The sequence below is a fragment of the Bradyrhizobium sp. ma5 genome (assembly GCF_042258955.1).
Taxonomy (GTDB): Bacteria; Pseudomonadota; Alphaproteobacteria; order Rhizobiales; family Xanthobacteraceae; genus Bradyrhizobium.
In genome coordinates this window covers 8871064-8927805 of record NZ_CP170156.1, presented here as the reverse complement: position 1 = coordinate 8927805, position 56742 = coordinate 8871064, and the positions used below count along the sequence as shown (strand labels likewise).

At 65.0% G+C, this 56742-nt stretch carries 52 protein-coding genes (2 of these 52 cut by a window edge); 16 read left to right on the top strand and 36 right to left on the bottom strand.

Annotation, left to right across the window (positions count from 1 at the left end; all coding sequences use genetic code 11):
• On the bottom strand, positions 1–470 hold the 5' portion of the coding sequence (ubiE, locus tag ACE103_RS42175) for a bifunctional demethylmenaquinone methyltransferase/2-methoxy-6-polyprenyl-1,4-benzoquinol methylase UbiE (RefSeq protein ID WP_375777741.1). It extends 292 nt beyond the left edge of the window; only the first 470 of its 762 coding nucleotides appear in the window; its start codon is at positions 468–470; its stop codon lies off the left edge, out of view.
• Between the two features lie 139 nt (positions 471–609).
• On the opposite strand from ubiE, the gene mutM reads away from it, so the two are divergent.
• The 3 genes from mutM (at position 610) to ggt (ending at position 3844) form a co-directional block, all read left to right on the top strand.
• On the top strand, positions 610–1491 hold the full coding sequence (gene mutM / locus ACE103_RS42170; RefSeq protein ID WP_223971570.1) for a bifunctional DNA-formamidopyrimidine glycosylase/DNA-(apurinic or apyrimidinic site) lyase: 882 nt from the start codon (positions 610–612) through the stop codon (positions 1489–1491).
• A 1-nt stretch (position 1492) separates the two neighbouring features.
• Positions 1493–2056 (top strand): GNAT family N-acetyltransferase, encoded by a 564-nt coding sequence (locus ACE103_RS42165; protein WP_375777740.1) that lies wholly within the window; start codon positions 1493–1495, stop codon positions 2054–2056.
• Between the two features lie 108 nt (positions 2057–2164).
• Complete coding sequence (ggt, locus tag ACE103_RS42160; RefSeq protein ID WP_375781294.1) at positions 2165–3844, top strand: gamma-glutamyltransferase; 1680 nt, start codon at positions 2165–2167, stop codon at positions 3842–3844.
• Positions 3845–3983: 139 nt separating this feature from the next.
• Here ggt and ACE103_RS42155 read toward each other — a convergent pair whose 3' ends face one another.
• Entirely contained in the window at positions 3984–5348 is a 1365-nt protein-coding gene (locus ACE103_RS42155; protein ID WP_375777739.1) for a peptidoglycan-binding protein, read from the bottom strand.
• 111 nt (positions 5349–5459) lie between these two features.
• Between ACE103_RS42155 and ACE103_RS42150 the strand changes: the two genes are divergently transcribed.
• Positions 5460–6260 carry a ThiF family adenylyltransferase gene (locus ACE103_RS42150; RefSeq protein WP_375777738.1) on the top strand — a complete coding sequence of 267 codons (801 nt, stop codon included), beginning with the start codon at positions 5460–5462 and terminating at the stop codon, positions 6258–6260.
• 4 nt (positions 6261–6264) lie between these two features.
• Here ACE103_RS42150 and ACE103_RS42145 read toward each other — a convergent pair whose 3' ends face one another.
• Positions 6265–7272, bottom strand: a complete 1008-nt coding sequence (locus ACE103_RS42145) for an aldo/keto reductase (protein ID WP_375777737.1) — start codon at positions 7270–7272, stop codon at positions 6265–6267.
• A 121-nt stretch (positions 7273–7393) separates the two neighbouring features.
• Between ACE103_RS42145 and ACE103_RS42140 the strand changes: the two genes are divergently transcribed.
• Positions 7394–8314: a LysR family transcriptional regulator gene (locus ACE103_RS42140; RefSeq protein ID WP_375777736.1), complete on the top strand. Its 921-nt coding sequence runs from the start codon at positions 7394–7396 to the stop codon at positions 8312–8314.
• Positions 8315–8659: 345 nt separating this feature from the next.
• On the opposite strand, the gene ACE103_RS42135 is transcribed toward ACE103_RS42140, so the two are convergent.
• Positions 8660–9664, bottom strand: a complete 1005-nt coding sequence (locus tag ACE103_RS42135; RefSeq protein WP_375777735.1) for a 2-hydroxyacid dehydrogenase — start codon at positions 9662–9664, stop codon at positions 8660–8662.
• A 358-nt stretch (positions 9665–10022) separates the two neighbouring features.
• Between ACE103_RS42135 and ACE103_RS42130 the strand changes: the two genes are divergently transcribed.
• Complete coding sequence (locus ACE103_RS42130) at positions 10023–10547, top strand: SH3 domain-containing protein (RefSeq protein ID WP_100555005.1); 525 nt, start codon at positions 10023–10025, stop codon at positions 10545–10547.
• A gap of 157 nt (positions 10548–10704) precedes the next feature.
• On the opposite strand, the gene irrA is transcribed toward ACE103_RS42130, so the two are convergent.
• On the bottom strand, positions 10705–11196 hold the full coding sequence (gene irrA / locus ACE103_RS42125; RefSeq protein ID WP_163156898.1) for an iron response transcriptional regulator IrrA: 492 nt from the start codon (positions 11194–11196) through the stop codon (positions 10705–10707).
• A gap of 329 nt (positions 11197–11525) precedes the next feature.
• Between irrA and fabA the strand changes: the two genes are divergently transcribed.
• From fabA to fabV, 3 genes are all read left to right on the top strand, one after another.
• The gene (gene fabA, locus ACE103_RS42120; RefSeq protein ID WP_223971579.1) at positions 11526–12047 is read left to right on the top strand and encodes a 3-hydroxyacyl-[acyl-carrier-protein] dehydratase FabA; all 522 of its coding nucleotides are present in this window, start codon (positions 11526–11528) and stop codon (positions 12045–12047) included.
• A gap of 43 nt (positions 12048–12090) precedes the next feature.
• Positions 12091–13314: a beta-ketoacyl-ACP synthase I gene (fabB, locus tag ACE103_RS42115; protein ID WP_092120717.1), complete on the top strand. Its 1224-nt coding sequence runs from the start codon at positions 12091–12093 to the stop codon at positions 13312–13314.
• Between the two features lie 78 nt (positions 13315–13392).
• Positions 13393–14565 carry an enoyl-ACP reductase FabV gene (gene fabV, locus ACE103_RS42110; RefSeq protein WP_375777734.1) on the top strand — a complete coding sequence of 391 codons (1173 nt, stop codon included), beginning with the start codon at positions 13393–13395 and terminating at the stop codon, positions 14563–14565.
• Between the two features lie 43 nt (positions 14566–14608).
• Here fabV and ACE103_RS42105 read toward each other — a convergent pair whose 3' ends face one another.
• The 12 genes from ACE103_RS42105 to rimP form a co-directional block, all read right to left on the bottom strand.
• Complete coding sequence (locus tag ACE103_RS42105; RefSeq protein ID WP_375777733.1) at positions 14609–15205, bottom strand: glutathione S-transferase family protein; 597 nt, start codon at positions 15203–15205, stop codon at positions 14609–14611.
• Between the two features lie 138 nt (positions 15206–15343).
• Positions 15344–16030 (bottom strand): hypothetical protein, encoded by a 687-nt coding sequence (locus ACE103_RS42100; protein WP_375777732.1) that lies wholly within the window; start codon positions 16028–16030, stop codon positions 15344–15346.
• Between the two features lie 224 nt (positions 16031–16254).
• Entirely contained in the window at positions 16255–16704 is a 450-nt protein-coding gene (locus tag ACE103_RS42095; protein ID WP_375777731.1) for a GNAT family N-acetyltransferase, read from the bottom strand.
• 115 nt (positions 16705–16819) lie between these two features.
• Positions 16820–17554, bottom strand: coding sequence for a superoxide dismutase (locus ACE103_RS42090; RefSeq protein WP_375777730.1), 735 nt, complete (start codon positions 17552–17554; stop codon positions 16820–16822).
• Between the two features lie 211 nt (positions 17555–17765).
• Positions 17766–19922 (bottom strand): polyribonucleotide nucleotidyltransferase, encoded by a 2157-nt coding sequence (gene pnp / locus ACE103_RS42085; RefSeq protein WP_375777729.1) that lies wholly within the window; start codon positions 19920–19922, stop codon positions 17766–17768.
• A 316-nt stretch (positions 19923–20238) separates the two neighbouring features.
• Positions 20239–20508: a 30S ribosomal protein S15 gene (gene rpsO / locus ACE103_RS42080; RefSeq protein ID WP_016844725.1), complete on the bottom strand. Its 270-nt coding sequence runs from the start codon at positions 20506–20508 to the stop codon at positions 20239–20241.
• Between the two features lie 2 nt (positions 20509–20510).
• Entirely contained in the window at positions 20511–21620 is a 1110-nt protein-coding gene (gene truB / locus ACE103_RS42075; protein ID WP_223971595.1) for a tRNA pseudouridine(55) synthase TruB, read from the bottom strand.
• Positions 21620–22030: a 30S ribosome-binding factor RbfA gene (rbfA, locus tag ACE103_RS42070; RefSeq protein ID WP_223971598.1), complete on the bottom strand. Its 411-nt coding sequence runs from the start codon at positions 22028–22030 to the stop codon at positions 21620–21622. The genes truB and rbfA overlap by 1 nt, the downstream gene beginning before the upstream one ends.
• A gap of 159 nt (positions 22031–22189) precedes the next feature.
• A complete protein-coding gene (gene infB / locus ACE103_RS42065; RefSeq protein ID WP_375777728.1) occupies positions 22190–24892 on the bottom strand; it encodes a translation initiation factor IF-2 in 2703 nt (900 codons plus the stop codon).
• A gap of 109 nt (positions 24893–25001) precedes the next feature.
• Positions 25002–25688: an RNA-binding protein gene (locus ACE103_RS42060; protein ID WP_375777727.1), complete on the bottom strand. Its 687-nt coding sequence runs from the start codon at positions 25686–25688 to the stop codon at positions 25002–25004.
• A gap of 15 nt (positions 25689–25703) precedes the next feature.
• Positions 25704–27317 (bottom strand): transcription termination factor NusA, encoded by a 1614-nt coding sequence (gene nusA, locus ACE103_RS42055; RefSeq protein ID WP_375777726.1) that lies wholly within the window; start codon positions 27315–27317, stop codon positions 25704–25706.
• A gap of 3 nt (positions 27318–27320) precedes the next feature.
• Positions 27321–28097, bottom strand: a complete 777-nt coding sequence (rimP, locus tag ACE103_RS42050; protein ID WP_223971608.1) for a ribosome maturation factor RimP — start codon at positions 28095–28097, stop codon at positions 27321–27323.
• 347 nt (positions 28098–28444) lie between these two features.
• On the opposite strand from rimP, the gene ACE103_RS42045 reads away from it, so the two are divergent.
• Together ACE103_RS42045 and ACE103_RS42040 are read left to right on the top strand one after the other, a co-directional pair.
• Complete coding sequence (locus ACE103_RS42045; protein WP_375777725.1) at positions 28445–29515, top strand: DUF2336 domain-containing protein; 1071 nt, start codon at positions 28445–28447, stop codon at positions 29513–29515.
• A gap of 162 nt (positions 29516–29677) precedes the next feature.
• A complete protein-coding gene (locus ACE103_RS42040; RefSeq protein WP_375777724.1) occupies positions 29678–30553 on the top strand; it encodes a phytanoyl-CoA dioxygenase family protein in 876 nt (291 codons plus the stop codon).
• A 116-nt stretch (positions 30554–30669) separates the two neighbouring features.
• Here ACE103_RS42040 and ACE103_RS42035 read toward each other — a convergent pair whose 3' ends face one another.
• The 16 genes from ACE103_RS42035 to murJ all read right to left on the bottom strand — a co-directional run bounded on the left by ACE103_RS42035 (position 30670) and on the right by murJ (position 45853).
• On the bottom strand, positions 30670–31410 hold the full coding sequence (locus tag ACE103_RS42035; RefSeq protein WP_375777723.1) for a tRNA (guanine(46)-N(7))-methyltransferase TrmB: 741 nt from the start codon (positions 31408–31410) through the stop codon (positions 30670–30672).
• Entirely contained in the window at positions 31407–32531 is a 1125-nt protein-coding gene (locus tag ACE103_RS42030; RefSeq protein ID WP_375777722.1) for a M20 family metallopeptidase, read from the bottom strand. The genes ACE103_RS42035 and ACE103_RS42030 overlap by 4 nt, the downstream gene beginning before the upstream one ends.
• Positions 32532–32735: 204 nt before the next feature.
• Entirely contained in the window at positions 32736–33152 is a 417-nt protein-coding gene (locus tag ACE103_RS42025; RefSeq protein ID WP_021082652.1) for a helix-turn-helix domain-containing protein, read from the bottom strand.
• Between the two features lie 261 nt (positions 33153–33413).
• Positions 33414–35027, bottom strand: coding sequence for an apolipoprotein N-acyltransferase (gene lnt / locus ACE103_RS42020; protein ID WP_375777721.1), 1614 nt, complete (start codon positions 35025–35027; stop codon positions 33414–33416).
• Positions 35024–36136 (bottom strand): hemolysin family protein, encoded by a 1113-nt coding sequence (locus tag ACE103_RS42015; RefSeq protein WP_375777720.1) that lies wholly within the window; start codon positions 36134–36136, stop codon positions 35024–35026. Before ACE103_RS42015 ends, lnt begins: the two co-directional genes overlap by 4 nt.
• 1 nt (position 36137) lies before the next feature.
• A complete protein-coding gene (gene ybeY, locus ACE103_RS42010) occupies positions 36138–36635 on the bottom strand; it encodes an rRNA maturation RNase YbeY (RefSeq protein ID WP_223971622.1) in 498 nt (165 codons plus the stop codon).
• A gap of 68 nt (positions 36636–36703) precedes the next feature.
• The gene (locus tag ACE103_RS42005; RefSeq protein WP_077231173.1) at positions 36704–37774 is read right to left on the bottom strand and encodes a PhoH family protein; all 1071 of its coding nucleotides are present in this window, start codon (positions 37772–37774) and stop codon (positions 36704–36706) included.
• A gap of 5 nt (positions 37775–37779) precedes the next feature.
• Positions 37780–39168: a tRNA (N6-isopentenyl adenosine(37)-C2)-methylthiotransferase MiaB gene (miaB, locus tag ACE103_RS42000; RefSeq protein WP_375777719.1), complete on the bottom strand. Its 1389-nt coding sequence runs from the start codon at positions 39166–39168 to the stop codon at positions 37780–37782.
• Positions 39169–39372: 204 nt separating this feature from the next.
• Positions 39373–40056, bottom strand: a complete 684-nt coding sequence (locus tag ACE103_RS41995; protein ID WP_375777718.1) for an HAD family hydrolase — start codon at positions 40054–40056, stop codon at positions 39373–39375.
• A 5-nt stretch (positions 40057–40061) separates the two neighbouring features.
• Positions 40062–40514, bottom strand: coding sequence for a Fur family transcriptional regulator (locus ACE103_RS41990; RefSeq protein ID WP_092120651.1), 453 nt, complete (start codon positions 40512–40514; stop codon positions 40062–40064).
• A 67-nt stretch (positions 40515–40581) separates the two neighbouring features.
• On the bottom strand, positions 40582–41067 hold the full coding sequence (gene rimI / locus ACE103_RS41985) for a ribosomal protein S18-alanine N-acetyltransferase (RefSeq protein ID WP_375777717.1): 486 nt from the start codon (positions 41065–41067) through the stop codon (positions 40582–40584).
• A complete protein-coding gene (gene tsaB, locus ACE103_RS41980) occupies positions 41064–41759 on the bottom strand; it encodes a tRNA (adenosine(37)-N6)-threonylcarbamoyltransferase complex dimerization subunit type 1 TsaB (protein ID WP_375777716.1) in 696 nt (231 codons plus the stop codon). The genes rimI and tsaB overlap by 4 nt, the downstream gene beginning before the upstream one ends.
• Positions 41760–41847: 88 nt before the next feature.
• Positions 41848–42417, bottom strand: a complete 570-nt coding sequence (locus tag ACE103_RS41975) for a NifU family protein (RefSeq protein WP_375777715.1) — start codon at positions 42415–42417, stop codon at positions 41848–41850.
• 143 nt (positions 42418–42560) lie between these two features.
• Entirely contained in the window at positions 42561–43055 is a 495-nt protein-coding gene (locus ACE103_RS41970) for a universal stress protein (RefSeq protein ID WP_092120638.1), read from the bottom strand.
• 139 nt (positions 43056–43194) lie between these two features.
• Positions 43195–44247, bottom strand: coding sequence for a tryptophan--tRNA ligase (gene trpS / locus ACE103_RS41965; RefSeq protein WP_375777714.1), 1053 nt, complete (start codon positions 44245–44247; stop codon positions 43195–43197).
• A gap of 67 nt (positions 44248–44314) precedes the next feature.
• Positions 44315–45853: a murein biosynthesis integral membrane protein MurJ gene (gene murJ, locus ACE103_RS41960; RefSeq protein ID WP_375777713.1), complete on the bottom strand. Its 1539-nt coding sequence runs from the start codon at positions 45851–45853 to the stop codon at positions 44315–44317.
• A 249-nt stretch (positions 45854–46102) separates the two neighbouring features.
• Here murJ and ACE103_RS41955 point away from each other — a divergent pair, with 249 nt between their 5' ends.
• Positions 46103–47104, top strand: coding sequence for an adenosine kinase (locus ACE103_RS41955; protein ID WP_375777712.1), 1002 nt, complete (start codon positions 46103–46105; stop codon positions 47102–47104).
• 161 nt (positions 47105–47265) lie between these two features.
• Here the strand turns inward: ACE103_RS41955 and ACE103_RS41950 are convergent, their stop codons facing one another.
• Together ACE103_RS41950 and ACE103_RS41945 are read right to left on the bottom strand one after the other, a co-directional pair.
• The gene (locus ACE103_RS41950; RefSeq protein WP_375777711.1) at positions 47266–48966 is read right to left on the bottom strand and encodes an AMP-binding protein; all 1701 of its coding nucleotides are present in this window, start codon (positions 48964–48966) and stop codon (positions 47266–47268) included.
• A gap of 147 nt (positions 48967–49113) precedes the next feature.
• The gene (locus ACE103_RS41945; RefSeq protein WP_375777710.1) at positions 49114–50307 is read right to left on the bottom strand and encodes a serine hydrolase domain-containing protein; all 1194 of its coding nucleotides are present in this window, start codon (positions 50305–50307) and stop codon (positions 49114–49116) included.
• Between the two features lie 345 nt (positions 50308–50652).
• On the opposite strand from ACE103_RS41945, the gene ACE103_RS41940 reads away from it, so the two are divergent.
• The 3 genes from ACE103_RS41940 (at position 50653) to ACE103_RS41930 (ending at position 55364) form a co-directional block, all read left to right on the top strand.
• Complete coding sequence (locus ACE103_RS41940) at positions 50653–50976, top strand: hypothetical protein (protein WP_223971655.1); 324 nt, start codon at positions 50653–50655, stop codon at positions 50974–50976.
• Between the two features lie 219 nt (positions 50977–51195).
• On the top strand, positions 51196–52692 hold the full coding sequence (locus ACE103_RS41935; protein ID WP_375777709.1) for an NAD-dependent succinate-semialdehyde dehydrogenase: 1497 nt from the start codon (positions 51196–51198) through the stop codon (positions 52690–52692).
• A gap of 623 nt (positions 52693–53315) precedes the next feature.
• On the top strand, positions 53316–55364 hold the full coding sequence (locus tag ACE103_RS41930) for a TonB-dependent receptor (protein ID WP_375777708.1): 2049 nt from the start codon (positions 53316–53318) through the stop codon (positions 55362–55364).
• A gap of 75 nt (positions 55365–55439) precedes the next feature.
• Here ACE103_RS41930 and ACE103_RS41925 read toward each other — a convergent pair whose 3' ends face one another.
• A complete protein-coding gene (locus tag ACE103_RS41925; protein WP_375777707.1) occupies positions 55440–56339 on the bottom strand; it encodes an amino acid ABC transporter substrate-binding protein in 900 nt (299 codons plus the stop codon).
• A 139-nt stretch (positions 56340–56478) separates the two neighbouring features.
• Between ACE103_RS41925 and ACE103_RS41920 the strand changes: the two genes are divergently transcribed.
• On the top strand, positions 56479–56742 hold the 5' end (the start) of the coding sequence (locus ACE103_RS41920; RefSeq protein WP_375777706.1) for a GntR family transcriptional regulator. Its footprint extends 438 nt past the window's final position; the window shows 264 of its 702 coding nt (coding positions 1–264); the start codon lies at positions 56479–56481; its stop codon lies off the right edge, out of view.

Here is a 56742-nt window from a genome sequence, read left to right as displayed (position 1 = left end):
TCGCGCAGCGCAAATTCGATCTGCGGCACGTTGCGGATGCCGAACGCGATGGTGTAGGCGTCGAACGCGCGGTCGGCGAAACCCAACGTCTCGGCATTACCCTCGACGAATGACACGCGATCATCGAGGTGCTGCTTGGCGGCGCGTTCGCGGCCGACGGCGAGCATGTCGGTATTGATGTCGCAGACCGTGGCATGAAAGCCGGTGCCCGCGGTCTTGGCGGCCCGGAACGCGATGTCGCCGGTGCCGCCGGCGACGTCGAGCAGCGCGAACGGCCGCTCGCCCTTCGGCGGGTCGAGCGTCGTGATCATGACGTCCTTCCAGGCCCGGTGCAGGCCTACCGACATCAGATCGTTCATCAGGTCATAGCGCGACGCGACGCTGTGAAACACCTCGTTCACCAGCGTCTGCTTCTCGCCCAGGGGCACGTCCCTGAAGCCGAAATGGGTGGTTTGATCCGGCCGATCCATCACTCAGAACTCTTACCTTTTTGGTCGCGCTTTCTTCACGCGAACCGGTGCCCGCTTCGCTCGAAAACGCTCCAGCCGGACCATAGCGCGGCGGCCGCAATGGCGCTATCACGTCACTTCCAAAAGGTGAATGCCTACCATGCCGGAATTACCCGAAGTCGAGACCGTCCGCCGCGGCCTGCAACCGGCCATGGAAGGGTCCAAAATCCTCAAGGCCGAGGCCCGCCGCAAGGATTTGCGGTTTCCGTTTCAAAAAGACTTTATCGCGCGGCTCGAGGGCCAGACCATCACCGGGCTCGGCCGCCGTGCCAAATATCTGATGGCGGACCTGAACTCCGGCGACGTGCTGCTGATGCATCTGGGCATGTCGGGCTCGTTCCGCGTGTTGAAGCAGGACGGCGCGGCGGCGCCGGGGAAGTTTCATTATCCGCGCAGCGAGGATCGCGCGCACGATCATGTCGTGTTCCACATGTCGTCGGGGGCCGCGGTCGTGTTCAACGATCCGCGGCGCTTCGGCTACATGAAGATCATCGCCCGCAATGCGATCGAAGATGAACCGCTGTTGAAGGGGCTCGGGCCGGAGCCGCTCGGCAACGAATTCGACGCGGCGATGCTGGCGCGCTCCTGCCACAACAAGAAGACCAGCCTGAAGGCCGCGCTGCTCGATCAGCGCGTGGTGGCGGGACTTGGCAACATCTATGTCTGCGAGGCGCTGTTTCGTTCGCATCTGTCGCCGCGGCGATTGGCCGCGACGCTTGCAACCAAGAAGGCCGAGCCCACCGATCATTCCAAACGTCTGGTCGATGCGATCCATTCGGTGCTCAACCAGGCGATCAAGGCCGGCGGCTCCTCGATCAGCGATCATCGGTTGACCAACGGTGATCTCGGCTATTTCCAGCATTCGTTCCAGGTCTACGACCGCGAAGGCGAGACCTGTCGCACGTCAGGCTGCGGTGGCATCGTCAGACGCTTCACCCAGAACGGCCGCTCCACGTTCTGGTGCCCGAAGTGCCAGAAATAACATGTTCGAGACGCCACGCATCGAGACGCGGCGCCTGATCCTGCGGCCGCTTGCGCTGTCGGATGCCGTAGCGATTCAACATCACTTCAACAACTGGAGCGTGATCAAGACTCTCGCCACGGTGGTGCCGTGGCCTTATCCCGACGACGGCGCGGAAAGTTTCATCAAGCGCGAGCTGGACAAGATCGCGGCCGGCGAGGAGAGCTATCAATGGGTGCTGGTGCTGCGCGCCGGTGATGGCGGGGCGATCGGCAACATCAACTTCCGGCCGCGCGCCGACGGCCGCAAGGGCAATCGTGGGTTCTGGCTGGCCGAGCCATACTGGAATCAAGGCCTGATGACCGAGGCGATCGCCGCGGTGAATGATTTCGCCTTCCTGACGCTCGGCCTCGATCACTTCCACGTCTGCAACGCGCAGTCCAACGTCGCCTCGCGCCGGGTCAAGCAGAAGACCGGAGCCGAATTCGTCGGCTTCGTCGAACTTCCGCACCACAATGGCGAGTCTCGAGCGGAGAAGTGGAAGGTTACGCGCGAAACCTGGCTGCGCGATCGCCCGACGACGTGACGCCGTTTGCGAATGCCGCCGTGGGGAAATTCGCAGCGGCTTGACCGCGGATGCGAGGCCGCAGAACATGGGTCCCATCGCTCCATCAACAACGAGAACACAATGGCGATGAACGGCAACTGGCGCGATCGCGCCGCGACAAGCTTTCAGTGCGAGAAACAGCCGGCCACTAGCAGCCGCGGCATGGTGGTGAGCAATCATCCGCTGGCATCGAGCGCCGGCGCCGAGATGCTGGCTGCCGGCGGCAATGCGATCGATGCGGCGATTGCGACTTTGTTCACGCTGACCGTGGTCGAGCCGATGATGGTCGGCATCATCGGCGGCGGTATGGCGCATATCCGCCTCGCCGACGGCAGCCATCGCTTGATCGACGGCCAGAGCACGGTGCCGAAGGCGGTGCGGCCGGATACTTACACCTCGAAGCCCGGTTCGGCGCACGATGTGTTCGACACCGTCGGAAACGAGAATTTGAACGGGCCTAAGGCGGTCGCGGTGCCGGGCTCGCTGAAGGCGTGGTGCGAAACGCTGCGCCGTTTCGGCACCATGAGCCCCGCCGACGTGATGCAGCCCGCGATCAAGCATGCCGCGCGCGGCTACGCGGCGACACAGTACTTGCACGAATGCATTACCGACAGCGCCACGGAGATGCTGAAGGACAAGCCGATTGCGGCGATCTATCTGCCTGGCGGCACTCCGCTGAAGCCGGGCGAGCGCGTGGTGCAGGCCGAATATGCCGAGACGCTGAAATACATCGCCGACCACGGCGACAACGCGCTGTACCAGGGACCGCTCGGCGACATCCTGGTCGACTACATGAAAAAGAACGGCGGCTTCGTCGCGCAAGAGGATCTCGCGGCTTATAAAACCGTCGAGCGGCAGCCGATCCGCTGCGACTACCGCGGCTGGGAAATCCTCGGGCCCCCGCCACCGGCGGCATCAGGCGTGCACATCACGCAGATGCTGAACATCCTCGAAGGCTACGACATCGCGCGCCTCGGCTTCGGCACGAGCGAGACGATCCATTATCTCGCCGAGGTGCTGAAGATTGCCTTTGCCGATCGCGCGGCCGCGAGCGGCGATCCCGCCTATATCAACGTGCCGGTGGAGCGGCTGACTTCGAAGGCCTATGCCGAGGAGCGCCGCCGCGCGATCGATCCCGACCGCGCGCAGGCCTGGAGCGCCGGCGTCACGCAGCTCGAAAGCGCGCACACCACGCACATGACGGCAGCGGATGCGATGGGCAATGTGGTGGCGACCACCCAGACCATCAACAATCTGTTCGGGGCCAAGATCCTGATCCCGGGCCTCGGCACCGTGCCGAACAACTACATGAACCTGTTCGATCCGCGGCCGGGACACGCGCTGTCGCTCGCCGCAGGCAAGCGCGTCACCACCTCGATGTCGCCGATGATGGCGCTGCGCGACGGCAAACTCGTTTACGCGCTCGGCCTGCCCGGCGGAAAGCGCATCTTCCCGAGCGCGATGCAGGCGCTGATCAACCTGATCGATCACGGCATGGACCTGCAGGAGGCGGTCGAGGCCCCACGGGTCTGGACCGAGGGCAATGCGCTCGAGGTCGAGCGGGCGGTCCCGGAGACCATCCGCGCGGCGCTGTCGGCGAAAGGCCACAAGGTGCAGGTCGTGCCGACGGTCGCCGGCGGCATGAACGCGATCCAGTTCCACGCCGACGGCACCATGTCCGGCGCGGCCTGCTGGCGCGCCGACGGCACGCCGGTCGGCATCGCCGGTGGTCTGGCTCGCCCGGGTGTGCGGTTTGCGCTGGAGTGAGGCCGACAAAGCTGCATCCTCATCCACAATTATCATCGCCCGGCTCGACCGGGCGATCCAGTACCCCGCGGCTTCTCGACTCTATCGTAACTGTCTCTGGAATACTGGATCGCCCGCCTTCGCGGGCGATGACAGTGTCCTATTTCCTGACGCAGATCACGCGGACCACGGCGGCCTTGGCGTCCGCCGATTCGCCCGTTGCGTTGACGCCATGCGCCTTCAGGAAGCTCCGCACCGTGTCGGCCGGCACCAAAGCCGCCTGCGCCGGCGGTGCGGCGTTGGCTGGGCCGGCGACAATGACGGGCTTCAGCACCGCGATGCCGGCGAATTTGCCGCCGCCGTCGAGTGCCGCCGCCCCGGAGAATCCGATCGCAGGCGGCGGCGACAGGGCCTGATCGCCGCCGCCGAGTTGCGCTACAGCGGCCTTCACGCTGCTCGCGGCCGCGCCGCCGCCCTGGTTCTGCGGATCGGCGATGCCGGTGATGTCGAGCGCGGTCAGCGTCGCCTGGCCTGCGATGTTGAGCGGCTTCAGCCCGCGCGCGCCATAGATGCGCAGCAGAGCGAGATCGTGCTCCTTGTCCGCGGCGACCCGGTCGGCACTGCCGTAGCCCGGGATCGTCAGCGCGATGCAGTCGTCGGTCGCGATGCGATCGGTGATGACAGCGCCATCGTCGCTGACCACGACGCCGGTGGCATATTCGACGGTCTTGCGCGGCGGCGGCCCGACTTGTACGCCGGACGGAAATGCGTTGAAGGCGCTCGACATCGCGATCACCACCGGCTCGACGGTGGTCTGCATCGCCTGATCATAGAGAATGGTGAGGGTGCGGACCTCGTCGCCCTTCAAGGTGCCGCGCAGATAGAATTTCTTCAGCCCTTGCATGCCCGAGAGCACGAAGAAATCCGGCTTCACCACGGTGTAGTCGATGGTGCGGCCGGCCGGCTCCTTCTTTTCCTGCTCGGCAAGCTTCGCGGTGGTCGGGCTCGCTTCCTTGCGCCGGGTCAGCAGCACCTGGACGGTGCCGGTCGGTGAGGTCCATTTGGCGCCTGAAGCGTCGCTGGTGAGCTGCGGCACCAGTTTGGTGGGAATGCCGAGCCGCGCGCCGGTGGCAGGCTCGGTGACGACCCTCCAGCCGACGCTCTCCTGCTTGCGCCGCGCAGTGTCGGCGAGCACGCCGCGTTCCTGCGGATTCAGCACGCCGGTCGGCTTGCCGCCGCGGTTCTTCTGGAATTCCTTGATCGCATTGACCATGCGCTCGCTGACGTCGCCGGTAATCGCGCCGTTATATTCGCCGACCCAGGCGAGGTCGGATTGCAGCGCCAGCCGCTCGGCCTGCGCCATGGCGCTCGCGGTATCTTCCGGCTTTTGCAGAGCGGGGCGAACCGGCACCGTCGTCACGGTCTTCGGCTTGGCCCCGGCCGTCGTCGGCGGCGTCAATTGGGCGTGCGCAGCGCCGACCATCACGGCCGCGACCATCAATGTTGCCGAAAGCATCAATCTCATGACAAATCCGGGGGAAATGACTGACACCATTGACGTCCACGCAATTAAGCACATCTGCTTGGTCGGCAACAACCGCGCTCCGGTTCAGGGAACAGCGCGCAGGACATCAAGATGCTGAGTGCCGACGAACTCGAACGCTATGCCCGCCACATCGTGCTGCGCGAGGTGGGCGGCCCCGGCCAGAATGCGTTGAAAAAGGCGTCGGTGCTGGTGATCGGCGCCGGCGGCCTTGGCGCGCCGGTGCTGATGTATCTGGCCGCCGCCGGCGTCGGCCGGCTCGGCGTGATCGATGACGATATCGTCTCGCTCTCCAATTTGCAGCGCCAGATCATCCATACGACGTCCGACATCGGCAAGCGCAAGGTCGACAGCGCGGCGGCGCAGATCCAAGCGCTCAACCCGCATGTGGCGTTCGAGGCGCATCCGATGCGGCTCACCGCCGACAATGCGATGGCGCTGATCGGAAACTACGATCTCGTGCTCGACGGCTCCGATAATTTCGAAACCCGATACCTCGTCGCCGATGCCTGCTTCCTCGCGAAAAGGCCGCTGATCACCGCGGCGCTCGGGCAGTTCGACGGTTCGCTGACCACGATCCGGGCGCACGAGAGGAATGCGGACGGCGTGTTCAACCCGACCTATCGCTGCCTGTTCCCGGAAGCGCCGCCGCCGGGCACGGTGCCGGCCTGCGCCGAGGCCGGCGTGATGGGCGCGCTCGCCGGCCTCATGGGGTCGATGATGGCGCTGGAGGCGATCCGCGAGATCGTCGGCTTCGGCGAGGGCCTGGTCGGCCGTCTCCTGATGGTGGATGCGCGCGCGATGCGGTTCGAAACCCTGCGCTACGCGCGCGATCCGCAGAACCCGCTCAATGGTGATGCACCTGTCATCACCGATCTGAGCGGGCATCGGTAGTTCGTCAGGACGCAGTCGCGGGCTTCTCGCTGTCCATGTGCCGAAGGTGCTCCTCCGGATAGCGTCCGCCGGCGGCCGCGCCAGGCGGAAATGCTTCGGCCAGTGCGGCGAGATGCGCCGCGGTCAATCTCACATCGAGCGCGCCGAGCGCTTCAGTGAGCCGCTCGCGCCGCCGCGCGCCGACCAGCGGCACGATGTCCTTGCCCTGCGCCGCGACCCAGGCGATCGCGACCTGCGCTGGAGAGGCGCCGATCTCGCCGGCGATGACGCGCAGCCGATCGGCAAGCGCAAGGTTGGTGTCGATGTTGCCGGCCTGGAAGCGCGGGCTCATCAGGCGGAAATCTTTTTCGCCTGCCTGGTTCTTCGACCAGTGCCCGCTGATCAGCCCGCGTGCCAGCACGCCATAGGCGGTGACGCCGATGCCAAGCTCGCGGCAGGTCTTCAGGATGTCGGTCTCGATGCCGCGCGAGATCAGCGAATACTCGATTTGCAGATCGGCGATCGGATGCACCTTGTGGGCGCGTCGGATGGTGTCGGAACCCACTTCGGAGAGGCCGATATGCCTGATCCAGCCGGCCTTGATCATGTCGGCCATCGCGCCGACCGTGTCCTCGATCGGCACGTTGGGGTCGAGCCGCGCCGGGCGATAGATATCGATGTGATCGACGCCGAGCCGCTGCAGCGAATAGGCGACGAAATTCTTCACGGCATTGGGCCGGCAGTCATAGCCGAGGAAGCCGTAGTTGCGATCGCGCAGCGCGCCGAACTTGACGCTGATCATGAGATTGTCGCGGCTGCGGCCCTTCAGCGCCTCGCCGATCAGCATCTCGTTGTGGCCCATGCCGTAGAAGTCGCCGGTGTCGAGCAGCGTGACGCCGGCCTCGAGCGCGGCATGGATGGTGGCGATGCTCTCGCTGCGGTCGGTCGGGCCGTAGAAATCGGACATGCCCATGCAGCCGAGGCCGATCAGCGAAACTGTCGGGCCGGTGGAACCGAGTTTGCGTGCGTCCATGGTGGTATTCCCAAGATGTTGCGGCGGATGATCCGCCGCCGAATGACGCGGCTGATATGGGCCGGTTTGGCTTTTGGGATAAGCTGGACAATCCCGAATGGGTTGTTCACTATATCGAACAATGCAGGATTTTGACCTTCGCGACCTCGACGCCTTCGTGGCGGTGGCGCGCACGCGCAACTTCCGGCGGGCGGCGCTGGAGAGCCGCGTCTCGGTATCGAGCCTCAGCCAGCGCCTGCGCGACATGGAGGAGCGGCTCGGCGTCCGCCTGATGAATCGCACCACCCGCAGCGTCGCGCTGACCGAAGCCGGCGAACTGCTGCTCGCCCGCGTCGCGCCGGCAATGGTCAACGTCGCCGACGCGATCACCGAGGTGCGCGGCCTGCGCGCCGAGCCGTCGGGGCGGCTGCGCATCAACGCGCCGCCGCCCGCGGTCGATCTGGTGCTGGCGCCGATGATCGCACCGTTCCTCGCCCGATATCCGCAAGTCGAGCTCGACGTGGTCGCCGAGAGCGCGTTCGTCGACGTCGTCGCGCAGGGCTTCGACGCCGGCGTGCGCTATGGCGAGCACCTGGCGCAGGACATGATTGCCGTCCAGCTCGGCGCGCCGCAGCGTTACGCGGTGGTGGCGTCACGCGACTATGTCGCGAAGCACGGCCGGCCGATGCATCCGAAGGATCTGCTGGCGCATGCCTGCATCCGCAGCCGCTTCAGCAACGGCGTGTTGTTCGACTGGGAGTTCGAGAAGAGCGGCCGCGTGGTGAAGATTTCGCCGCCGGCCAAGCTGACCGCGACCTATCTCGGCCTCGCGCTGCGCGCGGTGCATGACGGCGTCGGTTACTGGGCGACGTTCGAAGGCTATGTCCGCTACGGCATCAAATCCGGTGCGCTGGTCAGCGTGCTCGACGACTGGTGCCCGCCGTTCGACGGGCCGTTCCTGTACTACCCGAGCCGGCGCCAGCCGCCCCCGGCGCTCGCCGCCTTCGTGTCGTTCGTCGCCGACTGGCGCAAGCAGGCGCGGCGGAAGACGAAGTCGAGCTAGACCCACATCGTCGTCCCGGCGAAGGCCGGGACCCATACTCCGCAGCGGAAGTTGGGAGCGGGACTCGTCGTTCCAGCACAGTGGAGCAATGACTGTCGGTGGTTATGGGTCCCGGCCTGCGCCGGGACGACAGCGAGTGTTGGTTTCAAGTTGCCTGGTCGAGCTGCGGCCGCACCGGCTACTTTGCATGGGGTTGTTTTCGATATTTTGGCGGTGTCGTAGCCCGGATGAAGCGAAGCGGAATCCGGGGCGGTCTTGACGCGGCGATGCTGTCCCGGATTTCGCGAAGCCTGTCATCGGGCGCGCGTTCGCGCGACCCGTTGGCTCCATCCGGGCTACGAGCACTTACAACATGCTCGGCAGCACGCGGTCCGGCGGCTTGTGGGCGTCGAGGAAGGTTCGGATGTTGATGATCACCTTCTCGCCCATCTCGACGCGGCCTTCGATGGTGGCCGAGCCCATGTGCGGCAGCAGCGTCACCTTGCCGGCCCTGGCGAGCCGCACCAGCTTCGGGTTCACCGCGGGCTCGTGCTCATAGACGTCGAGGCCTGCGCCGCCGACATCGCCGGCTTCGATCAGCTTGACCAGGGTGTCCTCGTCGATCACCTCGCCGCGCGCGGTGTTGACGATATAGGCCTCTTTCCGGATCAGCTTGAGCCGCCGCGCCGAGAGCAGATGATAGGTCGCCGGCGTGTGCGGGCAGTTCACCGAGATGATGTCCATCCGCGCCAGCATCTGGTCGAGGCTTTCCCAATAGGTCGCCCCCAACTCGTCGGCGATGACGGGCGCCACCGGCCGGCGGTTGTGATAGTGGATCTGCAGCCCGAAGGCGCGGGCGCGGCGCGCTACGGCCTGGCCGATGCGGCCCATGCCGATGATGCCGAGCCTTTTTCCGCCGATGCGGTGGCCCAGCATCCAGGTCGGCGACCAGCCGGCCCAGTGCTGCTTGCCTTCGGTCAGGATCGAGGCGCCCTCGATCAGCCGGCGTGGCACGGCAAGGATCAGCGCCATGGTCATGTCGGCGGTGTCCTCGGTCAGCACCTTCGGCGTATTGGTCACCGTGATGCCGCGAGCATGGGCGGCGGTGACGTCGATATTGTCGACGCCGTTGCCGAAATTGGCGATCAGCTTCAGCTTGCAGTCGGGCTGATTGATCACGTCCTCGCGGATCATGTCGGTCACGGTCGGCACCAGCACGTCGGCGGTCCTCGCCGCCTCGGCGATCTGTTCCGGCGTCATCGGCGTGTCGTCGAGATTCAGTCTGGCATCGAACAGCTCGCGCATCCGGGTCTCGATCGAGTCCGGCAGCTTGCGGGTGACGACGACGAGAGGCTTTTTCTTCACCGACATGTCCTGCTTTCATGAGGCGCGCGGCCCGTCAAAAACCGAGCCGTTGAGGCCTCATTAACCCGGTTGTTCGACACTGCTGATAGCCGCGCTGTCCCGGCGTTTCCTTCGCGTTTCCTAGGGTTCCCCGATACTTGCCCCGACTTTCGTCAGGGGAAATTCGGGTGTTCTGGCTCTCAGGCGTTCCGTCCTCTCTAGCAGAAGGCCGGGCCAAGACAAGAACCCCTCGGATCGATGCGGGCAGGGACCGAAGTGCACCGGCGCCGGGGCCTTCGGCCACGGGTTTAGGCTTGGGTTTGAATTTGGGTTTGGGTTGCAGCTCGCCGAATGCGGGTTGGGCATCTCGGCAGGAGACGAGTTGATGGTCTGGCGTTTGGGTTCATTGGTGGCTCTGGTCGGGAGCATGCTGAGTGCGTCGGTCATGCCCGGACATACTGCCAAGGATTTGAGCCCCACCACCAGCGGCCTGCCGATTCCGCGCTATGTCAGCCTGAAATCCGATCACGTGAACGTCCGGGGCGGCCCGACCAAGGACAATGACGTCGCCTGGGTCTACACGCGGTCGGGGCTGCCGGTCGAAATCACCGCCGAGTTCGAGAACTGGCGCCGGGTGCGCGATTCCGAAGGCGCCGAAGGCTGGGTCTATCACTCCCTGTTGTCCGGCCGCCGCACCGCGGTCGTTACGATGAAGAACAAGGACGACCTGGCCTCGCTGTACGATCGTCCCGACGCCACCAGCGCCATCGCCGCGCGACTGCAGGCCGGCGTCGTCGCACAGGTCAAGAAATGCGCCAATAACTGGTGCCGGGTCACCGGTAACGGGTTCGACGGCTGGATCGAGCAGCAACGCCTGTGGGGCGTCTACGCCGACGAGAAGGTGGACTGACGCGCAGCGTCATTCCGGATGGTGCGCGAGCACCAGACCCGGAATCTCGAGATTCCGGGTTCGATGCTGACGCATCGCCCCGGAATGACGTTAGTGCAAAACGACAATGGCCGGGACGAGCCCGGCCATCACAACTCAAATCGACGTCAAGGCGGGATCAGCGCTTCTTGCGCAGCCGCACGACCATGTCGACGCGGGAAATCTCGTAGCCATCAGGCACGTTGGGCATTTTCGACAGCACGAGGTTCGGGTCGGGGATGTCGACCAGCTCGTGGTTGTGCTCGAGATAGAAGTGGTGATGCGTCGACACGTTGGTGTCGAAATAGGTCTTGGTGCCATCGACGCTGACCTGGCGCAGCAGCCCGGCATCGGTCAGCTGGTTGAGCGTGTTGTAGACGGTCGCCAGCGACACCGGAACCTTGGCCAGCGTGGCTTCCTCGTACAGCATTTCAGCGGTCAGGTGGCGGGCACCCTTGCCGAACAGCAGCCAGCCTAGCGCCATGCGCTGACGGGTCGGCCGGAGGCCGGCAGACTGCAGCATCTCGTTGACGTCATGCCACGGGCAGCCGGTCAGGGCAGGGTGATGCCCAGCGCCCCGGGCAGCCGGGTGCACGGCGTCATCATTCACGGCCGGTACTTCGTCGTTCATATCCACTCTATGCACCCAACTCAGGCAATATTCCTTATAAATATAAAAAGGATGCCCATCAGATGCAAGTTTTTCGCAACTAGAACGAATCCAAGCTGCGGTAGAAACCTAAGGAGAAGCGGTAATTTATCATCGGAATGCCGCTTTGCCGCCCAGTTAGCCCTATGTTAGAGAGCGCGCGGACCACATATGCGCTTTCGGCAGAGATAACAGGCCGGTAGCGTACCCAGGTAGCGCCAAGATGCGGGACGGGTTATTCCGGTTCCCGTGGGTAGATCAAGGTCCGACCAAGCAAAGCGCTTCATCGGGACATCAGAGGTGGAAAGAGGATGCTGGATCGGCGCGGCGGTTACGAATACGAGGATTTGCTGGCTTGCGGACGGGGCGAGCTTTTCGGCCCCGGCAACGCCCAGTTGCCGCTGCCACCGATGCTGATGTTCGATCGCATCAGTGAGATCTCGCAAACCGGCGGCGAGTACGGCAAGGGGCTGGTGCGCGCCGAGCTCGACGTGAAGCCGGATCTCTGGTTCTTCGGCTGCCATTTCAAGAACGATCCGGTGATGCCGGGCTGCCTCGGCCTCGATGCCATGTGGCAAATGGTCGGCTTTTACCTTGGCTGGAGTGGTGGCGAAGGTCGCGGCCGCGCGCTCGGCCTCGGCGAGCTGAAGTTCTCCGGACAGGTGCTGCCGCACGCGCGCAAGGTTGTGTACAACATCGATATCAAGCGTGTGATGCGGTCAAAGCTCGTGCTTGGAATTGCCGACGGGTGGCTTTCCATGGACGACGAGATTATTTATCGCGCCAAGGACTTGAAGGTCGGATTGTTCAAGCAGGGCACGTCGCCATCTTGAGCAGGATCATCATGCGGCAACATAAAGGCAGGGCGAGGCGAACATGAGGCGGGTTGTCATCACGGGGATGGGAATTGTCTCGTCCATCGGTAACAACACCCAGGAAGTGCTTGCGAGCCTCTACGAGGCGAAGTCGGGCATTTCGCGTGCGGAGAAGGCCGCCGAGCTCGGCTTCCGTTCGCAGGTGCACGGTGCGCCGACGCTCAATCCTGCCGAGGTGATCGATCGCCGCGCGATGCGGTTCCTTGCCGAAGGTGCTGCCTGGAATCACGTCGCCATGGAGCAGGCGATCCGCGACTCCGGCCTCGAGGAGAACGAAGTCTCCAACATCCGCACCGGCATCATCATGGGATCCGGCGGACCGTCGACGCGCACGCTGGTGGAGGCCGCCGACATCGCGCGCGCCAAGGGCCCGAAGCGCGTCGGACCGTTCGCGGTGCCGAAGGGAATGTCTTCGACCGCATCGGCGACGCTCGCGACCTGGTTCAAGATCAAGGGCGTGAACTACTCGATCTCGTCGGCCTGCGCGACGTCGAACCATTGCATCGGCAATGCCTACGAGACGATCCAGATCGGCAAGCAGGACATCATCTTCGCCGGCGGCTGCGAGGAACTCGACTGGACGCTGTCGGTGCTGTTCGACGCCATGGGCGCCATGTCGTCGAAGTACAACGACACGCCGGCGACCGCCTCGCGTCCCTACGACATCAGCCGCGACGGTTTCGTGATCGCCGGTGGCGCAGGTGTCGTGGTGCTCGAAGAGCTCGAGCATGCCAAGGCGCGCGGCGCGCGGATCTACGGTGAGGTCGTCGGCTACGGCGCGACCTCCGACGGATACGACATGGTGGCGCCGTCGGGCGAGGGCGCCGAGCGCTGCATGCGCATGGCGATGTCGACGGTCGACACGCCGGTCGATTACATCAATCCACACGCCACCTCGACGCCGGCCGGCGATCCGCCGGAGATCGAGGCGATCCGCAAGGTGTTCGGCACCGGCGACAAGTGCCCGCCGATCTCGGCGACCAAGGCGCTGACCGGCCACTCGCTCGGCGCCACCGGCGTGCAGGAAGCGATCTACTCGTTGCTGATGCTGAACAACGGCTTCATCTGCGAAAGCGCGCATATCACCGAGCTCGATCCGGTGTTCGCCGACATGCCGATCGTGCGCAAGCGCATCGACAACGCCAAGCTCACGACCGTGCTGTCGAACTCGTTCGGCTTCGGCGGTACCAACGCCACGCTGGTGTTCAGGCGGCTTGATGCCTGATTTCGCCTCTCCTCGCTTGCTGAGGGAGGTCCGCAGGCAGCGAATGGGGATATTGCAACGATCCGGAATGGGGTGGGAATGATTATTGAACCGCGCGTGCGAGGCTTCATCTGCACGACGGCACATCCCGTCGGCTGCGCGACGAATGTCCGCGAACAGATCGCTTACGTTCTCAGGCAGGGCCCGGTCGCCGACTGCCCGAAACGCGTTGCCGTGCTGGGCTGCTCGACGGGCTACGGCCTCGCGAGCCGCATCGTCGCGACCTTCGCCGGCGGCGCGGATACGATCGGCGTATCGCTGGAGCGCGAGCCGTCGGAGAAAAGAAGCGCCAGCGCCGGCTGGTACAACAATCGCGCCTTCGAGATCGAGGCCGAGAAGATCGGCCGCTCGCCGCTCACGTTGGAGGGCGACGCCTTCTCCGACGAAATGAAGAAAGACTTCATCGAGCGCGTGCGCGAAAAATTCGGACAGCTCGATTTGCTGGTCTACAGCATGGCGGCGCCGGTCCGCACCGATCCGGACACCGGCACGACCTATCGCTCGGTCATCAAGCCGCTCGGCGCCCCGGTCGAGATCAAGACGCTCGACACCGAGACCGGCGAGGTGTTCCAGACTACCCTTGAGCCGGCGAACGAGGAGCAAACCGCGGCCACGGTCGCGGTGATGGGCGGCGATGACTGGAAACGCTGGATCGACCAGTTCGCCGATGCCGGCGTGCTGGCGCCGGGCTTCCGGACCCTCAACTACACCTATATCGGCAGCGAGCTGACCTGGCCGATCTACTGGAACGGCACGCTTGGCCGCGCCAAGGTCGACCTCGACAGCAAGGCGGAAGCGATCCGCGGCCGGCTCGGTGCGGACGCGGCCCGCGTCGTCGCGCTGAAGGCCGTGGTCACTCAGGCGAGCTCGGCGATTCCGGTGGTGCCGCTCTATGGCACCGTACTGTTCAAGGTGATGAAGCAGCTTGGCCTTCATGAAGGCTGCATCGAGCAGATCGACCGCCTGTTCCGGAGGAAGCTCGGCAAGGATGTCGCGCTCGATGATGTGCAGCGCATCCGGGTCGACGACTGGGAGCTGTCGCCCGACGTGCAGACGGAAGTGTCGCGGCGCTGGCCGCTACTCACCACCGAGACGCTCGGCGAGCTGGCGGACCTCGGCGAATACAAGAGCCAGTTCCTCCGTCTGTTCGGCTTCGGCATCGACGGCGTCGACTACACGCAGGACGTCGATCCGCGCGTCGTCCCGGGTTAGGCCAGCCTCATACGCTGCTGCGCTGCATCCGGGCTACATCGCGTTATCCTGCCGCGATCTTCTCTGCGCGCTGGAATGCGGGCCGCGCCACGCAGCGGTCGATATAGGCCTCGAATGACGGCCGCGGCGGCACCATCTTGAACACGCGCACTGCGAAATTAAGTCCCGCGCCGATCGCGATGTCGGCGGCGGAGAACTGATCGCCGAGGATCCACGGCCCCTTCTGCAACTCGGCATCGAGCACGTCGAACACCTGGGCCGCGCTGCCCCACGCCGCGGTGCTGGTCGGCACCTCGAGCTTGGTGAAGAGCTGGATCAGCGCGGGCTCGATGCAGCTCGGCGAGAAGAACAGCCATTGCAGATAGCGTGCGCGCTGCGGATCGTTGGTGGCTGGCGCGAGCTTGGTCTCGGGATAGCGGTCGGCGATATAGGCGCAGATCGCGGCGGCCTCGGCGAGCCGGGCATCGCCGTCGGTCAACGCCGGCACCTTGCCCATCGGGTTGATCTTGAGGAACTCCGGCGATTTCTGCGCGCCGGTGCTGATGTCGGTCAGCACCCGTTCGTAAGCCAGTCCGGATTCCTCGAGTAGCCAGATCGCGGAGAACGAGCGCGAGCGCGGCGACCAGTACAGCTTGATCATGGTGCGGTCCCTTTCTTCGGGGCGTGCGAACAGCGCCCGTTTCATCGTGCGTCTGCATCGTGGTGGCAACGTACCATGGCTGCGGCAAACTCACCTGCGAAGGGTGGTTCGGCTCGTTGGCCTCGTCCGCGAGCCGATCTATTGGTCCTTCAGATAGTCCGGCAGCGCCTGGTCCAGCTGTTCCGCAACGAGCCCGCGGGTCTTCTCGCGAAGCGTCGCGCTGGAGGCCGCGGCCTCGGGAGGGGTGGGAAAGTCTGAATTGTCGAGATGCTTCAGCGGATTTTCCGTCATTCTCATGCTTTCGGAAAATCTGTTGCGCATATCCACCAATGTGCGATCGACCCTCGCATAGCTCCTGCCGTCGAGCAGCGTCAGCGCGACATTGGCGAACACATGCGAGTGCCTGAGCATCGAGCCAAGACCCTGATTGTAGGTGCCGATGCCGTGCAGATCGAGGTTGGTATTCTGCGGGCGCAATCTGAACTTGGTCACGACGAGGTAGCGTTCGCAGGTGGCATTCGACGTGAAGCCTCGAACGATCGCGGGCAGGTCCTCGCTCGGATCCGGCAGCAGATGTGGCTTCGGATGGTAGAATGGGTCGAACGCGTTTCTAGGATAGCTGATCCTGCGCACCGCGGGGTCATTGCCGGTTGCCGCGCGAACCCGCGCGAAGACGAGATCGTCCAGCGCCCAGTCGACCTGAACATCGGTGCCTTCGTACTCGAACGGGGTCACGCCGAATTTCTGTACGGCGAATTGATTTCCGAGCACCGAGATGACGCCGAGCCGGCACGGCCCGGTCTCCGCAGCAACGGCCGGCTTCATGGCCGGCTTGGCCTTCGACGCGGTCTTCTTCGCAGTGGACTTGATGGGCGCGGAAGGCGCGGGCGATGTCGAGGGAGACTGAGCCCATCCCGCCGCGCCCAAGCATGACATGAGGACGGCAGCGACCGCGAAACGACGGATCATGATCGACCAACGAAAGGTTTATGGAATAGTTCAGCCTCACTAGAACGTGCAGGCGGTCTCCGCAAGGCGGACGATCGCGCTCATCGTTTCGTCCACCGGTAGTGCTTCATCATGAAGCCCATCGGACTGATCTCTTCCTTCTCGAAAACAAAGCCTTCGCGCTCGTACCAGCGCCAGGCCTTTTCGTTCTCGCGGACGCATCTCAGCTGAATCTCGTCGGGCAATTGCGTGCGGGCGAAGGCGAGCAGCTCGCGCCCGAGGCTCTTGCCCTGATGGCTGGGCGCAACCATCAACTGGTCGAGCACCAGGGTCGGCGGGTGCAGCGCCAGCATCGCGGCGAGGGTGCCGTGGTCGTCGGCGACGAACAGACGCCAACCATTGTCGATCTCGCGGCGCAGCCGCGCGCGCAGGTCGCTCAACAGGGCGTCGCTCCGCGGCGTGAGTCCAGTCGAGGTCCAGCTGTCCATCCAGAGGTGCGCGATCGCATCATATTCTTCGGGTCGGCCACGGCGGATTGTCGGCTGCGTCATCATGGTTGCTCCGGCGGCACGGCCAAAGATGTCCAGACAAGAGAAAGCCCCGCGAGCGTCCCGCGGGGCATTCAAATCTAGCGCAACCGCTCGCGGTCAGCGAGCCTTGCCCGGCTCACACGCGGAGCGTACCGGCCTTGGCGGCGGCATAACGCTCGGCCACGGCCTTCCAGTTCACCGTACTCCACCACGCCTTGAGATAGTCCGGCCGTCGGTTCTGATAGGTCAGGTAATAGGCGTGCTCCCAGACGTCGTTGCCGAGCAGCGCGCGCTTGCCGTCCATGATCGGATTGTCCTGGTTCGGCCGCGTCTCGATCGCGAGCTTGCCGTCCTTGGTCACGGTGACGAACACCCAGCCGGAGCCGAACACGCGTCCGCCGGCGGCGTTGAAATCGGTCTGCAATTTCTCCAGGCCGCCGAGGTCGCGGTCGACCGCGGCGAGCACTTCGCCATCGGGCTTGCCGCCGTTCGGTCCCATGATCTGCCAGAACATCGTGTGGTTGGCGTGGCCGCCCATGTTGTTGCGCACGCCTGTGCGGATCGCGTCCGGCACGTTGCCGAGATTGGCGAGCACCTCGGTGACCGGCTTCTCCGCGATCTGCGGATTGTCCTTGGCGAAATTGTTGAGGTTGGTGACATAGGCCTGATGATGCCGGTCGTGATGGATCTCCATCGTCTTGGCGTCAATATGCGGCTCCAGCGCATTGGTGGGATAGGTCAGCGGATCGATCTTGAATGGTCCGGCTGGGGCCTGCGCCGCGGCCTGGGCGAGCGCAAATCGTGGCGCCGCCGCGACCGCGGCGGCCGTGGTTGCCGCAAGCACGAGATGGCGTCGGGATATGGGTGACATCGGTTTCCTCCTGACCTGAAGCTCTGGTGTCGCTTTCGACAGAGCATAGCGAGATACGTGCAGGCCACCCTATGCCGTTTCGAACACGGTCATTGTGACGCTGCGTCGCAATCCCGCATTGTCTCGGCAGGGCGCCGAGCGCGTTCAAGCATCGCACCAAACAAAAAGGGCGGCCTTTCGGCCGCCCTTCGTTGTTTCATTCCAAACAGGCTTACTCGCCGGCCGCTTCGCGCGGGGCTGGCGCGTCGGTCTTCTGCTTGGCCTCGAGGTCCTCGCCGGTCTCCTGGTCGACCGCCTTCATCGACAGGCGGGTCTTGCCGCGATCGTCGAAGCCGAGCAGCTTGACCTTGACCTTGTCGCCTTCCTTGACGACGTCGGAGGTCTTCTGCACGCGGCTCGCCGCGAGCTGGCTGATGTGGACCAGGCCGTCCTTGGCGCCGAAGAAGTTCACGAACGCGCCGAACTCCATCACCTTGACGACGGTGCCCTCGTAGATCTGGCCGATCTCCGGATCGGAGGCGATCGACTTGATCCACTTGATTGCGGCCTTCATCGCCTCGCCATCGTTGGAGGCAACCTTCACGGTGCCGTCGTCCTCGATGTTGACCTTGGCGCCGGTCTTCTCGACGATCTCGCGGATCACCTTGCCGCCGGTGCCGATCACTTCGCGGATCTTGTCGGTGGCGATCTTGAAGGTCTCGATGCGCGGCGCGTATTCGCCGAGCTCGGCGCGCGCCGCGGTCAGGGCCTTGGACATCTCACCCAGGATGTGGATGCGTCCTTCCTTGGCCTGGCCGAGCGCCACCTTCATGATCTCTTCGGTGATGCCCTCGATCTTGATGTCCATCTGGAGCGAGGTGATGCCCTGGTCGGTGCCGGCGACCTTGAAGTCCATGTCGCCGAGATGATCCTCGTCACCGAGGATGTCCGACAGCACCGCGAAACGCTGACCTTCGAGGATCAGGCCCATGGCGATACCGGCCGTCGGCCGCTTCAGCGGCACGCCGGCATCCATCAGCGACAGCGAGGCGCCGCAGACCGAGGCCATCGAGGACGAGCCGTTCGACTCGGTGATCTCGGAGACCACGCGGATCGTGTACGGGAACTCGTGGTGCGGCGGCAGCACCGGGTGGATCGCGCGCCAGGCGAGCTTGCCGTGGCCGATCTCGCGGCGCTTGGTGCCGCCGAGGCGACCGGTTTCACCGACCGAGTAGGGCGGGAAGTTGTAGTGCAGCAGGAACGTTTCCTTGTACGTCCCCGACAGCGCGTCGATGTACTGCTCGTCCTCGCCGGTGCCGAGCGTGGTCACCACCATCGCCTGGGTCTCACCGCGGGTGAACAGCGCCGAGCCGTGGGCGCGCGGCAGCACGCCGGCTTCGGCGATGATGTTGCGCACGGTCTTGGCGTCACGGCCGTCGATGCGCTTGCCGGTGTCGAGGATGTTCCAGCGAACAATCTTGGCTTCCAGTTCCTTGAACACGCCGGCGACGCGGAGCTTGTCGTATTTCGGCTCCTGGCCTTCCGGGAAGAAGTGCGCAAGCACCTTCTCCTTGACGGCGCCGACCGCGGCATAGCGTTCCTGCTTGACCGGGATCGCGTAGGCCTTGCGCAGCTCCTGCTCGGCGATGCCGAGCATCTCCTTCTCGATCTCCGAATTGTCGATCGTGGTGACTTCGCGCGGCTCCTTGGCGGCCTTCTCGGCGAGCTCAATGATCGCGTTGATGACCGGCTGGAAGTGGCGGTGGCCGAACATGACCGCGCCGAGCATCACGTCTTCGTTGAGCTCCTTGGCTTCCGATTCCACCATCAGCACGGCGTCGGCGGTGCCGGCGACGACCAGGTCGAGCTGGGTCTCGGTCATCTCGTCGAGCGTCGGGTTGAGGATGAACTCGTCATTGGCGAAGCCGACGCGCGCGGCGCCGATCGGGCCCTTGAACGGCGCGCCCGACAGCGTCAGGGCGGCGGAGGCCGCGACCAGCGACACGATGTCCGGATCGTTCTCCATGTCGTGCGACAGGACGGTGACGATCACCTGGGTCTCGTTGCGCCAGCCGTCGACGAACAGCGGACGGATCGGGCGGTCGATCAGGCGGGAGACCAGGGTCTCCTTCTCGGTCGGACGGCCCTCGCGCTTGAAATAGCCGCCGGGAATGCGGCCCGCGGCATAGGTCTTCTCCTGGTAGTCGACCGTGAGCGGCAGGAAGTCGACGCCTTCGCGCGGCGACTTCGCGGCGACGACGGTGGCGAGCACCACGGTCTCGCCGTAGGTGGCCAGCACGGCGCCGTCGGCCTGGCGGGCGATCTTGCCGGTTTCAAGTTTGAGGGGACGTCCACCCCAGTCGATCTCGACGGAATGCGAATTGAACATTTCGGTTTTCTTTCATGGTTTCACGAAAGCACGGCGCCCTGAAACACAAAGACCATGCCAAGACGGCGAGACACTGATGCGCTGCTGCGGTCAGCATCCGGCGATCCTGCCATGGTCCCTGGATTTCGGATGGCGTCCATCCTTTCGGTCATCTGGGCATCTTGCCCGGTCCAGCGGCCGGATTGCTGCTGGACGCTAGTGTGCATGGCGCGATGGCCATGCTGTTGCGCATGATCATCTTTCGACAATTCGAAAGCCCGAGTTCACGGACGACCATACGAAAACGCGCGCGAACCTCGCGCGCGTGCTTCTCAAATCAACGACGGATGTTGTGCTTCTCGAGCAGCGCCTTGTAGCGCGCCTCGTCCTTGCGCTTGATGTAGTCAAGCAGGGAGCGACGCGTCGACACGAGCTTCAGGAGGCCGCGGCGTGAATGGTTGTCCTTCACATGGCTCTTGAAGTGCTCGGTGAGGTTATTGATGCGTTCCGACAGGATCGCGACCTGAACCTCGGGCGAGCCGGTGTCGCCGGCCTTGTTGGCATTCGTCTTGATGACTTCCGCTTTGCGTTCGGCGGTAATCGACATCGTCAGTTACTTTCATCGTTGCGAGCCGGACTGGCAGTCAGTCCGTTCAGGTTGAACACGCGCTTGGGGATGAGTTCGCCATTGCCAATCTCGGCAAGCGCGAGAAGCCGGCCTGCCACCGTGACATAAACTGTGCCGCTGGTATTGGGCGCATCCCGTCCGCGCAACAAAACGGCCTGGCCCCTGTGGAGCCTTGCCGCATCAGCCCGTGTGACGGCCAGTGCCGGGATGTCGTCCAGCGCGGTCTCAACGGGCAAAAGCGCGTCGGCGAGGCTGCCCTCGCCAGACGCGGCTCTATTGCATAAAGCCTCCAACTGTTCCAGCGGAATCATGTCCCGCTCGGTAAACGGACCAACAAGGGTCCGCCGCAGGGCGCAGATATGGCCGAAACAGCCCAGAATCCGGCCCATATCGCGGGCCAGGGCCCGGACATAGGTTCCCTTGCCGCACTCGGCCTCGAACACGGATTGTCCGTTATCACCATGTTCGACAAGGGTTAATTCGTGAATCTCGACCGGGCGGGGCTTCAGTTCCACGGTTTCGCCGTCGCGCGCCAGATCGTAGGCCCGCTCACCCTGCACCTTGATGGCCGAATACTGCGGCGGGATCTGCTCGATCACCCCGGTGAAGCGCGGCAGCAATTCTCGGATCGAATCGGCGGTCGGCCGGCTCTCGCTGGTCCTGACCGCCCGTCCCTCGGTGTCGTCGGTGTCGCGTTCCTCGCCCCAGCTGACCGTGAAGCGGTAGCGCTTGCGGCCGTCCATCACGAACGGCACCGTCTTGGTGGCTTCGCCGAGTGCGATCGGCAGGCCGCCGGAGGCGAGCGGATCGAGCGTGCCGGCATGGCCGGCGCGCTTGGCCTGGAACAGGCGCTTGAGCACGGCGACGGCCTGCGTCGAGGTCATCCCGATCGGCTTGTCGAGCACCACCCAGCCATGGACGTCGCGCTTGTCGCGGCGCGGCTGCTGGTTCTGCCTGCCGTGCTTCTGGCGCGGGTCGTTGTTGGTGCGGCGCGCATCGTCGGTGCGCGGCCCGGCAAAGGCATCCCGCTCAGCGTCGCGCGCGTCGGCATCCTTCGCGTCGATCACGCTGTTGGTCGTCATCACAGTCATCACTCGTCGTCCGAATCGGGTGCAAGGTCTCGCTGCACCGCAGGTGTCTGCAGTAGTTTTTCGATGCGCTCCGCCTCGTCGAACCGCTCATCGACGCGGAAGCGAATGTCGGGTGCAAATTTCAGGTTGACGCGATGCGCGATCTCGCCGCGAAGGAACTTCTTGTTGCGCTCGAGTGCGGCGATCACCGCATCGGTGTCGCGTCCGCCGAGCGGCATCACGTAGACCGTGGCGAGCTTCAGATCCGGCGACATACGCACCTCGGGAACGGTGATGATGTGGCCTTCCAGATCGGGATCGTGAACCTGACCCTGTGACAGAATCTCGGCAACTGCATGGCGAACCGTTTCGCCGACCCGCAGCTGACGTTGCGATCCGCCGGGGCTGGAACTCTTCTTTTGACGAGGCATGACCTTCTTCCAAAACCGTCGCGCCCGCCGGCTTTGGCCGCGGGCATCAATGTCCTAGCTTTGCTTTCAATCGGACGATGCGCTGGTGGCCGGACTAAAGTCCGGCCACGTCGTCGCATTTTCAGTTAAATGGACCCAGGCTCTTCGTAAGATTTGGACTTACAGAGAGCGCTGGATCGTCTCGATGCGGTAACATTCGATCACGTCGCCGACACGCATGTCGCCGTAGTTCTCGAATGCCATGCCACATTCCTGGCCGGAGACCACTTCCTTCACTTCATCCTTGAAGCGCTTCAGTGTCGACAGCTTGCCTTCGTGCACCACGACGTTGTCGCGGATCAGGCGAACATTGGCGCCGCGTTCCACGGTGCCGTCGGTGACGCGGCAACCCGCGACCTTGCCGACCTTGGAAATGTTGAACACTTCCAGGATCTGCGCGTTGCCCAGCATGGTTTCGCGCAGCGTGGGCGCGAGCAGGCCGGACATCGCCTTTTTGATGTCATCCACGAGATCGTAGATGATGTTGTAGTAGCGGATCTCGATGCCGTTGCGCTTGGCTGCGGCCGCGGCTTCCTTGTTGGCGCGGACCGAGAAGCCGATGATCGCGGCGTTGAAGCCTTCCGCCAGCGTGACGTCGGACTCCGAGATGCCGCCGACGCCGGCATGCAGGATGCGTGCGGCGACTTCGTCGGTGCCGAGCTTCTCGAGCGAGCCCAGGATCGCTTCCAGCGAGCCCTGCACGTCGGCCTTGACGATCAGCGGGAACTCCTTGCGGCCCGCGGTCTTGAGCTGCGACATCATCTGCTCGAGCGAGCCGCGCATGCCGGAGATCGAGGCAGCCGCGTTCTCGCGCTTCTGGTGCGCGCGGTAGCTCGTGACCTGGCGGGCGCGGGCTTCGTTCTCGACGACGGCGAGACGGTCGCCGGCTTCCGGCGGACCGTTGAAGCCGAGCACCTCGACCGGCACGGACGGGCCGGCCTCGTCGAGATTCTCGCCCTGGTCGGAGATCAGGGCGCGGACGCGGCCCATCTCGGCGCCGGCCACGATGATGTCGCCGATCCGCAGCGTGCCGCGCTGCACCAGCACGGTCGCGACCGGACCGCGGCCACGGTCGAGCTTGGCTTCGATCACTGTGCCTTCCGCCGGACGCTGCGAATTGGTCTTCAGGTCGAGGATTTCGGCCTGCAGCGCGATCATCTCGAGCAACCGGTCGAGATTGGTCTTGTTCTTGGCCGAGACCTCGACGTCGACGACGTCGCCGCCGAGCGATTCGACCTGCACCTCGTACTGCAGCAATTCGGTGCGCACGCGCTCCGGCCGTGCATCGGGCTTGTCGATCTTGTTGATCGCCACGATCATCGGCACCTTGGCCGCCTTAGCGTGGTTGATCGCTTCGATCGTCTGCGGCATCACGCCGTCATCGGCCGCAACCACCAGCACGACGATGTCGGTGACCTTGGCGCCGCGGGCGCGCATCGCGGTGAACGCGGCGTGGCCGGGCGTATCGATGAAGGTGATCTTCTTGCCGCTTTCCGGCGAAGTCACCTGATAGGCACCGATGTGCTGGGTGATACCGCCGGCTTCGCCCGACACCACGTTGGCGTGGCGCAGCGCGTCGAGCAGCGAGGTCTTGCCGTGGTCGACGTGACCCATGACGGTGACCACGGGCGAACGCGGCTCGGTATCGGTGGAATCGTCGACGACGTCGAACAGGCCTTCCTCAACGTCGGACGCGGCGACGCGCTTGACGCTATGGCCGAGTTCTTCGGCGATCAGTTGCGCCGTGTCGGCGTCGATCACGTCGGTGATCTTGTGCATCGCGCCCTGCTTCATCAGCATGCGGATGACGTCGACCGCGCGCTCCGACATGCGGTTCGCGAGTTCCTGGATCGTGATCGCTTCCGGAATGACGACTTCGCGGATCAGCTTTTCCTTCTGCTCGTTCGCGGCGTGACCCTTCAGGCGCTGGGTACGGCGGCGGAACGAGGCGATCGAGCGCTCGCGGACGTCGTCGGCGGTGAGCGCTGTGACGACCGTGAGGCGTCCGCGCTGCTTCTGCGGGCCGGGCTTCTGGGTGGTCTTCGGGGCCGCAACGGGACGCACGGCGCCGCCGGGGCGGCGCACCAGGCGCGGACCTTCGTCTTCGTCCGCCGCCTCTGCGGCAACCCCCGGGGGCCTCGGCGCGATGATCGGCGTGCGCGCAGGCGTCGTGGTCGTCGTGCGGGCTGCCGGCGCCCGGGCTGCCGGAGCAGCAGATGCGGTCGCGGTTGCGGCCGGCCTGGCCGGTGCGGCGGCGGCCGGCGCGCCGGGCTTGGCCTCGCCCTCGCCGAAGCGGCGCTTGGCCTCGACCTCGGCCTTGCGCTTGGCCTCTTCCTCGTGGCGGTGCCGCTCCTCTTCCGCCTTGCGGCGGGCCTCGGCGGCCTCGCGCTCGACCTTCTCGGCAGCCTCGCGGACGGCGCGGCGCTTGGCTTCCTCTTCGGCCTGGCGGCGCTCCTCGATGTCGCGCTGACGGGCGTCGGCCAGCGCGCTGGCACGCGCGGAACGCTCGTCTTCAGTCAGCGTCGGCAGCACCACGCCGGAGCGGGTGTTGCGTTGCTGGCCGGGAGGCGGGCCCGAGGGGCGGCCCTGCGGCGGTCTCGGGGCGGGCGCCACCGGCTTTGCAACCACGGGTTCCGGCGCATGCGTCTCGCCGGGGCCATCGCCACCGACGCGACGCTTGCCGCGTTTCTCGACCACGACCTGCTTGGTCCGGCCGTGGCTGAAGCTCTGGCGCACGGTGCCCGTCTCGACGCGCGGCTTCAGCGACAACGTCTTGCTCGGGACACTCAGAGTCTTGTCGCCAGGGGTCTTGGTATCAACCATTCAGCAGTCCTAATCTCGTTTTCGCTGTGCGCTTCCGCACAAATCGTTTTCAAGGCTCGTCTTTTGCTGAGCATGATCCGGTCGGAAAGACGGCGTCCGCCTTCCTGGATCAGGCTCTGGAATTTCTGGCCGCTTCGGCGGTCTTGTCGTCGTCGGCCATCCGGTATCGGACCAGCATCTGGCAGCGCGACAGGAACGTCTTGCTCGCCGGGCCCGCGAGCAGCGCAGCATGTATCACATTTGACCGCCCAAGTGCCAAATCCAATTCTTCCGACGTCAAAACATTGACGATGGCGATTACCGGCGATTCACCACGTTTTTCGCCCCTTTGCCTGACGATCGCGTCCAATTTGCGGATTCCGTCCGCTGCGCCGTCCGAAGCGTGGATCAGGGCTGCAGTTTCGTTCCGGTTGAGTGCGTCCTCGACCTTGCCGAAGCCCGAAACGACCTGACCGGCCTTGGCGGCCATCGCCAGGGCCTCGGTGACGCTGCGGATCAGGAGGGCGTCGGTGTCGGCGGGAAGGGTCGGCGCGACGCGGACATCGCGCTTGAATCCCTTGCTAAATTGGTGACGGCGGACCGCTTCCGCAACGCTGCGCCGCGATGCGGAAACCCATAGTCCGCGGCCCGGCAGCTTGCGCTTGAGATCCGGGATCACCTCGCCCGTGGGCGCGACGACGAACCGGATCAGCTCGTCGATCGGACGCACCTCGCGGCTGACCGCGCACATCCGCGTGGTCGCGGACTTCTGCGTCCGCGGTCCATCGTCGAGATCGGGGTCAGCCTGAGCAAGCATCCGTGGGGCATCTCCTTACGACGCCGCTTCTGCTTCGGCGGCCTCGGCCTCCTCAGCAGGCTTGGCAAGGTCGGCTTCAGTGATCCAGCCGGCCTTCACACGGGCCTGCATGATCATCGCCTCGGCTTCGTCGCGCGAGACCTCGATGCCATCGAGGAACCCGGCATGCTTGGTCGGCTCGCCGCCTTCCTTGCGCTCGGTCCAGCCGACCAGATCGTCAGTGGCGCAGCCGGCCAGATCCTCGACGGTCTTCACGTCGTTCTCGCCGAGCTTCACCAGCATCTTGCCGGTGACGCCGGGCACGTCCTTCATGGCGTCCTCGACGCCGAGTTCCTTGCGCTTGGCCTCGAGTTCAGCCTCGAGCTGCTCCAGATATTCGCGGGCGCGGGTCTGCAGCTCGGTGGCGGTCTCCTCGTCGAAACCTTCGATACCGGCGAGTTCCTTGACATCGACCAGCGCGAGTTCCTCGACCGAGGTGAAGCCTTCGGAGGCGAGCAGCTGGCCGACGACCTCGTCGACATTGAGCGCTTCCATGAACACACGGGTCGAGTTCTCGAAGTCGGCCTGGCGGCGCTCCGACTCTTCCTGCTCGGTCAGGATGTCGATGTCCCAGCCGGTCAGCTGCGAGGCGAGCCGGACGTTCTGGCCGCGGCGGCCGATCGCCAGCGACAGCTGGTTGTTGGTGTCGGGAACCACGACCTCGATGCGCTCGCGGTCCTCGTCGATCACGACCTTGGCGACTTCAGCCGGCGCCAGCGCATTGACGACGAAGGTCGCGATGTCGGGCGACCACGGAATGATGTCGATCTTCTCGCCCTGCAGCTCGTTCACCACGGCCTGCACGCGCGAGCCGCGCATGCCGACGCAGGCGCCGACCGGGTCGACCGAAGAATCGCGCGAGATCACGCCGATCTTGGCGCGCGAGCCGGGATCGCGGGCGACCGCCTTGATCTCAACGATGCCGTCATAGATCTCGGGCACTTCCTGCGCGAACAGCTTCGCCATGAACTGCGGATGGGTGCGCGACAGGAAAATCTGCGGACCGCGGGTCTCGCGGCGGACGTCGAAGATATAGGCGCGGACGCGGTCGCCGTTGCGGAACACTTCGCGCGGCAGCATCTCGTCGCGGCGCACGATCGCTTCACCACGGCCGAGATCGACGATCACGCTGCCGTATTCGACGCGCTTGACGATGCCGTTGACGATGTCGCCGATGCGGTCCTTGAATTCCTGGTACTGCCGGTCGCGCTCGGCCTCGCGCACCTTCTGCACGATCACCTGCTTGGCGGACTGCGCGGCGATGCGGCCATATTCCAGCGGCGGCAGCGTGTCGGCGATGGTGTCGCCGACCTGGGCGCCCGGATTGGCGCGCTGCGCATCGTGCAGCGAAATCTGGTTCGACGAGTTCTCGACGACCTCGACCACCAGCATGTGGCGGGTCAGACGAAGCTCGCCCTTCTTGGCGTCGATCTCGGCATGGACGTCGGTCTCGCTGCCGTAACGGGCACGCGCGGCCTTGGCGATGGCGTCTTCCATCGCCGCGATCACGATGGAGCGGTCGATCGACTTTTCGCGCGCAACTGCGTCTGCGATCTGCAGCAGTTCGAGTTTGTTGGCGCTGACTGCCATGGCTTAGTCTCCTTCGAATGGATCGATCTCGCCACGGCGCGCGCGTTCGGCGGCCAGGCGGTGCTTTTTGGTGTTGGTCGGCGCCGGCTTGGTGCCGGGCTTGAGAGCAGGCTTGGGTTTCGGCTTCTGACTCTTCGCGGGATCGCTCTTCTTGGCGTGGGCCGGCGGCGGCGGCGCGAGGCCGAGCTCGCGGCGCAGCTCGCGCTCGGCGGCCTTGCCGCGGCGCATCGATTCCTCGATCAGCTCGTCGGTCAGCACCAGCCGTGCGTCCGAAATGTCCTCCATCACCAGGAGAACCTCGGCGTCCTCGGTCGGACGCGGATCGTCGCGCTTGATGCGCACCGCATTGCCTTCGACGCCGGCGAGCAGGCCGCGGAACCGCTTGCGGCCCTGATGCGCCACCGCCATCTCGATCTTCACCAGATGCCCGGTGTAGCGCTCGAAGTCGGAGCGGCGCACCAGCGGCCGGTCGATTCCGGGCGAGGAGATTTCCAGCCGGTAGGCGCGCTCGATCGGGTCGGCGACATCGAGCACCGGCGACAGCGCGCGCGAGATCGCCTCGCAATCCTCGAGCTGCATCGAGCCGTCGGGGCGCTCCGCCATGATCTGCACGGTGCAGCCGGAGTCGCCCGAAACCTTGATGCGCACCAGGCGATAGCCCATGCCCTGCAGCACCGGGACTGCGACCGCGGCGACGCGCGCCGCGACCCCGGGCTCGACGACGAGCCGCGGCTCGGCGAGCAGTTCGGTGTCCACGGACGTGGCGGTCGGATCGGTCATATCCAGTGTCAAAGGCTGTCTAGGTTCTATCGGTTGTCTGAGGTCTGTTGTGTTGTTCAGGTGGCCTTAAGGGGCCGCTAACGCTACCTAAACTGGACCCGGCCTCGCTGGGTCCCGCCAGGTAATAAAAAAGAGCGGGTCCCGGGGGGCCCACTCTCCTACGCGATCGTATGAGATACCATAAGTTGCGGTGGATATAGCCCTTTTGCCGGGGTCCGGCAAGGCCTCCATATCAGGCTGGAGGCGATTTTGCGGCTTGGAGGGTGCAGGTTTGACCTAACCCTCCGTTTACGAACGGGGCCATAGATTGCCGAAAATCGGCAGAAGCCGCCGGTTGGACAAGGCTCATGACGACAGCCCCCGCGCTGATCCCGGAACTCGACGACATCGTTCGCCGTGGCGACCCCAAGCGCCGCGCCGAGGCCGCGCGGCGGCTCGGCGAGCTGTTCCTGCAGGGCGCCGCGGGCTTTCGCCCCGACCATATCGACCTGTTCGACGGGGTGCTGACCAGTCTGGTCCCGCATGCCGAGCTGGCTGCGCGGATCGATCTCGCCGAACGGCTCGCGCCGCTCGCCAACGCGCCGCGGCATCTGGTCGGGCAACTCGCCCGCGAGGACGAGGTCGCGATCGCGGGGCCGGTGCTGCGCCACTCGCCGGTGATTGACGAAAAGGTGCTGGTCGAGATCGCCAATGCCAAGGGCCAGGGCCATCTGCTGGCGATGGCCGAGCGGTCCAAGCTCTCGACCGCGCTGACCGACGTCATCGTCCGTCGCGGCGATCGCGATGTGATCCGAAGCGCGGCCGGCAATGCGGGCGCGGCGTTCTCGGACGCCTCCTTCACGACGCTGGTGCGGCGCGCCGGTCAGGATGGCGTGCTGACCTTGAGGATCGGCCGCCGTGACGATCTTCCGCCCGTGCATCTGAAGAGCCTGCTGGCCGGCTCGATCGACGTGATCCGCCGCCGGTTGCAGATCGTCGCCAAGCCGGAACGGCAGGCCGAGATCAAACTGGCGTTGACCGAGATCGAAGGCGTCGTCGCGCAGGTCGAGGGCCGCGACTTCGCTGCTGCGCAGCGCACGATCCTGGCATTGCATCGCGCCGGCGAATTGAACGAGGCCGCGGTGGCAGGCTTCGCAAAGGCCTTCAAATATGAGGAATGCGTGGCGGCGCTCGCGGCGCTGACCGGCGTGAAGATCGTCACGCTCGATCGCCTGATCTCCGGCGATCGTTACGATCCGATCCTGATCGCCAGCAAGACGATCGGCTTCGAATGGCCGACCGTGCGCGCCCTGATCCTGATGCGGCTCGGGCCGAACCGCGTGCCATCGCCGGCCGATATCGAAGGCGCGCGCGTGAATTTCGTCCGCCTGATGCCGTCGACCGCGCAGCGCGTCGTGGATTTCTGGAAGTCGCGCTAGTTCAAGCGCCAACGCTCAAACCCGTCATCCTGAGGTGCGAGCGGAGCGAGCCTCGAAGGATGCACGGCCCGGCCGGTGGCGGTCGACCCTTCGAGACGCGCGTTCCGCGCTCCTCAGGGTGACGGTACTAAAAAAGAGCCCCCAAACTTAGATCTGGCAGCTATGCTTTCCGCAAGGCGCGACACAGCGCCAACGGGGCTGACGGACGCCGACATCCAATCGCACGCCGAACGGATCCGCGACGACGGATTTACCGTGATCGAGCGCGCCGCCTCGCCGGGCCTGGTCGAGGGATTGAAGGCGGCGGTGCTGCGAATCGAGAGCGAGCACAATCTCGCGCCCGCCAGGACGTCGTTCGAGGGTTTCAAGACGCTGCGCATCAACAACCTCCTGACCTATGACGATCTGTTCTTTGAGGTGCCCCTGCATGAGAACGTGCTGCCGGTGGTCGAGCGCGTGCTGGACAAGGAATGCCTGCTGTCGTCGTTCTGCTCGCTGGTGCTCGGTCCCGGCCAGGAGGCGCAGCCGATCCACGAAGACACCCAGTTGATCCCGCTGCCGCGGCCGCATATCCCGATCACGATCAATGCGATCTGGGCGCTGTCCGATTTCCGCGACGACAACGGCGCGACGCGGATCATTCCGCGCAGCCACACATTCGATTCGTCGCCGGAATACGGCAAGGATTACGACGCGGTCACCGCGACTATGCCGGCCGGCAGCGTGATGCTGTTCGACAGCGCGCTGTGGCATGGCGGCGGCGCCAACACCAGCGACGCCAGGCGCTTTGCGTTTTCTTGCGCCTATTGCTGGGGCTGGATGCGCCAGCAAGAGAAGCTGCAGCTCGGCATTCCGCGCGAGACTGCGGCCCGCTTTCCGCGCCGCCTGCAGGAACTGTGCGGCTACAGCGTCTACAAGGGCCAGTTCGGCCACATCGACAATCACGATCCGATCGAGCTGCTCGGTCGCGAGCGTGGCAAGCGCATGGTCTGGGAGGCGACCGATGTCAGGAAGGCGCGGATGGCGGGACAGGGATAGAAGTTTTCGTCATTCCGGAGCGCGCCTCTTGGCGCGAGCCCGGAATCCATTTCTCCGCTACCGCATGTGGCCTGATGGATTCCGGGCTCGTGCTTCGCACGCCCCGGAATGACGCATCAAAGCAGGCGCTTGAAGCGCAGATACGCCGCCTTGCGGCCTTCGCGCTCGGCCTTGGCGCCGTAGCGCGTCATGGTGTAGTTCGGCCACGGCTCGAGCCAGTCGATCGCGCGCTCGGCGAGCCAGGTGAAGTCGGGCGAGCGCATCAGATGTGCGAGCGTCCAGGCGCAGTAATCGTCGATGTCGCTGACGAAGCGGAATTCGCCGCCCGGCGGCAGCAGCCTGGTCATCGCCGCGACCGTTGCATCCTGCACGAAGCGCCGCTTCCAGTGCCGCCGCTTCGGCCAGGGATCGGGATGAATCAGGTCGATGCGCGCCAGCGAGCGCGTCGGCGCCCAGGCCAGCAGCTCGGCGGCGTCGCCGGCGAACAGGCGGATATTGCCGATATTCAGGGCCTCGATCTGGGTCAGGATCTTGGCCATGCCGTTGACATAGGGCTCGCAGCCGATGAAGCCGGTCGCCGGAAATGCCTGCGCTTCCGCGATCAAATGCTCGCCGCCGCCGAAGCCGATCTCGAGCCTGACATTCGCGATGCCGTCATCGAACAGCTCGGTCAGCGCCTCGGGCGCGGGCGCCGCGATGTCGAGCGAAAGGTGCGGCAGCAGAGTGTCGATCAGGTCGGCCTGGTGGGCGCGCAGCTTGTGGCCCTTGCGCCGCCCGAAGAACGAGCCGCGCGAATGCGCCATCGCGCCATCGTCGGACGAATCGCGATCGCCGCTGTCGTTCGGAGCCGTGGTCATCGCAGCGTCTGATAGAGCCGGTAGAGCAGTCGCGCGCGCGGCTCGATCGACGAGATGTAGAGCTGCTCGTAATGGGTATGCGCGCCCTTGCCGTCGACGCCGAGGCCATCGAGCGTTGCGGTATGCGGTGCGGTGAAATTGCCGTCGGAGCCGCCGCCGGTGAACACATCGATCAGCTCGAAGCCGAGTTCGCCTGCAAGCTCCCTGGCGTGTTCGTAGAGCGCGGCGCCGGCATTGCTCTTCTCATAAGGCGGACGGTTCAATTCGCCGGTCACCTTCACGGTGACGCCGTCGGTGCGCGAGGTGATGCCGAGGATCTTCGGCACCAGCTCATCGGCATCGGCCATGGTCGGCACGCGCATGTCGACTTCCGCGTAGGCCTCTTCGGCGATCACGTTCGGCTTGGTGCCGCCGCGGACCACGCCGACATTGACGGTGACGCCGCGCTTGAGATCGTTCATCGCCTCCAGCGCCAGGATCACATGGCCGAGTTCCCTGATCGCGCTGCGGCCGTCCTCGGGGCGGGTGCCGGCATGCGCCGGCGCGCCCTTGATGTGGACGTCGAAGCGCGCGACGCCCTTGCGTCCGGTGACGATCTTGCCGCCGTCGCGCGCCGGCTCGGTCACCAGCACGTATTTGGCCTTGCGACCCTCGGCCTCGATCAGCGCCCGCGAGGTCGGGCTGCCGATCTCCTCGTCCGAGACGTAGAGCTGGGTGATGCCGAGCGGCGGGCGCACGTCGTCGGCGCAGATCTGCCGGAACGCATGATAGGCGAGATAGGCGCCGCCCTTCATGTCGTAGATGCCCGGGCCGAACGCGCTGTCGCCTTCGATCTTGAATGGTAACCGTTCGATGAATCCCATCGGATGAACTGTGTCGAGATGGCTCAACACCAGAATGCCCGGCGCGTCCTGCCCCCAGGACGAGCGCGTCACCAGGTGATCGCCGCAGCCGTCGCGTCCCGCAACGCGGTCGACGGTGGCCGGCAGGTCGCGATAGCCTGACGCGACGAGATCAGCCAGTTTGTTGACCTGATCCGGCCGCTCCGTCGGAGATTCGATCTCGACCCAGCGGCGAATGCCGTCGAGGATCTCAGTGGTTTCGAACGGGTTGCTGGACATGCTGTTGTCGTCGCCTGTGAATTTGCTTTGTCATTCAGCGCACGCGCCCAAGCATGATCCGGAAAAGTGCGAAGCGGTTTTCCGGAAAGATCATGCACAAACAAGGAGCTAAAGCGCGACGACGGTTCGGAACTCGTCACGCCTTAACGCATGCCGGAATGACATATTCCAGATTTGACGATCTCTCAAACGGATATGGCCGGATCAGACCTGTTCGGCTGCCTCGCGCGCCGCGATCTGCTCGACCAGCTCGACGATGCTGCGGCGGAGCTTGGCGTCCGCGATCCGCGTGAACGCGCGGGTCAGGGCCAGGCCTTCGGCGGTTGCCAGAAAATCGGACACATAGGCCGGCGAGGAGCCCTCGCTGAAGCCGTCAGCGGTCTTGACGCCGCTCGGGCCGCCGTCGAACAGGAAAGAGACCGGCACCTGCAGGATTTCGGAGATCTGCTGCAGCCGGCTGGCGCCGACACGGTTGGTGCCCTTCTCGTATTTCTGCACCTGCTGGAACGTCAGGCCTAACGCCTCGCCCAGTTTTTCCTGGCTCATGCCGAGCATGATGCGTCGCATTCGGACGCGGCTGCCGACATATTTGTCAACAGGATTGGGCGCTTTGGTGGACATTCCAACTCTCCTAAGGGATTGCGCGCCCGGGGGTGAGGCAAGTTGGACGTGGAGTATGCCTCAGGCGCCGGTGCCGTCAAATCCTGCAAGGAGGATCGGGACGAAATGCGGACAATTTGCGCAAAGGGGCTGACTTGGCTTGTGATTTCGCGTGGACCCGTACAATGCGAAGTGCACGGTCGATCTGTCAACAGGTGGAATCACGCTGAGGTAAATTTCGACACTTTTTCGGGTTCGTGTGACAACCGGCGATAAGCGCCGTCAGGTCTTTCGCCTGACAAAACGCCTCCGCAAGACGATTGCGAGGGCAACTAACACAATCACAGCGGCGGGGATGTTGCCGACACGCGCGTAGATCGTCGGCGCGATGGCCGTCGGCAGGCCGGCATCGAGCACGCCTTCGATGCCGAGCCCGAGCTGGGCGACGATCCGCCCGAGCGGGTCGATGATGGCCGAGATGCCCGTATTCGCGGCGCGCACCATCGGCAGGCCTTCCTCGATCGAGCGCAGCCGGGCCTGTTGCAGATGCTGATAGGGGCCGGTCGAGATTCCGAACCAGCCGTCATTGGTGACGTTGATGATCCAGCCGGGGCGGTCGTCGCGGCTCACGACGTTGCCGGGGAAGATCGCCTCGTAGCAGATCAGGGGCAGCGCGCGCGGCGCATTCGGAATATCGAGCGTGCGGCGGATGGTGCCGGGAATGAAGCCGCCCTGCACCTTGGTGAGCTGCACGAAGCCGAGCTTCTCCATCCAGTCCTGGAACGGCAGATATTCTCCGAATGGGACAAGATGCAGCTTGTCGTAGACCGCAAGCACGCTGCCGTCATGGTCGATGACGTAGATCGAATTATATGCGCGCGTGACGCGGACACCGGGCGGCAGATCGGGTGCGCGCACCGAGCCGGTGATCAGCACGGTTCCCTTCGGCAGCAGATCGGCGATCTGCGCCATCGCGTCGGCTTCCTTGGTCAGGAAGAACGGAAACGCGGATTCCGGCCAGATCAGGATGGTGGAGTCGCTCACACCGGTGGAGTGCGGCCCGGACGCACGATCCGACAGAGTGAGATATTTCTGCATCACCGCCGCCTTGGCGGAGTAGTTGAACTTGGCGTCCTGCTGCAGATCGGGCTGCATGATGCGCAGCTTGACGCCGCTGACCATGCTGGTCGGCTGTTGCGAGAGGCGCGCCGCACCGAACGCCAGCATCGCGGCGAGCACCAGCACCGCGGCCACCGGCGCGCGCCACGGCTTGCGGCCGCGCGAGGCGCCGTCGATCAGCACGGCCGGACTTGCGAAGATCGCGACGGCCAGGAACGTCATGCCCCACAGCCCGATCAGCGACGCGGTCTGGGCCAGTGCCAGCGGCTCGGTCAGCGCGTAGCCGAATGCATTCCACGGAAAGCCGCTGAGCAGATGGCCGCGCAGCCATTCCGAAATCGTCAAGCTAACCGCCAGCGCCAGCACGCGCGAGGCGTCGCGCGGCCAGATCAGCCGTGCCAGCGCGAAGCCGAAGGCCGTGAACAATGCGAGATAGGCGGGCAAGCCGAGCACCGCGAACGGCGTCAGCCAGGCGAAGGTGTCTGCATCGACGAAGAAGGCGTAACCGATCCAGTACAGCCCCGGCACGAAATAGCCGAGGCCGAACCAGAAGCCGGACAATGCTGCGGCGGGTACGCCGCGCCAGCGCCCCGCTGCGCTGCCATCGATCAGCCAGACCGCGATGGAAAAGGTCAGAAACAGCACCGGCCAGGCGTTGAACGGCGCCATCGCCAGCGAGGACAAGGCGCCCGCCGCGAGCGCGAGCACGACGCGCTTCCATCCCCAGGTCAGGATGACGGCGAGACCGATCGATCGGAGCTTGTCGGAGAGCCTCACTGCGGACCGGCTCCCTCGCCGGGCGGCGGCAGGTTGTCATTCGCCTGCGGGTTGCCGGAGTCCGGTGCCTGCTCGCGGCGTCGCTCGCGCTCCTTGCGCGGCGCCGGCCGTTCCTTGCGCGTCGTGACCCGCACGCGCTTGACCCGCCGCGGATCGGCGTCGAGCACCTCGACTTCGTAATTGCCCGGACCGGAAATCACTTCGCCGCGCACCGGCAGGCGGCCGACGAACGACACCAGATAGCCGCCCAGGGTCTCGACCTCCTCGCCGGCCTCGCCGGTGACGAAGTCCTCGCCGATCACAGAACGGACATCGTCGAGGCTGGCGCGCGCGTCGGCGATAAAGGAATTGTCCGGTTGGCGGACAATGGACGGCGGTTCGTCGGAATCGTGCTCGTCGTCGATCTCGCCGACGATCTGCTCCACGATATCCTCGATCGACACCAGCCCATCGGTGCCGCCATATTCGTCGACCACCAGCGCGAGATGGATGCGCGAGGCCTGCATCTGCGCCAGCAGGTCGATCGCGCGCATCGACGGCGGGATGTAGAGCAGCTTGCGGATGATATGAGCGTCCGCCAGCGGCAGCGCGAGATCGACGCTGCGCAGATCTAGCCCGGCCGGGAACGGCTTCTTGCGCTTCGTCTTGGTCGCATCGGTGACGCGCGCCTTCGCGGTCATGAAGGCGAGCAGGTCGCGGATGTGCACCATGCCCTCGGGGTCATCGAGGGTTTCGTTGTAGACGACGAGCCGCGAATGCGCGGCGCTCTCGAACAGGCTCATCAATTCGCCGAGCTGAATGTCGCGCTTGACCGCGACGATGTCGGCGCGATGGATCATGACGTCGGCGATCCGCCGCTCGTTCAGCGACAGGATGTTGCGCAGCATGGTGCGCTCGATTGCCGAGAAGCCGACGTCGTCGGGCGTCGAGGCGTCGAGCACCACCTGCAGATCGTCGCGTACCGAGCCGGCCTTCCAGCCGAACAGCGTGCGGATCGCGCGCACCAGCCAGCCTTCGGCCGCCGGGCGCTGAACCTCGCCGTCATGCACGACGGCGGGCAGGTTGCTCACGTTGCGCGGATTGTCATGGGTCGGGTCGGAATCCGGCATGTCAGGCGATCCGATCCGCATAGGGGTCGGGAATGCCGAGGGAGGCGAGGATCTCGCGCTCGAGCGCCTCCATGTCCTCGGCATCGTCATCGTTCTCGTGGTCGTACCCGATCAGATGCAGGAAGCCATGCACCGCGAGATGGCTCAAATGATGGTCGAACGGTTTCTGTTCTTCATCGGCTTCCCGCCGCGTCGTCTGATAGGCGATCGCGATATCGCCGAGCATGCGCGGGGCATCGTCGGGTCCGCCGGGGCCTTCCGGCTGCAGCGCCGGAAACGACAGCACGTTGGTCGGCTTGTCGATGCTGCGCCAGTTGGCGTTGAGGGTGCGGATCCCTGCGTCGTCCGTCAGCATCACAGCAACCTCGGCGCCGGCGACATCGGCATCGGCGATTGCGGCGGCAGCCTCGATGGCGCGATGGATCACCGCGTCGGCATCGGGCTCGGCCTGCCAGCATTCGGCGGTGACGAGAACCTCGGTTGCAGGAAAAGCAGACACGTTGGTTTCAAAATCTGCGTTATGGCCGGAACCCGCATCGCGCGGGCTCGCGGCCGAAGCTATTGGTCTCAAGATCTGGCGTTTGCCGGCTTTTGCGGCAATCCCTCATAGGCGGCCACAATGCGCGCCACCAATTCATGGCGGATGACGTCCTCGGCCTTGAAATGTACCTGCGCGATGCCTTCGACGCCGTCGAGCAGCTTCACGGCTTCGGTGAGCCCCGAAGCCTGGCCGTGCGGCAGGTCGACCTGCGACGGGTCGCCGGTGACGATCATCCGGCTGTTCTCGCCGAGACGCGTCAGGAACATCTTCATCTGCATCGTCGTGGTGTTCTGCGCCTCGTCGAGGATGATGGCGGCATTGGTCAGGGTGCGGCCGCGCATGAAGGCGAGCGGCGCGATCTCGATCTCGTTGCCTTGCAGCGCGCGCTCGACGACGCGGGCATCCATCAGATCGTACAGCGCATCGTAGATTGGGCGCAGATATGGATCGACCTTCTCCTTAAGGTCGCCGGGCAGGAAGCCGAGCCGTTCGCCGGCCTCGACCGCGGGCCGCGTCAGGATGATGCGATCGACTTCCTTTCGCTCGAACAATTGTGCTGCGTGGGCGACCGCGAGCCAGGTCTTGCCGGTGCCGGCCGGGCCGATCCCGAACACCAGCTCATGCCGCTTCAGCGCGCGGATGTAGGAATCCTGCGCCGCGGTGCGGGCGCGCACCGGGCGCTTGCGCAGATTGATCGTTTCAAAGGTCGGCTTGGCGGTCTTGTTGTCGAATTCGAACAGCGAACCCTGCGCGATCACGGCGCGGATCGCGCCTTCGACTTCGCCCTGATCGAGATCGTGCCCTTCGACGGCCTGCGCGTAGAGCGTCTCGAGCACGCGCCGTGCCGCATCGCAGCCGTCCCGGGAGCCCGCAATGGTGAGATGATTGCCGCGGGAATCGACCACGACGCCAAGCCGCCGCTCGATCAGCGCCAGATTCTGTCCATAGGGGCCGACCAACGCGGATGCGGCGCGGTTGTCGTCGAAATCGATGACGACCTGAGTTTCAGGCGGCCGGGTCTCGGGTGGCATTTGCATGTCGCGGTCAGGTTTGCGGCTGGGAGCTAACGAAGACGAATCCGATGCGCTTTTGGGCAAGGATTTCAGGCTCCAATGGTCTGCGAAATGAGGCCGGGTGCGGATTGCGTGGCGAGCTCGCCGATCAGGCTGTAGCGCTCGAGGCTGTCGATCCTCACCGGGAGGATCTGGCCGATGATGTCAGGCGATGCCATCACGTGGGCGGGCTGCAGATAGGCGGTCCGGCCGACGATCTGGCCCGGATTGCGTGCGGCGCGCTCGAACAGCACATCGACCGTTGTGCCAATCGCAGCCCGGTTGAAGGCCGATTGCTGGCTGTCGATCAATTCCTGAAGCCGCCCCAAGCGCTCGTCCATCTCGGCTGCTGACACCGTCTCCCGCATCTCCGCCGCCGGCGTGCCCGGCCGAGGCGAATACTTGAATGAATACGCCGCAGCGTACCCGATTTGCGTGACAAGCGCGAGAGTGGCGGAAAATTCTTCCCCGGTCTCGCCGGGAAAGCCCACGATAAAATCTGATGAAAAAGCAATGTCTTGCCGCGCGGCCCGGAACCGGTCGATGACGCGCCGGTAGTCATCGGCGGTATGCTTGCGGTTCATGGCGGCCAGGATCCGGTCCGCCCCCGATTGCACCGGCAGGTGCACGAACGGCATCAGTTCGGGCAGATCGCGATGCGCAGCGATCAGGCTGTCATCGACGTCGCGCGGATGGCTGGTGGAATAGCGCAGCCGCATGACCTCAGGAATCTCGGCGAGCCGCTGCAGCAATTTGCCGAGTGGCCAGGCGCGGCCGTCGGGGCCTTCGCCGTGATAGGCGTTGACGTTTTGTCCGATCAGCGTGAATTCGCGCACGCCGTTGTCGGCGAGCTGCCTGACATCGTCGATGATCTTCGCAACCGGACGCGAGACTTCCGTGCCGCGCGTATAGGGCACCACGCAGAAGGTGCAGAACTTGTCGCAACCTTCCTGCACCGTGACGAAGGCGGAGATACCGCGGGCGCGGATCGCATCGGGCCTCGGCTGCGGCAGGAAGCCGAACTTGTCCTCGACCGGAAATTCGGTTTCGAGCGCGCGGCCGTTTTCCTTGGCGCGCTTCAGCAGCGCAGGCAGATGATGATAGCTCTGCGGCCCGACCACGATGTCGACGGTCGGCGCACGATGGATGATCTCGGCGCCTTCCGCCTGCGCGACGCAGCCGGCGACCGCGATCTTCATCTCGCGGCCCGCCCGCGCGGCTTCATCCTTGGCGACGCGGAGCCGCCCGAGTTCGGAGTAGACCTTCTCCGACGCCTTCTCGCGGATGTGGCAGGTGTTGAGGATCACGAGGTCGGCGTCTTCGGCGCTCGCGGTCTCGACAAAGCCCTCGCCGGCCAGCGTGTCCACCATGCGCTGCGCATCGTAGACGTTCATCTGGCAGCCATAGGACTTGATGTGCAGCTTGCGCGGCGTCGTCATGGAACCCTGAGTGCGGAAATGGAAACGGCGCCATCAGGGCGCCGTTGCTCAAATAAGGCCTAAACCGGGGAAAATCCAGCGTTCCAACCCGTCATTCCGGGGCGATGCGCCAGCATCGAACCTCAGGGGCGCAATTGCGCCCTGGGGAATCTCGAGATTCCGGGGTCGCTCCCTTCGGTCGCGCCCCGGAATGACGGAGTGGGCTCAGTCGGCGATCTGGATGTCAGCCCCAATTCTAGCGATCAAATCGGGCAATTGGCGCATATCTGCGAAGGTTATGGCCGCGCCGGCCTGGCGCAGCGTGTTCTCATGTTCCGCCGTGCAGTGGCTGCCGCCGTAAAAGCCGAGCACGGTCATCCTGGCAGCGCGGGCGCCGGTGACGCCGGCCACGCTGTCCTCGATCACGATACAGCGCGCGGGGCTGGCGCCCATCTGGGTGGCCGCGAACAGGAAGAGATCGGGCGCCGGCTTGCCGCGCTTGACCTGGGTGGCGGAGAAAATGTGCGGCGCCAGCTGGTCGTAGAGCCCGGCGCTGGTCAGGCCGTGATGGATCTTTTCCGGCGTGCCGCTGGAGGCCACGCATTTCGGCAAGGTAAGCGCTGATATCGCCTCGCCGACATGCGCGATGGCGCTGAGGTCGTCGGCATAGAGACTGAGCGTCGCGTGCTTGATTTCGGCCTCGAAAGAGTCAGGCAGCGCGCGGCCGATCTCGCTCTCGACGATCCGCCGCGCCTCGCGGTCGGACACGCCGAGGAAACGCTTCAGCACGCCGTCCGGCGTGATCGGAAAGCCGTGCCGCGTCAGCGTGTCGGCATGCGCGCGACAGGAGATCACCTCGCTGTCGACAAGCACGCCGTCGCAATCGAAGATGACGAGGTCGAAGCTCACCCGGTTTACGACTTGCTGTCGTCGTCGAGCGGAACGCAATAGAGTTCGAGACGGTGATCGACCAGCTTGTAGCCGAGCTTGCGCGCGATCTCGGCCTGCAGCTTCTCGATTTCCTCGGAGGTGAACTCGATCACCTTGCCGTCGCGCAGATTGATCAGGTGGTCGTGATGGCTCTCGGGCATCTGCTCGTAACGCGCGCGGCCTTCGCGGAAGTCGTGACGCTCGATGATGCCGGCATCCTCGAACAGCTTGACGGTGCGATAGACCGTCGAGATTGAGATTTTGTCGTCGACCGCCACGCAGCGGCGGTAGAGTTCCTCGACATCGGGATGATCCATGGCTTCCGCCAGCACCCGCGCGATCACGCGGCGCTGTTCGGTCATGCGCATGCCGGTCGCGGCGCAGCGCGCCTCGATGCCGGTATTTTTATGCGCAGGCGGGATTTTCACCGTGGTCATGGGTTTCGGGCCGTATTCTTCAAACCTTGGGTGACAGAGCGGGGGGTGTTCTGCCATCGCGCCGATGTTACGACAAGTCGCGCCGCATCAGAAGCGCGTTCAAATGTTCCCCACCGGGCTGCTTGTAATAGCGTTCGCGGCGGCCGATCACGCCGAATCCGGCCCTTTCATAGAGCCGCCGCGCCGGCTGATTGTTCTCTTCCACTTCGAGGAAGATGGTGCGGATGCCGCGGCCGGCAAGATGGCCGAGATGGGTCAGCAGCAGGGCGCGCGACAGGCCGCGCCCGCGCTGATTGGCATCGATCGCAATCGACAGGATTTCCGCTTCGTCCGCCGCCATCCGTGACACCGCAAAGCCGATCACCCTGCGGCCGTGGCGCAGCCGGTGCACCAGCGTGTTGCGCTCGGTCAGCATCGCCTCGAATTCGCCTTCGCCCCAGCCGCGATGAAACGACGCGCCGTGCAATTGGGCGAGCCGCGCCGCATCGCGCAAGGATGCGGGCTCGACCGCGGGCGGACCGCCGCCCCACCATCGCGACAACCAGCCGATCATGTCGATGGCGGCGCGCTGACGACCAGGCGATCCTTCGGCGGCTTCGCGTCGGGCGCGCGCAGATAGAACGGTCGCGGCGGCGCCGTGTCGGGATCCACCGCGGCGCCGACCCAGGCGACCCAAATGATGTCGGGTGCGGGCTGCCTGTCGACGTTGACCGGCGGAGCGGCATCCGCCGGCCAGCGCTCGGCAAGGATGTTCGCAGCGTTGCCGACCAGATGCAGCGCGCCGAATTGTGCGGCCTCGAGCGCTTCCGCGATCGGCGCAACCTTCGGCTTGAGCATCAGGCTGCCGTCGCCGCCCACGAGTTGGAAATAGACGTGATCGTGCCGCGCGTCGATCGCCGACAGGATCGGGGGTGCGGCATTCTCGGCGACTACCGGCGCGGCGTAGGCGGCGAGCGTCGACAGCCCGACCACCGGCTTTTCCGCTGACAGTGCGAGGCCGCGCGCTGCCGAGAGCCCGACGCGCAGGCCGGTGAAACTGCCGGGGCCGGTGGTGACGGCAATGCGGTCAAGCCCGGCAAAGCCGATGCCGCTTTCTTTCATCACCCGCGCGATCAGCGGCATCAGCGCCTCGGCATGGCCGCGCTGCATCGCCTGCGATTCGATGGCGATGGTGTTGCCGGAGTCGGTGTCGAGCACCGCCGCGGAGCAGGCGTCGAGCGCCGTATCGATCGCGAGAATGATCATGGGAGGGCGAATGGCGAATACGAAATGGCGGACAGGGAATTCGAGGAGAACGCTGTTCGCGATCCGCCATGCGCCATTCGCCGCTCCATCACATCGGCCGGACTTCCTGCACGTCGGGCACGAAGTGCCGCAGCAGGTTCTGGATGCCGTGTTGCAGGGTCGCGGTCGACGACGGACAGCCGGCGCAGGAGCCCTTCATGTTGAGATAGACGATGCCGTCCTTGAAGCCGCGGAAAGTGATGTCGCCGCCGTCATTGGCAACCGCCGGACGCACGCGGGTCTCGATCAGGTCCTTGATCTGCTCGACCGTCTCGGCGTCCGCCTCGTCGAAGAACTCGTCCTCCTCGTCGCGGGCGTCGTCGCTGCCAGCGGTGCCGTCGGCGAGCAGCGGCGCGCCGGACATGTAGTGCTCCATGATGGCGCCGAGGATCGCGGGCTTGAGGTGCTGCCAGTCGCCGTCCGCTTTGGTCACGGTGATGAAGTCGGCGCCGTAGAACACGCCGGTGACGCCTGATACGGCGAACAGCCGTTCGGCGAGCGGCGATCGCGCGGCGGTCTCGACTGAGGAGAATTCCAGGGTGCCGCTGTCGAGCACGGCGCGGCCCGGGATGAATTTCAGGGTGGCGGGATTGGGCGTGGCTTCGGTCTGAATGAACATTTGCTGTCTCCGGCGTCGCCGGTTCAAGGCCGGCGCGTTGAGTTCCCCTACCAGATGGCAATTAAAAAGCCTGCGATCAAGCTGCAAAACCGCGGTTCCAGGCCTCAATCCATGCTCTGGAGCGGCTTCGAGGCCCGATACCGCTAGGACAGAGCGTCGATCTCGGCGTCGGTGAGGCCGCCGGGCACGATGGTCACCGGGATCGGGAACGCCCCCATGGTCTTGGCCATGGTGGTGATGATCGGTCCGGGCCCCTCGGCGCCCGGATTGGCGGCCAGCACCAGCATGGCGATATCGACGTCCTTGTCGATCACGTCGAGGATCTGCTCGGTCGGGTCGCCCTCGCGAATCACCCGCTCCGGGGTGATGGCGGCGATCCCGTTGGCGCGGCCGGCGGCGCGGTCGAGCGCCTCGTTGGCGGCCTCCTCGGCCTCGGCGCGCATGATGTCGGCCACCCCGAGCCATTGCTGGTTCTGGTCCTCGGTCTCGATCACCCGCAGCATCAGGACGCCGCCGCCGACCCGGATCGCCCACCGGCTGGCGTAATAGACCGCGCGGTCCCATTCCGCGGTGTCGTCAACGATGACGAGGCATTTCGGCTTGTGACCTGTCTCGTAGCTTCGTCGCTGGGCGGTCATGCATGTCCCGGTGCTGAACCAACGGCATGATCCGGAAAAGTGCGCAGCGGCTTTCCGAAAAGATCATGCTCAAACCAGGCCCATGCTGCCACACTCCCTCCCGGTTGGGGAGAGGGCGCGCGCAGGTCTGCCGGTAATGTCAGCGCTGGCGGATGAAGCCGACGATGTCCTTGGTGACGCGCATGGTCTCGTCGGCGATGCCGCGGGCGCGGTTGGCGCCGTCGATCAGGATCGAATCGACGTGGCCGGGATCGGCGACCAGCTTCTTCATCTCGGAGGCGATCGGCGCCAGTTTTGCGACGCAAACCTCGACCAGCGCGTTCTTGAAGCTGGAGAACTGCCCGCCGCCGAACTGCGTCAGCACCTCCTGCTTGGAGACGCCGGCGAGCGCCGCGTAGATGCCGACCAGATTGTCGGCCTCGGGGCGGGTCTCGAGCCCCTTTTCCTCCGACGGCAGCGGCTCCGGATCGGTCTTCGCCTTGCGGATCTTCTGCGCGATGGTGTCGGCGTCGTCGGTGAGGTTGATGCGCGAATTGTCCGACGCATCCGACTTCGACATCTTCTTGGTGCCGTCGCGCAGGCTCATCACCCGCGTCGCCGGCCCCGTGATCAGCGGCTCGGGCTGCGGGAAGAACAGGCCGTCGGCAAAACCGTGACCGCGGATCGAATCGCCGAAGTCGTTGTTGAACTTCTGCGCGATGTCGCGGGACAGCTCCAGGTGCTGCTTCTGGTCTTCGCCGACCGGCACATGGGTGGCGCGGTACAAGAGGATGTCGGCGGCCATCAGCACCGGATAGTCGTAGAGGCCGACCGAGGCGTTCTCGCGGTCCTTGCCGGCCTTCTCCTTGAACTGCGTCATGCGGTTCAGCCAGCCGATGCGCGCGACGCAGTTGAAGATCCAGGTCAGCTCGGCATGGCCGGCGATCTGGCTCTGGTTGAACACGATGTGCTTCTTGGCATCGATGCCCGAGGCGATGAAGGCCGCGGTCACCTCGCGGGTGTTGCGCGCCAGCTCGGCCGGGCCGCCCCAGACCTCGACGCCCTGCGTGATCGCGTGCATGTCGACGACGCAATAGATGCAGTTATGGGTCTGCTGCATCTTCACGAAGTTGACGATGGCGCCGAGATAGTTGCCGAGGTGCAGATTGCCCGTCGGCTGGACGCCTGAGAAAACCCGTTCAACGAACGCCATGGTCTAATTCCCGGAAATAGGGCTGCTTTTGCCGGGTCGTTTGCCACTTAAGCCCTGCGCGCGCAAGTCAGGCAGGGCGCCTTTGCCTGACGGCGTTAACCGCCTGTCGCCAGCCGGTGACGCCGAAAAGCTGCAAGAACAGCCCGTAACCGGCGATGCCGGCGGCGATCAGCACGAGAAGGGAGGCCGCCTGCACGAAACCGTGGCGGCCGGCGGCCGGCAGCGCGCCTTCCGCGAGCCAGAGCAGGCCGCCCATCGCGAGCGCTGCGGCCAGGATGCGTGGCAGCCGGCGGCGCGCCTCCGCATCGATCGAAAAGCCGAAGGTCGTAGCGCCCTTGCGGATCAGCGCCAGCGCATTGCTCCAGGCGCCGAGCGCGATGCCGGCGGCGATTCCGCTCGCGCCGAACATATGGCCGAGCAGGAAGGCCGCGGCGATTGCGACCACGATGGCCTTCAGCGTCGCAAACAGCGGCGTCAGCGTGTCCTCGCGCGCGAAGAACGCCGGCGACAGCGCCTTCACCAGCACATGCGCCGGCAGCGCGAGCGTCAGCCAGATCAGGGCCTGTGCGGTGGCCGCGGTATCTTGGTCGGTGAACGCGCCATGCTCGAACAGCATCCGTATGATCGGCGCGCTCAGCACCATCAGGCCAAGCGTTGCCGGCAGCGCCAGCCCGACCGCGAGTTCGAGCCCACGCGATTCCGCATGCGCGATCGCGGCATGCTCGCCGCTGCGCACCGCGCGCGTCATCTCCGGGATCAGCACCGTGCCCGTCGCGACGCCGACAATGCCGAGCGGCAGCTCGAGCAGGCGGTTGGCGAAATAGAGCCAGGACACCGCCGATGGCGAGGTCGATGCGATCACCGCGCCCGCCACGACAAGCCATTGCGGCGCGCTGCTCGCGACCATGCCGGGGACCGCGCGGCCGAGAAAGCCGCGCATCTCGGGATCGAAGGAGATGCGGAGCGGCGCGGCGAGTTTCGCGCCGCGCAGCGCCAGCATCGAGAGTTGCAGGAAGCCGGCGACGCCGATCGTCGCGGCCATGACAAGCGCGGCCTGCACCGGCTCCTGCTGCCGCGCCAGCAGCACGGCCATCACCGCGATCAGCGCTATGTTGAACAGCAGCGGCGAGAACGCCGTCAGCGCAAAGCGTCCCTGCGCGTTGAGCAGCGCCATCATCACGGTGACGGGGCCGGCGAAGGCAAGATAGGGCAGCATCAGCCTCGCGTTGTCGACGGCGAGTTGCAGCGTGTCGCGGCCGACGAAGCCCGGCGCGATTGCCGCGATCACCAGCGGCATCAGCACGCCGATCACGAGCGCGGCCGCGATGACAGCGGTACTGACCGTGCCCAGCACGCGGCCGGCAAACGCGGTTGCCCCGGCCATGCCGTCGGCGTCGCGCGCTTTCAGCCAGGCCGGCACCAGGGCGGCATTCAATCCGCCCTCGGACAGCAGCCGTCGCACCACATTCACCAGCTGGAATGCCGCCAGAAAGGCATCCGCCACCGGCCCCGCGCCGAGCAGCGCCGCGATCACGGAATCGCGCACGAAGCCGAGCAGTCGCGAGGCCAGCGTTCCCGAGGAGACCGTGAGGAAGGAGCGGAACATGGCGCCTGTATAGCAGCCGCGTGCTTGGCTGCCACCGGCACTCTACTAGACTCGTCATCCTGAGGTGCGAGCGGAGCGAGCCTCGAAGGATGAATCGGCCACTAGCCGGGCCGTACATCCTTCGAGGCTCGCCAAGAGGCCCGCACCTCAGGATGACGGGAACAGGCAGCTTCAGCTTCCCTTGCTGCCCCGAGGCCTAACGTGATAGGTCGCGGCTCTTGTTGGGTGGCGTTAACACAGGGCAGGTCTATGGCTGACGCAAAATATGACGTTCTCGGGATCGGCAACGCGATCTTCGACATGCTGGTGCAGACCGACGAGGCATTCCTTGCCCGTCATGGCATGACCAAGGGCTCGATGCAGCTGATCGACGAGGCACGCGCCACCGCGATCTACAGCGACATGGGGGTAGCGACCGAGGTGTCGGGCGGCTCGGCTGCCAACACCATCGTCGGCGTCGGCAATCTCGGCGCCCGCGCGGCCTATGTCGGCAAGGTCAAGGACGACCAGATCGGCAAGCTCTACGTCCACGACATCCGCGCCGCCGGCGTGGCCTTCGACACCGCGCCGGCCAAGAGCGGCCCGGCCACCGGCTGCTGCTACATCCTGGTGACGCCGGACGGCGAGCGCACCATGAACACCTATCTCGGCGCCGCGCAGGACCTGACGCCCGACGACATCGATCCGGCCCAGATCGCAGCCGCCAGCATCATCTATCTCGAGGGCTATCTCTGGGATCCGAAGAACGCCAAGGACGCGTTCGTGAAGGCGGCCGATATTGCGCATGGCGCGGGCCGCCAGGTCGCGCTGACGCTGTCGGACTCGTTCTGCGTCGATCGCTACCGCGACGAATTCCTCGCCTTGATGCGCAAGGGCACCGTCGACCTCGTGTTCTCCAACGAGTCCGAGTTGCACTCGCTGTACCAGACCTCCGATTTCGACACCGCGCTGAAGCAGTTCGGCAAGGACACAAAACTCGGGGTCGTCACCCGCAGCGAGAAGGGCTGTGTCGTGATCTCAGGCGATGCCGTCGTATCGGCGCCCGCCTCTCCGATCGACAAGCTCGTCGACACCACCGGCGCCGGCGACCTGTTCGCCGCCGGCTTCCTGGTCGGTCTCGTGCGCAATGTCGGTCATGAGAACGCCGGCCGCCTCGGCGCCCTCGCCGCCGCCGAAGTGATCCAGCACATCGGCGCCCGGCCACTGGTGTCGCTGAAGGACCTGGCGAAGGGGAAGGGGTTGTTGGTCTAAGTGCCTCTTACCCCGCCCCGCTTGCGGGGAGAGGCCGGAACGCATCGCAGATGCGGTCCGGGTGAGGGGGAGTCGCCGCGTATTCACTGCTTTCGAATTTGCGGAGGCGGCCCCTCACCCCAACCCTCTCCCCGCAAGAGCGGGGTGAGGGAGAAGAGACATCACGCCGTCTTCGCAGCCTTCAATCCCAGGCGCTGCTCGACCGCGTCGCGCATCACGAATTTTTGGATCTTCCCGGTCACCGTCATCGGGAATTCCTCGACGAACTCGACATAGCGCGGGATCTTGTTGTGGGCGATCTGGCCCTGGCAGAAGGCACGCACCTCGTCCGCGGTCAGCGTCTCGCCTTGGCGAACCCTGACCCAGGCGCACAGCTCCTCGCCATAGCGCTGATCGGCGACGCCGAAGATCTGCACGTCCTGGATCTTCGGATGGCGGTAGAGGAATTCCTCGATCTCTCTCGGATAGAGATTTTCGCCGCCGCGGATCACCAAATCCTTGATGCGGCCGACGATGTTGCAATAGCCCTCGTCGTCGATCACGGCGAGATCGCCGGTGTGCATCCAGCCATTGGCGTCGAGCACGTCGCCGGTCTTTTCCTTCTCGTCCCAATAGCCTGACATCACGCTGTAGCCGCGGGTGCAGAGCTCGCCGCGTTCGCCGCGCGGCACCACTTTGCCGTCGAGATCGACGACCTTGACCTCGACATGCGGATGAATGCGCCCGACGGTGGAGACGCGGCGCTCCAGGGGATCGTCGGTCGCGCTCTGGAAGCTCACCGGACTGGTCTCGGTCATGCCGTAGGCGATCGTCACCTCGCGCATGTTCATCTCGGTGTTGACGCGCTTCATCACCTCGATCGGGCAGGGCGCGCCGGCCATGATGCCGGTGCGCAGCGACGACAAATCGAAGCGCTTGAACTCGGGATGGTCGAGCTCGGCGATGAACATCGTCGGCACGCCGTACAGCGTGGTGCATTTCTCCTTCGCGACGGTCGCAAGCGTCGCCAGCGGATCAAAACCTTCGCCGGGATAGACCATGGTGGTGCCGAGCGTGACCGATGCGAGGTTGCCCATCACCATGCCGAAGCAGTGATAGAGCGGCACCGGAATGCAGATGCGGTCCTGCTCGGTCAGGCGCATGGCGCGGCCGGTGAAGTAGCCGTTGTTGAGGATGTTGTGATGGGTCAGCGTCACGCCCTTCGGCGAGCCGGTGGTGCCGCTGGTGAACTGGATGTTGACGGGGTCGTCGAATTGCAGGCTTGCGCCGAGCGCCGCGAGCTGCTCGCGATGCCGCTCGCCGCCCATCTGCGATACCTGCTCGAACGGAATCGTGCCAGGCGCCGCCGGTCCGCCGATCTGGATCACGGCGCGCAGCTGCGGCAGCCGCGCCGAGCGCAAATGGCCGGGCTCGGCGCTCGCAAGCTCCGGGAGCAGCGTGTTCAGCATCTCCATATAGGCCGAGGTCTTGAACGCGGTCGCGGTCACGATCGCGGCGCAGCCGACCTTGCCGAGCGCGAATTCGAGCTCGCTCAGCCGGTAGGCGGGATTGATGGTGACGAGGATCAGGCCGGCTTTGGCCGCGGCGAATTGCGTCAGCGTCCATTCCGGCCGGTTCAGCGACCAGATGCCGATCCGCTCGCCGCGTTGCAGCCCGAGCGCAAGGAAGCCGGCCGCAAGGGCCTCGACGCGCGCGGCGAATTCGTTCCAGGTCCAGCGCACATTGTGGCTGGGCGAGACAAGCGCCTCGCGCTCGCCCCAGCGCGCGCGTGCGCGGTCGAGGCTGCGGCCGATGGTTTCGCCGAGCAGCGGCGTATCGGAAATGCCGCAGACATAGCTGTCTGCCTTGGGTGTGGGTGCCAAGCTCGTCCTCCTCGTGGTCGTGTTCGTGTCGTCGCGCTTTTTCCGCGATCTTAGTCGTTTGGTGCCGGCAGGACAGGCCCGACCTATGGCGGGTATGAAAAATCCCTCCCCGCGAGGGGAGGGATTTGTTGCTGCTGGACTGGAACCTCAGGCTGCTCGCTGTCCGCTGCCGGCGTCGAGGCCGGCATAGATGCCCTTCTCGAAGCCGGCGAAGGCCTCCAGGCTGTGCTTGTCGGCGAACGGCAACAGCTGGGTCAGGATCACGCCGCAGACGTCGCGCGACGGATCGATCCAGTAATAGGTGTTGGCGAGGCCCGCCCAGGCGAGGCTGCCGGCGCTGCGGCCTTCCGGAGTCTTGGCGGTGTTGATCAGGAAGCTCAGGCCCCACTTCTTGACGATGTCGGGCCAGAGATCGACGTCGTTGGTGTACATCGGCGCCGCGGTCGTCATCTTGTCGACGGTGAGCTCGCCGATGTGGTTCTGCCCCATCGTCGCGACGGTCTCGGCCTTCAGCACCTGGTTGCCGTTGCCTTTGCCCTTGTTGAGGATCATCTGGCAGAACTTGAGGTAGTCGGCCGCGGTCGAATAGAGGCCGCCGCCACCCATGTGGAATTCAGGGTTCTGCTCGAGCTCGAACGGGATCGCGGCGAGCGTGCCGTCCTCGCCGCGCGCATGCATGCCGACCAGCCGCTTGCGCATGTTGTCCGAGATCTTGAAGCCGGTATCGCTCATGCCGAGCGGCGCGAACATGTTGTCGCGCAGATAGGCATCGAGCTTCTTGCCGGACGCCGCTTCCATCGCCTTGCCGACGAAATCGATATTGGTGCCGTATTCCCAGCGCGTGCCGGGGTCGGTCATGATCGGCGTCTTCAGCGCGGCGTTCAGGCAGGTGATGATGCCCGGCGTGCCGGTCTTCTCGAGATATTTGCCGAGATCGGCGTCCCACATGTCGTAGGCGAAGCCGGCGGTGTGGGTCATGAGCTGGCGCAGCGTGATCGGCTTTTTCGCCGGCCGCAGCTTCGGCTCGCCCTTGGCGTCGAAGCCGTCGAGCACCTGCACGGCGGCGAGATCGGGCAACAGCTTGCCGATCGGCTCATCGAGCGAGAGCTTGCCCTGCTCGACGAGCTGCATCGCGCCCGCGGAGGTCACTGCCTTGGTCATCGAGGCAATCCAGAACACGCTGTCCGCCGTCATGGGATCGTTCTTGGAAAGGTCGCGCTTGCCGAACGCGCCCTCGTAGATCACGTCCTTGCCGGTGGCCGCGATGGCGACCACGCCGGGAATCTCCTTTGCCTCGCTCTTCTGCTGCAATACCTGATCGATCTGAGCCTTGCTCTGCATTGGGGGCTTCCTCCGGTGGGTTTATTGTTTTGAAGTGCGGAGATCATCCTCCCGCTTTTCCGCTCCCGCAAGGCGGGCGCGATGCGATGATGTCGCGATGTCGTGACAGCCGGACCATTAGAAACGGCCGTGCTCAACAGATGTTCACCACGCGCGCAGATTTTGCGGTGGACGCCGCACAAGTCCCGGTGACCTCCGACGACGGCCACGGTAACGTGATCAAGGAATGATTTCCGTACCTGATTATTTGCATTAACGCATTCAGATCGCTGCACAAACGGTGCGGCAAATTGGGATGGATTTGACGAAAAGATTCGTCATTTCGCGCCTTGCGGGGACGCAGCAATGATTTCGACATGGAGTGAATGGAAGCGCTATCCGCGGCTGGGCCGCGGCGAGAATATCGAGGCGCCGATCAGCCCAGGTCTTTATGAGGTTCGCTACGCGGGTACCGGCGCCCTGCACTCGTTTGAGGCCGTCGACAATGTCGCCCAGGCGCTGGCGCTGCTGCAGACCGGCGCCAAGTCCTGGTTCGGCCGCCGCGACGCGCGGGCGCAGGCCGACCTCGAATACCGGACCTGCGCGACCTCGACCAAGGCAGATGCCAAGGCCGCGGCCGAACGCATGATCGGCCGCCGCGAAACCTACATGTCGGGCGGCGCGATCTGACATTGAGCTGTCATTCCGGGGCGATGCACGGCATCGAACCTTGGATACACAAAGGCGCATCTGAGGTCTGTTCCTTGGGAACATCCCGGAACGACAGTCTTCCGCAACGGCGCCGCGTTTGCGTCCAAGCAGGGTCGCGCTGGCCGCCAGTGCATCACCGCGGCTTTCCGCCTATATAGGCGGCGAATACCCTTCCAAAGAAATTCCAGGAGTAACGCCATGACCCCGCCCGTTGCCGCACGCGCCACGCAATCCGCAGCCACCTCCCTGCAAAGCCGCCTGAAGGACCCGTCGCTGCTGCGCGACCGCTGCTACATCGACGGCGCCTGGGTCGGCACGCCGGAATTCGCCGTCAACAATCCGGCGACCGGCGTCGAGCTGATCAGGATTCCGCAACTGGGTGCCGATGATACGACCAGGGCTGTCGAGGCCGCCCAGCGCGCGTTTCCGGCCTGGGCCAAGCTGACCGCCAAGCAGCGCTCCAATATCCTACGCAAATGGTTCGACCTGATCATCGCCAACCGCGAGGATCTCGCGCTGATCCTGACCTCCGAGCAGGGCAAGCCGCTGGCGGAAGCGCTCGGCGAAGTCGATATCGGCGCGGCCTATGTCGAGTTCTTCGCGGAGGAAGCGCGCCGCGTCTATGGCGAGACGATTCCGACCCAGCGCCCGGATGCCCGTTTGCTCGCGATCCGGCAGCCGATCGGCGTCTGCGGCGCCATCACGCCGTGGAATTTCCCGAACTCGATGATCACGCGAAAAGTGTCGCCGGCGCTGGCCGCGGGCTGCACCGTCGTGTTGAAGCCCGCCAACGAGACGCCGCTGTCGGCGCTCGCACTCGCTGTGTTGGCTGAGAAGGCCGGTGTGCCGAAGGGCGTGCTCAACATCATCACCGGCGATGCGCCGCCGATCGGCCAGGTGCTGTGCGAGCATCCGGCGGTGCGGTTCGTCGGCTTCACAGGTTCGACCAATGTCGGCAAGATCCTGTACCGCCAAGCATCGGTCGGCGTGAAGAAGCTCGGCCTCGAGCTCGGCGGCAACGCGCCCTTCGTGGTGTTCGACGATGCCGACATCGACGCCGCGGTCGAAGGCGCTATCGTCTCCAAGTATCGCAACATGGGCCAGACCTGCGTCTGCGCCAACCGCCTCTACGCGCAGGACAAGATCTACGACCAGTTCGTCGAGAAGCTGTCGAAGAAGGTCGCCGAGATGAAGATCGGCGACGGCACCGAGGCCGGCGTGACCCAGGGACCGCTCATCAACATGAAGGCGATCGAAAAGGTCGAGCGGCACATCGCCGACGCCGTGAAGGGCGGCGCCAAGGTCGTGACCGGTGGCAAGCGCTCCTCGCTCGGCCGCAGCTTCTTCGAGCCGACCGTGCTGTCGGACGTGAGATCCGACGCGCTCGTTGCGCAGGAGGAAACCTTCGGCCCGCTCGCGCCGGTGATCCGCTTCAAGGACGAGGCCGATGTTATCGCGATGTGCAACGCCTCGCCGTTCGGTCTCGCCTCCTACTTCTATTCGCGTGACATCGGCCGCGTCTGGCGCGTTGCCGAAGCGCTGGAGTCGGGCATGGTCGGCGTCAACTCCGGTCTGATCACGACCGAGGTCGCGCCGTTCGGCGGCGTCAAGGAATCGGGCCTCGGCCGCGAAGGCTCGCGCCACGGCATGGATGAATATGTCGAGATCAAATACGTGATGATGGCCGGCGTCTGATCGCGGAGCACCGTGTCCCTTCGCCCTTGCGGCGAGGGGACGCATGCCGGCGAACCCATCGATCATCCTTGTCGATCGCTCCATCTGCCGGCGTGCGACAATTCACCGCGTATGATGGCGCTCCGATCGCGACGGCGATCGCATCAAGAATCTTTCTAATCTCGAAGCGAGCTTTCAGAATCTAGCTGCGTACGCGCGATGCCACGCAACGGAAGCAAATTCGAATCATCGAATCTGCCGCGTCGATATCGCTTCGCGCAGCAGGCTTCATCCCGTTTCCTAGATAGGTTCTAGTTGGCGTCACTGCGCGTGATGCTTATGCCCCGGTGGTCGCGCTCGAACTCTGACGATGTTCGAGCCGAAACCAAGAACAAGAATCCGGGGACCTTATGCTCGTCACTTCAAACGTTCCGTGCGCATTCCGACTCGTGTGTGCGTCGCTCCTCCTGACCACGGTCCCTTCGCTCGCGCAGTCGCCGGAACAGCCAGCCGCAAGCGGTGCTGCGTCGCTTCCGCCGGTTGTCGTGGCCGCGCCACAGCATCGCGCCACGCCGGTTCGGAGGCCGTCATCGTCACGGTCGGCGCGCTCGTCGGCATCGCATCAGGCGAGCAGGCGTGAGCATGTGCAGACACCCGCGGCCACACCCACTGCCGGCGCGCAGCAGGCGGCGTTGCCCGTGCCCTATATCGGCGGCCAGGTCGCGCGCGGCGGGCAACTCGGCCTGCTCGGCAACAAGGACTATATGGACACGCCATATAGCCTGACGAGCTACACCGAGAAGACGATCCGCGATCAGCAGGCAACCAGTGTTGCCGAAGTGCTGACGAATTCCGATCCGTCGGTGCGCGCCGCGATCGGCAGCAGCAACCGCTACGACGCGCTGACCATCCGCGGCTTCCGGGTCGAGAACAGCGAAATCGCGTTGAATGGGCTGTACGGCCTCGTTCCGGCCTATCGCATCAACCCGGCTCCCATCGAGCGCATTGAGCTGCTCAAGGGGCCGGGTGCCTTCCTCAACGGTATGGCCCCGCAAGGCAGCATCGGCGGTACGGTCAATGTCGTGACCAAGCGGGCGGCGGAAGACCTCACGCGGCTGACCGCGGGCTACATTTCCGATGGACGTTTCGGAACGGAGCTCGACCTCGCACGCCGCTATGGCGAGCAGAAGGAGTGGGGCGTTCGCTTCAACGGCGGGATCGACGGCGGCAACACCTCGATCGACCGACAGTCCACGCGCAACGGCGTGGGTTCGCTCGGCGTCGACTATCATGGCGAACGCTTTCGCTGGTCCGCGGACATCATCTCCCAGGACGACTGGATGAAGGCGGCCCAGCGTGGCTACACGCCGGTGCCCGGCATCGCGATGCCGAGGGCCCCCGATCCGCGCATCAATCTCGCGCAGCCGTTTGACCGTGCGCGGTCGCAGAGCCTGACCGGCTTGACCAGGGCCGAATACGATCTCAGCAACAGCGTCACCGTGTTCGGCGCGATCGGTGCCAACCAGTTCCGCTACGACAAGCAGGAAGATCCGGGCGCGACCATTCTCAACACCGCGGGCGATGCCCGGGGCACGTCTCGATTCCAGACCGGCAAGTCGGAGGGCGTCTCCGGCGAGGCGGGCGTCCGTGCGCGTTTCGACACGGGACCCGTCGGCCATGAGGTCGTGGCCAGCGGCAGCGCGCTCGACCGGACCGATTGGCTCGGGCAGACCAACTACGCGACTTACCTCACCAACATCTACCGGCCGACCTTGTTGGCGAGTGCGGGCGCCCCGGTATCGACCTTCCCGGAGGGCAAGTCGGGATTCCTCGGGCTGCGCAGTGTCGGCGTTGCCGATACCATCACCACCATGGGCGGCATGCTGCAAGTGATCGTGGGCGCGCGCCAACAGCAGGTGATCGCGAGCAGCTTCGATCCCGTCAGCGGCCTGGAGACCACGCACTACGACGCAAGCGCAACGTCGCCTTCGATCGCGCTGGTGGTGAGGCCAGTCAAACAGCTCTCGCTCTATGCCAACTACATCGAAGGCCTGACGCCGGGGCCGACGCCGCCTTCCGGCGCGGTGAATACCAATACGGTGTTCGCACCCTTCAAGACCCGGCAGGTCGAAGTCGGCACAAAGCTCGATCTCGGAGGCTTCGGCGCGAGCCTCTCGGCGTTCCAGATCAGCCTGCCGAGCGGTGTGATCGATCCCATCACCAAGATCTACAGCCTCGATGGCGAACAGAGAAACCGCGGCATTGAGCTCAATACGTTTGGTGAGGTCGCGCCCGGCGTCCGTGTCCTCGGCGGCGTGACCTGGCTCGATGCCCGGCTCACCCAGACACAGGGCCATCTCTACGACGGCAATCGCGCGATCGGCGCGCCCGATCTGCAGGGCAATTTCGGCGTCGAGTGGGATACGCCCTTCGTACCCGGCCTCACCGCGACGGCCCGCGCCATCTACACCAGCCGGGCCTATGTCAGCGCCGACAACATCCAGAGCGTTCCCGCCTGGGCGACTTTCGACATCGGTGCGCGTTACGCCACGACCCTCGCGGGGCGCCCGACCACGTTCAGGGCGTCACTGACCAATCTGTTCGACAAGCACTATTGGATCGGCAATCCAACCGGCTACGTGATCAGCGGCATGCCGCGGACGCTGTGGCTGTCGATGACGGTCGATTTCTAGGATAGCGAAAGGCCATCGCGCGCCGCACTCCGGTGCGCTGTGGCCATTCCGTTGTCGCGATCCGGCGATTGCCGGTCACACGCCCTTGTCGTTCGGATTGGCGACGGCGTCCTTCAGCGGCGCCGTCATCGGGAAATTCAGGTTCACGTTCTTCGGCGGAATCGGCCGCGTGAACCATTTGGCGTAGAGCTCCTGGAATTCATTGCTCTTCATCATGGCGACCAGCGTCCGGTCGACCAGCGCCTTGAACTCCGGATCGCCCTTGCGGATGATCAGCCCGTACGGCTCGGTACGCAGGCTGTCGTCGAGGATGCGCCAGTCCGCGGGATTGGTGCTGCCCGCGATCAGGCTCGCGAGCAGGATGTCGTCCATGACGAAGGCGTCGCTGCGGGAGGTGGTCAGCGCGAGGAACGAGGCGGCATGGTCCGGCGTCAGGATGTTCTTGGTCTGAAAATTCTTCGCCTGGGCGCGCGCGCTCAACAGTCCGATCGAGGTTGATCCCGAAGTCAGCGCGACCGGCCTGCCGCCGAGATCCTCGAAGGTCTTGATCGGTGCATCCTTCCGCACCACCGCGCGGATGCTCGACACAAAGATGGTGGTGCTGAAGGCGACGACCTTCTGCCGTTCCAGCGTGTTGGTCGCGGGACCGCAGACGATGTCGATGGTGCCGTTCTCGATCAGCGGTATCTGGGTGGAGAGCTGGATCGGCTGCAGTTTGGTCTGCAGCGCCGGCAGCTTGAGCTCGGTCTTCACTGCATCGACGATCCGCGCGCAGAGGTCCATCGCGAAGCCGACCGGCTTCTGGTTGTCGTCGAGATAGGAGAACGGGACCGAGACGTCGCGATGCCCGAGCCGGATCTCGCGGATGTCGCGGATCTTGGCCAGTGTCCCGCCGGGCGATTGGGCCTGCGCCGGCGCCGCTACCGTCGCCGCAAGAAAGGCTAGGTGGATCAATTGCTTGAGTGCTTTATTCATGAGGTGCTCGCGGACGCCGGCAGAATTGGATACGATCGGTCAAGATTTTATACACAGGATTGCATAATCAGCAATCTGATTTTATACAATCATGACCAAGTCGGATACCATGGCTTGGCGCCAGCGAGAGAGATGCCGGATGGAACCTGCAGCCGCCGCAACCCATCGAGGGGCCGGACCTCACGGTTCCGCGCCGGACGCCGTGCGTGAGGCGCTACGGGCCGCGATCAGCTCGGGCGAGCTCGCGCCCGGACTGCAGCTTCGTCAGGACGAGCTCGCCGCGCGGTTCGGCACCAGCCGCATCCCGGTGCGCGAGGCGCTGCGCCAGCTCGAGGCCGAGGGCTTTGTGACCTTCCTGCCCAACCGCGGCGCAGTCGTCTCGGATCTATCGATCGACGAGGTG

Bases quoted from the DNA above. Each gene is read 5' to 3' on its own strand.
- mutM (WP_223971570.1), top strand. From the start codon at position 610: ATGCCGGAATTACCCGAAGTCGAGACCGTCCGCCGCGGCCTGCAACCG.
- ACE103_RS41970 (WP_092120638.1), bottom strand. From the start codon at position 43,055: ATGACCGCCCAGCGACGAAGCTACGAGACAGGTCACAAGCCGAAATGC.
- fabA (WP_223971579.1), top strand. From the start codon at position 11,526: ATGCTGGATCGGCGCGGCGGTTACGAATACGAGGATTTGCTGGCTTGC.
- irrA (WP_163156898.1), bottom strand. From the start codon at position 11,196: ATGAACGACGAAGTACCGGCCGTGAATGATGACGCCGTGCACCCGGCT.
- ACE103_RS42045 (WP_375777725.1), top strand. From the start codon at position 28,445: ATGACGACAGCCCCCGCGCTGATCCCGGAACTCGACGACATCGTTCGC.
- ACE103_RS41940 (WP_223971655.1), top strand. From the start codon at position 50,653: ATGATTTCGACATGGAGTGAATGGAAGCGCTATCCGCGGCTGGGCCGC.
- pnp (WP_375777729.1), bottom strand. From the start codon at position 19,922: ATGTTCAATTCGCATTCCGTCGAGATCGACTGGGGTGGACGTCCCCTC.
- ggt (WP_375781294.1), top strand. From the start codon at position 2,165: ATGAACGGCAACTGGCGCGATCGCGCCGCGACAAGCTTTCAGTGCGAG.
- ACE103_RS42035 (WP_375777723.1), bottom strand. From the start codon at position 31,410: ATGACCACGGCTCCGAACGACAGCGGCGATCGCGATTCGTCCGACGAT.
- ACE103_RS42095 (WP_375777731.1), bottom strand. From the start codon at position 16,704: ATGACGCAGCCGACAATCCGCCGTGGCCGACCCGAAGAATATGATGCG.
- ACE103_RS42130 (WP_100555005.1), top strand. From the start codon at position 10,023: ATGGTCTGGCGTTTGGGTTCATTGGTGGCTCTGGTCGGGAGCATGCTG.
- miaB (WP_375777719.1), bottom strand. From the start codon at position 39,168: ATGACGACGCCGCGCAAGCTGCACATCAAGTCCTATGGCTGCCAGATG.
- truB (WP_223971595.1), bottom strand. From the start codon at position 21,620: ATGACTGTGATGACGACCAACAGCGTGATCGACGCGAAGGATGCCGAC.
- ACE103_RS41925 (WP_375777707.1), bottom strand. From the start codon at position 56,339: ATGAATAAAGCACTCAAGCAATTGATCCACCTAGCCTTTCTTGCGGCG.
- nusA (WP_375777726.1), bottom strand. From the start codon at position 27,317: ATGGCAGTCAGCGCCAACAAACTCGAACTGCTGCAGATCGCAGACGCA.
- tsaB (WP_375777716.1), bottom strand. From the start codon at position 41,759: ATGATCATTCTCGCGATCGATACGGCGCTCGACGCCTGCTCCGCGGCG.
- ACE103_RS42150 (WP_375777738.1), top strand. From the start codon at position 5,460: ATGCTGAGTGCCGACGAACTCGAACGCTATGCCCGCCACATCGTGCTG.
- trpS (WP_375777714.1), bottom strand. From the start codon at position 44,247: ATGGCGTTCGTTGAACGGGTTTTCTCAGGCGTCCAGCCGACGGGCAAT.
- ACE103_RS41935 (WP_375777709.1), top strand. From the start codon at position 51,196: ATGACCCCGCCCGTTGCCGCACGCGCCACGCAATCCGCAGCCACCTCC.
- ACE103_RS42025 (WP_021082652.1), bottom strand. From the start codon at position 33,152: ATGTCCACCAAAGCGCCCAATCCTGTTGACAAATATGTCGGCAGCCGC.
- ACE103_RS42145 (WP_375777737.1), bottom strand. From the start codon at position 7,272: ATGGACGCACGCAAACTCGGTTCCACCGGCCCGACAGTTTCGCTGATC.
- ACE103_RS42140 (WP_375777736.1), top strand. From the start codon at position 7,394: ATGCAGGATTTTGACCTTCGCGACCTCGACGCCTTCGTGGCGGTGGCG.
- rimI (WP_375777717.1), bottom strand. From the start codon at position 41,067: ATGATCGGCTGGTTGTCGCGATGGTGGGGCGGCGGTCCGCCCGCGGTC.
- ACE103_RS42090 (WP_375777730.1), bottom strand. From the start codon at position 17,554: ATGTCACCCATATCCCGACGCCATCTCGTGCTTGCGGCAACCACGGCC.
- rimP (WP_223971608.1), bottom strand. From the start codon at position 28,097: ATGACCGATCCGACCGCCACGTCCGTGGACACCGAACTGCTCGCCGAG.
- ACE103_RS41955 (WP_375777712.1), top strand. From the start codon at position 46,103: ATGGCTGACGCAAAATATGACGTTCTCGGGATCGGCAACGCGATCTTC.
- ACE103_RS42040 (WP_375777724.1), top strand. From the start codon at position 29,678: ATGCTTTCCGCAAGGCGCGACACAGCGCCAACGGGGCTGACGGACGCC.
- ACE103_RS42135 (WP_375777735.1), bottom strand. From the start codon at position 9,664: ATGTCGGTGAAGAAAAAGCCTCTCGTCGTCGTCACCCGCAAGCTGCCG.
- fabV (WP_375777734.1), top strand. From the start codon at position 13,393: ATGATTATTGAACCGCGCGTGCGAGGCTTCATCTGCACGACGGCACAT.
- infB (WP_375777728.1), bottom strand. From the start codon at position 24,892: ATGGTTGATACCAAGACCCCTGGCGACAAGACTCTGAGTGTCCCGAGC.
- murJ (WP_375777713.1), bottom strand. From the start codon at position 45,853: ATGTTCCGCTCCTTCCTCACGGTCTCCTCGGGAACGCTGGCCTCGCGA.
- ACE103_RS42030 (WP_375777722.1), bottom strand. From the start codon at position 32,531: ATGTCCAGCAACCCGTTCGAAACCACTGAGATCCTCGACGGCATTCGC.
- ACE103_RS42105 (WP_375777733.1), bottom strand. From the start codon at position 15,205: ATGATCAAGCTGTACTGGTCGCCGCGCTCGCGCTCGTTCTCCGCGATC.
- rpsO (WP_016844725.1), bottom strand. From the start codon at position 20,508: ATGTCGATTACCGCCGAACGCAAAGCGGAAGTCATCAAGACGAATGCC.
- ACE103_RS41945 (WP_375777710.1), bottom strand. From the start codon at position 50,307: ATGCAGAGCAAGGCTCAGATCGATCAGGTATTGCAGCAGAAGAGCGAG.
- ACE103_RS42100 (WP_375777732.1), bottom strand. From the start codon at position 16,030: ATGAAGCCGGCCGTTGCTGCGGAGACCGGGCCGTGCCGGCTCGGCGTC.
- fabB (WP_092120717.1), top strand. From the start codon at position 12,091: ATGAGGCGGGTTGTCATCACGGGGATGGGAATTGTCTCGTCCATCGGT.
- ACE103_RS41975 (WP_375777715.1), bottom strand. From the start codon at position 42,417: ATGTTCATTCAGACCGAAGCCACGCCCAATCCCGCCACCCTGAAATTC.
- ACE103_RS42015 (WP_375777720.1), bottom strand. From the start codon at position 36,136: ATGCCGGATTCCGACCCGACCCATGACAATCCGCGCAACGTGAGCAAC.
- ACE103_RS42165 (WP_375777740.1), top strand. From the start codon at position 1,493: ATGTTCGAGACGCCACGCATCGAGACGCGGCGCCTGATCCTGCGGCCG.
- ACE103_RS42155 (WP_375777739.1), bottom strand. From the start codon at position 5,348: ATGAGATTGATGCTTTCGGCAACATTGATGGTCGCGGCCGTGATGGTC.
- ACE103_RS42060 (WP_375777727.1), bottom strand. From the start codon at position 25,688: ATGCTTGCTCAGGCTGACCCCGATCTCGACGATGGACCGCGGACGCAG.
- ACE103_RS41990 (WP_092120651.1), bottom strand. From the start codon at position 40,514: ATGACCACGGTGAAAATCCCGCCTGCGCATAAAAATACCGGCATCGAG.
- rbfA (WP_223971598.1), bottom strand. From the start codon at position 22,030: ATGCCTCGTCAAAAGAAGAGTTCCAGCCCCGGCGGATCGCAACGTCAG.